This window comes from Histidinibacterium lentulum, from assembly GCF_003789055.1.
GTDB classification, from domain to species: domain Bacteria; phylum Pseudomonadota; class Alphaproteobacteria; order Rhodobacterales; family Rhodobacteraceae; genus Oceanicola; species Oceanicola lentulus.
Genome location: NZ_ML119093.1, coordinates 53,456 through 103,558, shown reverse-complemented (window position 1 = coordinate 103,558; position 50,103 = coordinate 53,456). Strand labels below are relative to the sequence as shown.

The 50,103-nt window shown below is 69.5% G+C and carries 48 protein-coding genes and 1 tRNA gene; 23 read left to right on the top strand and 26 right to left on the bottom strand.

The features are described 5' to 3' along the window. The first annotated feature begins 197 nt into the window (after positions 1 to 197). Together EAT49_RS19915 and EAT49_RS19910 are read left to right on the top strand one after the other, a co-directional pair. On the top strand, positions 198 to 953 hold the full coding sequence (locus EAT49_RS19915) for a hypothetical protein (protein WP_148078756.1): 756 nt from the start codon (positions 198 to 200) through the stop codon (positions 951 to 953). After that, positions 950 to 1,711 (top strand): DUF6339 family protein, encoded by a 762-nt coding sequence (locus tag EAT49_RS19910; RefSeq protein WP_123644061.1) that lies wholly within the window; start codon positions 950 to 952, stop codon positions 1,709 to 1,711. The genes EAT49_RS19915 and EAT49_RS19910 overlap by 4 nt, the downstream gene beginning before the upstream one ends. Before the next feature lie 71 nt (positions 1,712 to 1,782). Here EAT49_RS19910 and EAT49_RS19905 read toward each other — a convergent pair whose 3' ends face one another. Next, positions 1,783 to 3,330 carry a DNA cytosine methyltransferase gene (locus tag EAT49_RS19905; protein ID WP_185020856.1) on the bottom strand — a complete coding sequence of 516 codons (1,548 nt, stop codon included), beginning with the start codon at positions 3,328 to 3,330 and terminating at the stop codon, positions 1,783 to 1,785. A gap of 67 nt (positions 3,331 to 3,397) precedes the next feature. Between EAT49_RS19905 and EAT49_RS19900 the strand changes: the two genes are divergently transcribed. Further along, a complete protein-coding gene (locus EAT49_RS19900; protein ID WP_123644059.1) occupies positions 3,398 to 3,895 on the top strand; it encodes a very short patch repair endonuclease in 498 nt (165 codons plus the stop codon). A 296-nt stretch (positions 3,896 to 4,191) separates the two neighbouring features. Here the strand turns inward: EAT49_RS19900 and EAT49_RS19895 are convergent. The 9 genes from EAT49_RS19895 to EAT49_RS19855 all read right to left on the bottom strand — a co-directional run bounded on the left by EAT49_RS19895 (position 4,192) and on the right by EAT49_RS19855 (position 13,665). After that, positions 4,192 to 4,281, bottom strand: a tRNA-Ser gene (locus EAT49_RS19895). A gap of 110 nt (positions 4,282 to 4,391) precedes the next feature. Further along, the gene (locus tag EAT49_RS19890; RefSeq protein WP_185020855.1) at positions 4,392 to 5,018 is read right to left on the bottom strand and encodes a M35 family metalloendopeptidase; all 627 of its coding nucleotides are present in this window, start codon (positions 5,016 to 5,018) and stop codon (positions 4,392 to 4,394) included. Between the two features lie 76 nt (positions 5,019 to 5,094). Continuing rightward, the gene (locus EAT49_RS19885) at positions 5,095 to 5,808 is read right to left on the bottom strand and encodes an alanyl-tRNA editing protein (protein ID WP_123644057.1); all 714 of its coding nucleotides are present in this window, start codon (positions 5,806 to 5,808) and stop codon (positions 5,095 to 5,097) included. Continuing rightward, positions 5,805 to 8,237 (bottom strand): DUF3772 domain-containing protein, encoded by a 2,433-nt coding sequence (locus tag EAT49_RS19880; protein WP_123644056.1) that lies wholly within the window; start codon positions 8,235 to 8,237, stop codon positions 5,805 to 5,807. The genes EAT49_RS19885 and EAT49_RS19880 overlap by 4 nt, the downstream gene beginning before the upstream one ends. Beyond that, positions 8,234 to 9,262, bottom strand: coding sequence for a cysteine synthase A (locus EAT49_RS19875; RefSeq protein ID WP_123644055.1), 1,029 nt, complete (start codon positions 9,260 to 9,262; stop codon positions 8,234 to 8,236). Before EAT49_RS19875 ends, EAT49_RS19880 begins: the two co-directional genes overlap by 4 nt. A gap of 309 nt (positions 9,263 to 9,571) precedes the next feature. Beyond that, positions 9,572 to 10,684 (bottom strand): NUDIX domain-containing protein, encoded by a 1,113-nt coding sequence (locus EAT49_RS19870; protein ID WP_123644054.1) that lies wholly within the window; start codon positions 10,682 to 10,684, stop codon positions 9,572 to 9,574. Further along, entirely contained in the window at positions 10,681 to 11,127 is a 447-nt protein-coding gene (locus tag EAT49_RS19865) for a TrgA family protein (RefSeq protein WP_123644053.1), read from the bottom strand. Before EAT49_RS19865 ends, EAT49_RS19870 begins: the two co-directional genes overlap by 4 nt. Before the next feature lie 33 nt (positions 11,128 to 11,160). After that, positions 11,161 to 12,369 carry an SAM-dependent methyltransferase gene (locus EAT49_RS19860; RefSeq protein WP_123644052.1) on the bottom strand — a complete coding sequence of 403 codons (1,209 nt, stop codon included), beginning with the start codon at positions 12,367 to 12,369 and terminating at the stop codon, positions 11,161 to 11,163. 120 nt (positions 12,370 to 12,489) lie between these two features. Beyond that, positions 12,490 to 13,665, bottom strand: a complete 1,176-nt coding sequence (locus EAT49_RS19855; RefSeq protein WP_185020854.1) for an MFS transporter — start codon at positions 13,663 to 13,665, stop codon at positions 12,490 to 12,492. Between the two features lie 588 nt (positions 13,666 to 14,253). On the opposite strand from EAT49_RS19855, the gene EAT49_RS19850 reads away from it, so the two are divergent. From EAT49_RS19850 to EAT49_RS21350, 3 genes are read left to right on the top strand one after another with little or no spacing between them, the layout of a single operon-like run. Then, entirely contained in the window at positions 14,254 to 14,703 is a 450-nt protein-coding gene (locus EAT49_RS19850) for a GNAT family N-acetyltransferase (protein ID WP_123644073.1), read from the top strand. Then, complete coding sequence (locus EAT49_RS19845) at positions 14,700 to 16,052, top strand: DUF2927 domain-containing protein (protein ID WP_123644050.1); 1,353 nt, start codon at positions 14,700 to 14,702, stop codon at positions 16,050 to 16,052. The genes EAT49_RS19850 and EAT49_RS19845 overlap by 4 nt, the downstream gene beginning before the upstream one ends. Positions 16,053 to 16,096: 44 nt before the next feature. Further along, positions 16,097 to 16,267: a hypothetical protein gene (locus EAT49_RS21350; RefSeq protein ID WP_185020853.1), complete on the top strand. Its 171-nt coding sequence runs from the start codon at positions 16,097 to 16,099 to the stop codon at positions 16,265 to 16,267. Positions 16,268 to 16,320: 53 nt separating this feature from the next. On the opposite strand, the gene EAT49_RS19840 is transcribed toward EAT49_RS21350, so the two are convergent. Then, complete coding sequence (locus tag EAT49_RS19840) at positions 16,321 to 16,524, bottom strand: hypothetical protein (protein WP_123644049.1); 204 nt, start codon at positions 16,522 to 16,524, stop codon at positions 16,321 to 16,323. 157 nt (positions 16,525 to 16,681) lie between these two features. Here EAT49_RS19840 and EAT49_RS19835 point away from each other — a divergent pair, with 157 nt between their 5' ends. Then, complete coding sequence (locus EAT49_RS19835; protein WP_123644048.1) at positions 16,682 to 17,371, top strand: M48 family metallopeptidase; 690 nt, start codon at positions 16,682 to 16,684, stop codon at positions 17,369 to 17,371. An 18-nt stretch (positions 17,372 to 17,389) separates the two neighbouring features. Here EAT49_RS19835 and lpxB read toward each other — a convergent pair whose 3' ends face one another. The 5 genes from lpxB to hmuQ all read right to left on the bottom strand — a co-directional run bounded on the left by lpxB (position 17,390) and on the right by hmuQ (position 21,173). Beyond that, on the bottom strand, positions 17,390 to 18,526 hold the full coding sequence (lpxB, locus tag EAT49_RS19830) for a lipid-A-disaccharide synthase (protein ID WP_123644047.1): 1,137 nt from the start codon (positions 18,524 to 18,526) through the stop codon (positions 17,390 to 17,392). A 151-nt stretch (positions 18,527 to 18,677) separates the two neighbouring features. After that, a complete protein-coding gene (locus EAT49_RS19825; RefSeq protein WP_123644046.1) occupies positions 18,678 to 19,496 on the bottom strand; it encodes an LpxI family protein in 819 nt (272 codons plus the stop codon). Beyond that, a complete protein-coding gene (lpxA, locus tag EAT49_RS19820) occupies positions 19,493 to 20,272 on the bottom strand; it encodes an acyl-ACP--UDP-N-acetylglucosamine O-acyltransferase (protein WP_123644045.1) in 780 nt (259 codons plus the stop codon). The genes EAT49_RS19825 and lpxA overlap by 4 nt, the downstream gene beginning before the upstream one ends. Continuing rightward, on the bottom strand, positions 20,269 to 20,763 hold the full coding sequence (fabZ, locus tag EAT49_RS19815) for a 3-hydroxyacyl-ACP dehydratase FabZ (protein WP_123644044.1): 495 nt from the start codon (positions 20,761 to 20,763) through the stop codon (positions 20,269 to 20,271). Before fabZ ends, lpxA begins: the two co-directional genes overlap by 4 nt. Before the next feature lie 95 nt (positions 20,764 to 20,858). Next, positions 20,859 to 21,173, bottom strand: a complete 315-nt coding sequence (hmuQ, locus tag EAT49_RS19810; RefSeq protein ID WP_123644043.1) for a heme-degrading protein HmuQ — start codon at positions 21,171 to 21,173, stop codon at positions 20,859 to 20,861. Positions 21,174 to 21,336: 163 nt separating this feature from the next. Between hmuQ and EAT49_RS19805 the strand changes: the two genes are divergently transcribed. Genes EAT49_RS19805 through trpE form a run of 3 tightly spaced genes read left to right on the top strand, consistent with a single transcriptional unit; the run spans position 21,337 to position 25,920 of the window. Then, positions 21,337 to 22,509, top strand: coding sequence for an aminotransferase (locus EAT49_RS19805; RefSeq protein WP_123644042.1), 1,173 nt, complete (start codon positions 21,337 to 21,339; stop codon positions 22,507 to 22,509). Between the two features lie 53 nt (positions 22,510 to 22,562). Next, positions 22,563 to 24,404: a peptidyl-prolyl cis-trans isomerase gene (locus tag EAT49_RS19800; protein ID WP_123644041.1), complete on the top strand. Its 1,842-nt coding sequence runs from the start codon at positions 22,563 to 22,565 to the stop codon at positions 24,402 to 24,404. 10 nt (positions 24,405 to 24,414) lie between these two features. Continuing rightward, entirely contained in the window at positions 24,415 to 25,920 is a 1,506-nt protein-coding gene (trpE, locus tag EAT49_RS19795) for an anthranilate synthase component I (RefSeq protein ID WP_123644040.1), read from the top strand. Positions 25,921 to 26,022: 102 nt separating this feature from the next. On the opposite strand, the gene EAT49_RS21345 is transcribed toward trpE, so the two are convergent. The 10 genes from EAT49_RS21345 to EAT49_RS19750 form a co-directional block, all read right to left on the bottom strand. Continuing rightward, positions 26,023 to 26,193 (bottom strand): hypothetical protein, encoded by a 171-nt coding sequence (locus tag EAT49_RS21345; protein ID WP_185020852.1) that lies wholly within the window; start codon positions 26,191 to 26,193, stop codon positions 26,023 to 26,025. 148 nt (positions 26,194 to 26,341) lie between these two features. Continuing rightward, positions 26,342 to 26,809, bottom strand: a complete 468-nt coding sequence (locus tag EAT49_RS19790) for a hypothetical protein (protein ID WP_123644039.1) — start codon at positions 26,807 to 26,809, stop codon at positions 26,342 to 26,344. 1,067 nt (positions 26,810 to 27,876) lie between these two features. Then, entirely contained in the window at positions 27,877 to 28,515 is a 639-nt protein-coding gene (locus EAT49_RS19785; protein WP_185020851.1) for a response regulator, read from the bottom strand. Positions 28,516 to 28,672: 157 nt separating this feature from the next. Beyond that, positions 28,673 to 29,101, bottom strand: coding sequence for a MerR family transcriptional regulator (locus EAT49_RS19780; RefSeq protein WP_185020850.1), 429 nt, complete (start codon positions 29,099 to 29,101; stop codon positions 28,673 to 28,675). Between the two features lie 299 nt (positions 29,102 to 29,400). Continuing rightward, positions 29,401 to 32,856, bottom strand: a complete 3,456-nt coding sequence (locus EAT49_RS19775; RefSeq protein WP_123644036.1) for a PAS domain-containing protein — start codon at positions 32,854 to 32,856, stop codon at positions 29,401 to 29,403. A 252-nt stretch (positions 32,857 to 33,108) separates the two neighbouring features. Continuing rightward, positions 33,109 to 33,732 (bottom strand): response regulator transcription factor, encoded by a 624-nt coding sequence (locus tag EAT49_RS19770; protein WP_185020849.1) that lies wholly within the window; start codon positions 33,730 to 33,732, stop codon positions 33,109 to 33,111. Between the two features lie 252 nt (positions 33,733 to 33,984). Beyond that, positions 33,985 to 34,560 carry a hypothetical protein gene (locus EAT49_RS19765; RefSeq protein WP_148078754.1) on the bottom strand — a complete coding sequence of 192 codons (576 nt, stop codon included), beginning with the start codon at positions 34,558 to 34,560 and terminating at the stop codon, positions 33,985 to 33,987. A gap of 360 nt (positions 34,561 to 34,920) precedes the next feature. Then, on the bottom strand, positions 34,921 to 35,736 hold the full coding sequence (locus EAT49_RS19760) for a hypothetical protein (protein ID WP_123644033.1): 816 nt from the start codon (positions 35,734 to 35,736) through the stop codon (positions 34,921 to 34,923). 134 nt (positions 35,737 to 35,870) lie between these two features. After that, positions 35,871 to 37,418 (bottom strand): CsgG/HfaB family protein, encoded by a 1,548-nt coding sequence (locus tag EAT49_RS19755; protein WP_123644032.1) that lies wholly within the window; start codon positions 37,416 to 37,418, stop codon positions 35,871 to 35,873. Positions 37,419 to 37,538: 120 nt separating this feature from the next. After that, positions 37,539 to 38,126 carry a hypothetical protein gene (locus EAT49_RS19750; protein WP_123644031.1) on the bottom strand — a complete coding sequence of 196 codons (588 nt, stop codon included), beginning with the start codon at positions 38,124 to 38,126 and terminating at the stop codon, positions 37,539 to 37,541. A 229-nt stretch (positions 38,127 to 38,355) separates the two neighbouring features. On the opposite strand from EAT49_RS19750, the gene EAT49_RS21340 reads away from it, so the two are divergent. The 13 genes from EAT49_RS21340 to dtd all read left to right on the top strand — a co-directional run bounded on the left by EAT49_RS21340 (position 38,356) and on the right by dtd (position 50,012). Next, the gene (locus EAT49_RS21340; RefSeq protein ID WP_185020848.1) at positions 38,356 to 38,739 is read left to right on the top strand and encodes a hypothetical protein; all 384 of its coding nucleotides are present in this window, start codon (positions 38,356 to 38,358) and stop codon (positions 38,737 to 38,739) included. A 247-nt stretch (positions 38,740 to 38,986) separates the two neighbouring features. Continuing rightward, the gene (locus tag EAT49_RS21335; protein ID WP_185020847.1) at positions 38,987 to 39,157 is read left to right on the top strand and encodes a hypothetical protein; all 171 of its coding nucleotides are present in this window, start codon (positions 38,987 to 38,989) and stop codon (positions 39,155 to 39,157) included. A gap of 147 nt (positions 39,158 to 39,304) precedes the next feature. Next, positions 39,305 to 40,243 (top strand): pseudouridine synthase, encoded by a 939-nt coding sequence (locus EAT49_RS19740; RefSeq protein ID WP_123644030.1) that lies wholly within the window; start codon positions 39,305 to 39,307, stop codon positions 40,241 to 40,243. A gap of 194 nt (positions 40,244 to 40,437) precedes the next feature. Then, a complete protein-coding gene (locus tag EAT49_RS19735) occupies positions 40,438 to 40,659 on the top strand; it encodes a hypothetical protein (protein ID WP_123644029.1) in 222 nt (73 codons plus the stop codon). After that, on the top strand, positions 40,659 to 41,549 hold the full coding sequence (locus EAT49_RS19730; RefSeq protein ID WP_123644028.1) for a 5-bromo-4-chloroindolyl phosphate hydrolysis family protein: 891 nt from the start codon (positions 40,659 to 40,661) through the stop codon (positions 41,547 to 41,549). The genes EAT49_RS19735 and EAT49_RS19730 overlap by 1 nt, the downstream gene beginning before the upstream one ends. Before the next feature lie 56 nt (positions 41,550 to 41,605). Continuing rightward, positions 41,606 to 42,805 carry a toxic anion resistance protein gene (locus EAT49_RS19725; RefSeq protein ID WP_123644027.1) on the top strand — a complete coding sequence of 400 codons (1,200 nt, stop codon included), beginning with the start codon at positions 41,606 to 41,608 and terminating at the stop codon, positions 42,803 to 42,805. Beyond that, positions 42,802 to 43,782: a DUF2927 domain-containing protein gene (locus EAT49_RS19720; protein WP_246003919.1), complete on the top strand. Its 981-nt coding sequence runs from the start codon at positions 42,802 to 42,804 to the stop codon at positions 43,780 to 43,782. The genes EAT49_RS19725 and EAT49_RS19720 overlap by 4 nt, the downstream gene beginning before the upstream one ends. A 249-nt stretch (positions 43,783 to 44,031) precedes the next feature. Further along, complete coding sequence (locus tag EAT49_RS19715) at positions 44,032 to 45,507, top strand: L-lactate permease (RefSeq protein ID WP_123644026.1); 1,476 nt, start codon at positions 44,032 to 44,034, stop codon at positions 45,505 to 45,507. A 63-nt stretch (positions 45,508 to 45,570) separates the two neighbouring features. Then, a complete protein-coding gene (locus EAT49_RS19710) occupies positions 45,571 to 46,698 on the top strand; it encodes an SPFH domain-containing protein (RefSeq protein ID WP_123644025.1) in 1,128 nt (375 codons plus the stop codon). A 41-nt stretch (positions 46,699 to 46,739) separates the two neighbouring features. Continuing rightward, positions 46,740 to 47,189 (top strand): hypothetical protein, encoded by a 450-nt coding sequence (locus EAT49_RS19705; RefSeq protein ID WP_123644024.1) that lies wholly within the window; start codon positions 46,740 to 46,742, stop codon positions 47,187 to 47,189. Between the two features lie 101 nt (positions 47,190 to 47,290). Then, on the top strand, positions 47,291 to 48,352 hold the full coding sequence (locus tag EAT49_RS19700; RefSeq protein ID WP_123644071.1) for a TFIIB-type zinc ribbon-containing protein: 1,062 nt from the start codon (positions 47,291 to 47,293) through the stop codon (positions 48,350 to 48,352). 320 nt (positions 48,353 to 48,672) lie between these two features. After that, on the top strand, positions 48,673 to 49,572 hold the full coding sequence (locus tag EAT49_RS19695; RefSeq protein ID WP_123644023.1) for a carbohydrate kinase family protein: 900 nt from the start codon (positions 48,673 to 48,675) through the stop codon (positions 49,570 to 49,572). Beyond that, positions 49,569 to 50,012 (top strand): D-aminoacyl-tRNA deacylase, encoded by a 444-nt coding sequence (dtd, locus tag EAT49_RS19690; protein ID WP_123644022.1) that lies wholly within the window; start codon positions 49,569 to 49,571, stop codon positions 50,010 to 50,012. The genes EAT49_RS19695 and dtd overlap by 4 nt, the downstream gene beginning before the upstream one ends. The last annotated feature ends 91 nt before the right edge of the window (positions 50,013 to 50,103 follow it).

The window sequence follows — 50,103 nt, the reverse complement described above, 5'->3', positions numbered from 1 at the left end:
CTCTACGCCCAGCGATCTGAGAAACGCATTCGTAGCACACATTGCGAAACGCACTCCCTGCCTCATTACAGGGATGCCTTCGCAACTCGTCAGCTCAGCCAGAAGGTGGGGCTCAGCCGCCGCTTACAGAAGAGACGCGCTATCCGCATCCCGTCTTGGCGCAGGACACAGGGGATTTCACCGCCGGTGAATTCGACATGACCTTCACCCTGAGCGAAGACATCGCAACGGGGGCGCTTTCCATTCAGCACGATGTCACCCTGACGGAAGACGGGATCCGGAAACTCGTCGAGACCGGCAAGGCATCGGTAGGCTGCTTCGTCCGCTGCGCGGATACGTATCATACCGAACTGCGCACCCTGGCGTGGCCCACCGGTCGTACCGACTTCGCTGCCGGAGTTCTGCTGAACAGGGTAACCTTGCGGCCGATCGTCTGGTTGAACGACACGCTGGCTGGCTGGGATCCGGGGACCATTCACCCGGAATTTTCACCGCCGGTTGATCTCGGCCGCGGGGATATCATCGCGATCGGGGAGGAACACATCATCTCGGTCGGACAGGCCAAGCTTGCTCCCATCGAAAGCATCTTCGAACTGGACCGATCGCCGGACATCCCTGAAGGTACGTTGCAGGTTGATCTCGAGCGGGACCGGATCACAATCCTCGCCGGAGAGAAGACGCACGAGACCATCATGCTCTTGCGCGAGCAGAAGGCCGGAAAACCTGTGGTCATGAACTCTGTCTACCTTCCGGCAGTGATGGAAGTCCTTGATGCGCTGCAAAGTGGAGGAGACCAATACGAGGCATATCGCTGGCATGCTCCGTTCACGGCCCGCTGCGACGCCCGAGGCGTTGATCCAAAGACGGATAGATCCATCCTCGAGAGCGCTCAGAAACTTCTCGATGGCCCAGCAAGCGGACTGGAGCAGCTGGTAGCGGAGGCAGACAGATGACGGTATCGCCGCTCAAATATCTTTCTGAAAAAAAGCTTTCCGAGCTTAAGGAGAGCATCGTGGCCAACCGTGACCGGTATCAGGCCGGCGATTTCCTGGATCTCGAGCATGACAACGGCTGGGCAGTGGAGACCAGCACGGTTCAGGTTGATCATGACCTGCTGGCGACTCTCGATGGTACAGCGAGGACGGCAGCCGCCGACATCGACAACTCCCTGATCCTGTTTCAGGCCCTTCAGGGTATGACGCCTGCGCTCGCGCGGGAGGAGCGTGTCTGGGCCAGACTGACGCACATCGAGTGCCTTGGCTACGCGCGGGACAGGTGGCTGTCGGGGAACAGCGGTGAGCAGCTCGACTCCCAAGTCAGGATCCATATGTTCGCTCAAGGGCTTACCGCAATCCGCGACGACAATGCTCTATCCCGCCTCTGGTGGAACATGCACATCGCGAGCATCGCAGATCCGGATGATCCCGAAGGCGCGTTGCGCCTCATCCTGAAGACCGCGGACATCCGTAGCAACTTTGTCGAACGCACGAACACTGCCGCTCGAAAACCCCTTGCAAGAGCCGTTGTCCGCGCCATGCGAAAAGACAGTTGGGTTACCGCCAGCGAGCGATCGTTCAGAGAGTTCATGATTGCTTTGAACCGAGACGGTGGCGGGATCCTGTTCGAGGCGTTGTCTGACGACGAGGCTGATGCTCTGATTGACGTCTGTGCGACCCGAGCGAAGGCACACTTGGCGCAGAAGGCAGCTTGACGCGACCAACCTCCGAGAACTCTGCTCCACGCTCGAGGAAACTAGGAGGCTTGCGAGACCGTGGGGCTACTTTAGACTGGGCTTTCGCGTGCCAGAAGCTTATGGAGCAAGGCCGCGATCTGCCTCGCAAGAAAGGGCGGCACGGCGTTTCCAACCTGGACATACTGCTGTGTGCGGTTGCCGAGGAACAGATAATCGTCGGGAAAGGTCTGCAGCCGGGCCGCCTCGCGCACCGTCAGGCTGCGGCACTGGATCGGATCGGGATGAATGAAGTAGTGTCCGTCCTTCGAGATGTGGCTCGTGACAGTGGTCGATGCCTCGTCCGCCAGCTGAACCCGGAAGCGGTCGTTGAAGACACCGGTGTGCCAGTTGCGGTGGTCGGGGCTGAGCACCATAGGGAAATCGGCGGCCTTCGGGCTGTAACCACGGACGGTCCCGAACACGGCAGCGAACAGATAGCGGCCCAGATCCGACGCCATGTGCCCGCGCGTCTCGTGCTGGGCAATCGCGCGAAGCTCTGGTCGCTCGATCCACTGCAACAACTCATCGTTCGAAGTGCCGTAGCCGTCTGGCAACCGTGACGCAGCCCGAACGTTAGGCGGGTTTTCCTTCACTCGCTCTGAAGCGCTCAGGAACGCTTCGCGGAGCGCCCGGTTGTCCTTCCCCTTGGAAATGCCAGCCAGCATGTTCGCGGCGTCGAGGACTTCTCCTCGCCATGCGGCCGCGTCGTCGAGCCCGCGGCTGATGCCGCTTCGTAAGGCGGGCATCGTTTCGATGACATCGCGGACGGTCCGTGCCATCCCCGATACATCGATCTCCGCATCGGCAGCCCGTCCTGCGAGGTCCGAACGGATGCCGACGATGATCACCCTGTGGCGGCGCTGCGGGACTCCGAACGCCTCGGCACGCACGATGAAATCCGAAGGCTGTGCCGCCTCCTGCAGGCTGCCTTTGCCATCCTCCACCCGGATGGCACGGAGTTCGTAGTGATGGGCGTGACCCGTGCCGAGCGAGGACAGATCCTCCATCAGCATCTCGAAAACAAGCCGGCTCTCAACTGTCGACGAAAGCATGCCCTTGACGTTTTCCATCACGAAGGCGGCCGGGCGAAGCTTGTCGAGGACCCGGATGTATTCGCGAAAGAGGTAGTGCCGCGCATCTTCCTCCGGGACATAGCCGACCTTGCCTCTGGAGCGGACGCGCCCGACCAGGGAATAGGCCTGGCAGGGCGGGCCGCCGATCAGGATCGTGTCGTCGTACTTTCGTTTCAGCTTTGCGATGGCGCCATCAATGGCGGTCGCCGCAGCCCCGGTGCCGAGCTCAAGCGCGCGAGCTTCGTCAATGGCATGCTGCCACGCTTCGGCATCGACGGCTGACCAGTCCGGTTCGAATGCCAGCCCGGCATGGAAATCGATGAACTCTTTCGGCAAGACGCCATGACGTGCACGGTACTCGCGCAGAAAGGCACGCAGCGTCAGGGTCCGATGGGCAGACGCCTCCTTCTCGACTGAGATGCCGATCCGGAACGGCGCATGGCCGTCCTCGACGAGGGAAGCGAACCCCTCGCCAAGTCCGCCCGGGCCGGCGAACAGATCGACAATGCCGAAAGTGGAAGGCATATCAGGCTCCTGACGAATTTCATTCAGCCGGTGTATACCAGGTTCAGGGACGAAAACCAGGACGGATGTGACCGATATCGTGGACCAGCAGACCCGTTCCCGGATGATGTCGGGGATCAGGGGAAAGAACACCAAGCCCGAGCTGGCTCTCAGGCGGGCATTGCACGCCCACGGTTTCCGCTTCCGGCTTCATTCCGGCAAGGTTCACGGTCGACCGGACCTTGTCCTTCCGAAGCACCGCGCCGTGGTCTTCGTGCACGGTTGCTTCTGGCACCGACACGAGGGGTGCCGCTACACCACCACCCCAGCGACCCGGCCAGAGTTCTGGCAGGCGAAGTTCGACGCGAACGTCGCCCGGGACAGCGCCGTTCGTACCAAACTCTTCGAAGACGGATGGCGAGTGGCGACGGTGTGGGAGTGCGCATTGCGGAAGCCGGAAAAGGTTAGCGCCACAACTGATCGTCTCGCGGCCTGGCTGCTCGCGGGGACGGTCGGCGTGGAGATCGGTGAAAGCGACATACTGCAAAGCGGGATCGTCGCTACGGATTGGGAATGCGGCTGCTGAACCCTCACCCCACTGCCTTACCGACATGGATATTGTTCGATTTCGGTTCCTTCTCGACGCGCGACCCTGAAATCGAAGTGTTCAGTAGGCAAGGGATTAAATATCGCAATCTCAATGGTTTGTGAAGAATTCACCAAATCTGGGCAGTCATGAGATCCGGAGAACATCGGCTCTGAGAGACCGCTTCCAAGCGTCTTGGCGCTGGCGTCGGTGCTCAGCCCCTCCCGCATAACCCTCGAATATAACGGAAAAATCCGGCCGCAGCCGGATCGGAAGAACGCTTTCGCGAGGGTATGTGGCGGAGAGGAAGGGATTCGAACCCTCGAGACGGTTTCCCGCCTACACACTTTCCAGGCGTGCGCCTTCGACCACTCGGCCACCTCTCCGCCGGACGGTCTAGCGGATGGGGGAGGGAAGATGCAAGGGCGCGCGACGCGCTCAGCGCGGCTTCTTCAGGGGACGGCGCCTCCCCGGCCCGGGGCCTCCCGAACGGCTCTCAGCGGCTTGCCCGGAGATAGGCGACGTCCTCGGCGAAATACTGGTAGCTGTCGGCATTGCGCACGAGAACCACCCGGTCGAACTCGGCGAGCTGGGCGCAGGCGGGGCGCGAGTAGCAGATGTCTTCGGTGCCCGCGACGATGTCGAAATGGCTCAGCTCGTGGATGATCGTCCCCTCCCGCGTGCCGTTCTCCATCCGCACGCTGGTGCTCGGATGGACATGCAGCTCGGGCATCCCGAAGAAGGCCGGGCAGAGGTTGATCACATAGGCGTCGTGCGACCAGACATTGGCGTACATCTGCGCGTCGCAATCCTCCTCTCCCACGTTGGCGCAGACGATCTTCAGGCTCTGGTCGCGCAGGGCGGCGTGGATCGACTTGAACGCCGCGCGCACGATGCCCGCGTTCTCCTTCGAATAGGGGCCGAACCAGCGGCGGAACTCGGGCGTGTCGCCGATGGACACGGCCGCCTGCAGCGAGATCTTCGAGGCCGAGCCCATGGCGCCCAGGACCACCTCGATCTCCGCCTTCTCGCAGCGCTCGAACACATGCCGCTCGTCCGCGGCCGCCGATGTGGCAGCGAAGGCAAGACCTAGCCCGACCAGTGCAGACAGTGCCCTCGGCATCGCGGTTCTCCCCGGCAGGTTCCCTTCGGGCAGAAAGATAGGGCCGGACGCCCCGCCCCGGCAAGTCGCCGGCGCCTCAGACGAGGTGAAGGCTGATGCGCCGGTTCTGCTGGCCCTTCTTCTCGATCTTGCCGAGCCGCAGCCGCCCGATCTCGGCGGTGGAGGCGACATGGGTGCCGCCGCAGGGCTGCAGGTCGGCGGTGGCCTCTCCGAGGCCGATCCGCACCAGCCGGATCCGTCCCGCCCCCCGCGGCGGCTGCACCGACAGCGTCTTCACGAGGCCCGGGTTCGCGTCGAGCTCGGCCTCGTCGATCCACTCCGCGCCGACCGGGAAATCCGCCTCCACCAGCCGGTTGAGATCGGCCTCGAGCGCGTCGCGGTCCTCGGGCGGCTCGGCCATGTCGAAATCGAGCCGGCCCTTCTCGGCGCCGATCGCGCCCCCGGTGACGGGCAGCGGGACGACGACCGACAGCAGGTGCAGCGCGGTATGCACCCGCATGTGCCGGTGGCGGCGCTCCCAGTCGAGGACCTGTCGCACCCGCGCGCCCACCCGCGGCAGCGGCGCAGGCTCTGCGGGCACGAGGACCGGGCCGGTCTCTCCCTTCACGGTGGTGGCGATGCCGATCTCTCCGCCCTCCCACAGGAGACGCCCGCTGTCGCCGGGCTGCCCGCCGCCCGTGGGATAGAACAGCGTCCGGTCGAGGATCAGCCCGCCCTCCCCCGTCACCGCGCGCACCGTCGCCTCCGCCTCCCTGACGTAGGCATCCTCCAGCCAGAGCGCCTCGCTCATGCCGCCCCCTCCCCGCTTCTGTCGCCCCGCAGGACCTCGGGATTCTTCAACCAGATGTCGCGCTGCGCGAAGGGGATCTCGATCCCTTCCTCGGCGAAGCGGCGGGCGATCTGGTGGTTCATCTCCGTGGTCACGGCGATCAGGAAATTGATGTCGCGCAGGATGGCCCGAATCTCGAAATCGAGCGAACTTTCCCCGAAGCCCTTGAAATGCACGAAGGGCGCGGGGTTCATCAGCACCATCGGATGCTGGCGCGCGATGTCGAGCAGGATCGCCGAGACCTTCTCGGTATCGGTCCCGTAGGCCACGCCCACCGGCACGATGACGCGGCCCACGAGGTTGCCGCGGGTCCAGTTGATCACCTGGGCCGAGACGAAATCGGCATTGGGCACGATCACGTCCGTCCGGTCGAAGGTCTCGATCCGGGTGGCGCGCACGGAAATGCTCTTCACATAGCCCATCTGCCCGCCGACCTCGATCCAGTCGCCCTCGCTGATCGGGCGCTCGATCAGCAGGATGATGCCCGAGACGAAATTCGACACCACGTTCTGCAGGCCGAAACCGATGCCCACCGACAGCGCGCCCGCAACGAAGCCGAGCGCGGTGAGGTTCACGCCGGCCGCCGCGATGCCGATGAGTGCGGCGGCGAAGATGCCGACGTACCCCACGCCCGCGGCGATGGCGTTCTGCCCGCCGATGTCGAGCCGGGTGCGCGGCAGGACCGCCGACCGCAGGCCCCCCTGCACCAGCCGCGTCAGCAGGTAGATCGCGGCGAACACCATGACGAAGGTCAGGAACTGGCCCGGCGAGATCGTCGTCTCGCCCCAGGTGAAGCCCTCGCGGAACCGCGCCCAGAGCTCTGTCAGGTCCACCACCCGGGCGCCCCAGATCAGCGCCAGCACCGGCAGGGCCGCCAGCGACAGCACGAAGGCGATGAGCACCGGGGCCAGCGCATCGGTCTCGCTCTCGGGCCGGCCCGACAGCAGCGCCCAGGCCTCGAACACGAAGCGCTGCAGGATGATGAGCGCGCCCAGAAGGGCCAGCGTCCGCGCCACCGCCAGTTGCAGGAAGGAGGCGCCCGCGTCGAAGCCCAGTGCGGCCACCAGCGGTCCCAGCACGCCTGCGACCATGGTCAGCCGCCCGACCAGCGACAGCAGGCGGTCGCGGAAACTGCGATCCTCGGGCTTGCTCTCGTCGTCCTTCCGCAGCTCTCGCGCCAGGTTGCGTCCGAGACCGAAGAGCAGGAGCCCCAACGCCAGCGTCAGCGGAAAGGTCAGGACCGCGGCTGACCTCTCGGAGAGCTCGATCTGCGTCACCACGGCGCCGAGGAACACCTCCGCGGCCATGGTCCAGCCGATCGCCAGCGCATAGCGCCTGAGCCGCGCCCGCGCCTCCTCGCCGAGGTCGACGGGCAGGCCCTTGGGACCGGGGTCGGGACGAAACAGCCGCCCGGTCAGCCATGCGGCGGCGAGGACGATCCAGACGCCGCTCAGCAGCGCGCCCAGCAGCGCCTCGATCCGCGGACCGGCAAGGCCGGTGCCGACGACGGCGCCGATCACGAGCCCCGCCCCGAGCAGAGGCAAAGCGAAATGACCCAGGGACAGGAGCGTCATCACGGCTCCGGTGCCGGGACGGGTGCGGCGCAGCGCACGCGCCTCCGCGGCGCGGACCCACCGGCGTCCGAAGAGCAGCAGGGCGAGGCCGACGAGGCCCATAAGGGACATCCCCGGCAGCCCCTGCCGGGCGGCCTCCAGCCGCACCGGCGACTGGACGCTCGAGACCACCTCCGCGCGCAGCAGGGCCGCCCCCCGCCCGAGGTTGTCCGGCAGCGTGCCCCAGTTCTGCGGCAGGAGCGGGAGCGGGCCGCGCTCCGTCAGCGCGGCGGTCTGGCGATCGCGGATCAGCGCGTCGATCTCGGCGATCAGCCCGCTCGCCTCAGCGCGCGCCTCCTGCACCAGCAGCGCCGGCGCCGCGAGCGCGGCAAGCTCCGCCTGCAGCGCGGCCCGACGCTCGGCCACAGGCTCCGGTTCGGTCTCCCCCTCCCCGGGCGGCGGTCCGAGGGCGGCGAGCCGGCCCTGCAGCGTTTCCCGGCGCGCCCCGAGGCCGTCGAGCCTGCCAAGGCGGTCGCGCCAGTCCGCGAGGGTCATCCGCAGACCGTCGAAGGCCGCCGTCGAGGCGCGTCCGGCGTCCAGCGCCTCTGCCGCGCGGGTGGCCACGCGTCCGAATTCCTCGAGTTCCGCGGCGATCTGCGGGTCGATCTCCGCCGCGGCCCGGGCGGCCACCGCGTCCGGGCTGGCCTCAGGCCCCGACTCCGCCACCTCCCCGGTCTCGCCGGCCTCCTGCGCCGCGGCCGGAAGGCTCCAGCCTGAAAGCAGCAGCAGCAGAAAGAGCACCGCCGCCCCGCAAAGAGCGCGGCGCGCCCGGATCATGCGTCCTCGAAGACGCCGGGGATCGAGCGCGGCGCGCCGTCCATCCACTCGGGCACGGGCAGACCCTTCTCGCGCAGGAAGGTCGGGTTGAAGACCTTCGACTGGTAGCGATTGCCGTAATCGCACAGGATCGTCACGATCGTGTGCCCGGGTCCGAGATCGCGCGCGAGCCGGATCGCGCCTGCGATGTTGATGCCGGTGGAGCCGCCCATCACCAGCCCCTCCTCTCGCACCAGGTCGAAGACGATGGGCAGCGCCTCCTCGTCGGGGATCTTGTAGCAGAAATCGGGGGTGAAGCCCTCGAGATTGGCGGTGATGCGTCCCTGCCCGATGCCTTCGGTGATCGAGGTGCCGCCGGCCTCCTCGCCGGTGTAGAGCGAATAGATGCCCGATCCGCCCGGATCGGCCAGCGCGATCTTCACGCCCCTGGGCTGCAGCGCCATGCCGACGCCGGCGAGCGTGCCGCCCGAGCCCACGGCGGCGACGAACCCGTGCACCTCTCCGCCCGTCTGCTCCCAGATCTCCGGCCCCGTGGTCTCGACATGGGCCTGCCGGTTGGCCGTGTTGTCGAACTGGTTCGCCCAGATCGCCCCGCCAGGCAGGGTCCGGTTCAGCTCCTCGGCGAGGCGGCCCGAGTATTTCACGTAGTTGTTCGGGTTGGCATAGGGCACCGCCGGCACCTGCACGAGATCGGCCCCGGCGAGGCGGATCATGTCCTTCTTCTCCTCGCTCTGGGTCTCGGGGATCACGATGACGGTGCGAAAGCCCATGGAGGCGCCCACGAGCGCGAGGCCGATGCCGGTATTCCCCGCGGTGCCCTCGACGATGGTCCCGCCCGGCTTCAGCGCGCCACGCGCGATGGCGTCGCGGATGATGTAGAGCGCCGCGCGGTCCTTCACCGACTGGCCGGGGTTCAGGAATTCGCACTTTCCGAGGATGGTGCAGCCCGTCTCCTCGGAGGCGCGACGCAGCTTCAGGAGGGGCGTGTTGCCCACGAGGTGGGAGAGATCGGCATGAACGGCCATCGGCGCCTCGCGTGTTGTCCGGTTCTCAGGGTCTACGGGGGCTCAGGCCCGGGAGCAAGGGAGGGGGTTTCGCCCCGGCTGCGCCGGGGCGACCCGCCGGGGGCTGCGCCCCCGGGTCTCGGGGGGGCCGCGGGCTTCGCCCGCGGCGGGTGACATCGGGGTGGCGCCCGGTCCGGCGGGCGGCGGCGCGGGCGGCTGGGGAGGATATTTCTTGAGTATTTCCGGCCAGATGAGGAGAGGGCTCGGTGCGGGAAGGCAGGCGCGGCACGGTCATCCGGGGTCCCCGGGCGGCCGCGCGGCGGCGCCCCCTCAGCGGGCGAATCTTCCCCGGTCACGTTCCCGCGCGAGCCACAGGAGGAGCATCGCCACCGGCGTCGCGGTCAGCTCTCCGGTGCCGATCAGCGCCACCGCCGCGTCGAGGGGCAGGACATGGCTTCGGATGTCCTCCATCTCGCCCTCCGCGCCGCCGCGGCGCATGTGCGCCCCCGCGAGATCGGCGAGGCCCACGAAGGCATGGTGGAACTCGGTCGAGTAGCCCGGCGAGGGATAGGAGCGCAACACCGGGATCAGCTCGCCCACCTCGATCCCCGCCTCCTCGCGGGCCTCGCGCCGCGCCGTGTCCTCGGGGCTTTCGCCGCCCTCGATCAGGCCGGCGACCGGCTCGAGGCACATGGGGTTGGGATCGCCCCTGAGACTCGCGGCAAGGCGCAGCTGCTCGATCAGCAGCACCTCGTCCGTGGCGGGGTCGTAGGGCAGCACCAGCGCCGCGTCGAAGCCGATGTAGCATTCCCGCGTGAAGGGCGGCGTCCAGTCCCCGGCGAAGGGCCGGTGCCTGAGGTCGAGATGGCGGAAGCGGAAGAAGCCGTGAAAGCCTTCGTGCTCCTTCAGCACCTCCACCGGGTTGCCCGGCTGGCGCAGGTCCGCCCGGCCGGGATGGGCGCGGGCGAGCTGCCGCGCCCAGGCCCGCGCCTCCATCGCCGGAAAGAAGCGCCGGGCGTCCTCGGCAGGCTCGCCCCGTTCCAGCCGGCACAGGAATTCCGCCGCCGCCTCGGGCGCCGTTCCGCCCCAGCGCGCGGCCCAGTCCGCGAGGACGAAGGGCGCGCCGGGAACGAAGCGCGCGGTGTCCGGCCAATAGACCTCCGCGCGCACCGGGCCCCCGGCTGCCGTGACCTCGACCGTCCGCGTCCCGAAGGCGAAGCCGGCCTCGTAGGCGTCGAGCCGCGCGCGCTCCCCGGACGAGGGCGCATAGACGACCCCATCGGCCCCCGCGCCGCCTTCCACGATCATCGGAATGTGGTGTCCCGCAACCCAGCGCACCTCGTGGCCGGGGAGACGGGCCGCTGGCAGCGGTCCCGGGTCCCGGCCGAGGACGGCCGCCAGCAGCGGCGGATGCCGCAGCGTGCCGTAGAAGAACAGCGTCACCGCCAGATCCGTCCGAAAAACCCGGTGACGAGCCCCGCCACGATGCCGCCCGCTATGAGCGCGCCCCAGACCTCCGGCGTCGACATCGTCTGCAGATGGTCCCACATGAGTTCGAACACGGCCACCACCGCCTCCGCCGGGCCATCGTATTCGCGCCGCAGCGAGCGCATCAGCATGTCATAGAAGCTCTGCAGGAAGAGCGCCGCGATCACCGTCATCGCGATCGCGGTGAAGCCCGCGCTGATCGATCCGGAGACAGACACCCCCGCCGAGCGGCTGCCGAGGATCGACCAGCCGCAGAAGGCGGCGATCGCGGCGTTGACCTCGGCGAAGAGGCCCGGATCGAATCCTTCGGGAAAGCGCGGCTCGATCAGGTATTCCGAGACGCTCCACACCAGCGCCCCGAAAAGCACCGCCGCCACCACATGGGCGAATGTCCACATCGGCCCGCTCCCGTCCCGCGCGCGGCCCCTCGCTCAGGCCGGGCGTCCCACCGTGATCTGCACCACGTCGCAGTTGTGCCCATGGAAGGTGGCGGCGCAAGAGGTGAGGTAGACGTTCCACATCCGCCGGAACCGTTCGTCGAAGCCGAGCGGCGCGATCTCGTCCCAGCGGGCGTTGAAGGTCTCGTGCCAGCGCCGGAGCGTGATCGAGTAGCTTTCGGAGAATTCCAGCCGGCTCCTGATGGCGAGGCCCGCGCGCTCGATCTCCTCCTTCAGGCGCATGGGCGACGGCAGCATGCCCCCCGGGAAGATGTATTTCTGGATGAAATCCACGCCCTTGCGGTAGATCTCCCAGCGGTCGTCCTGGATCGTGATGATCTGCAGCGTCGCGTTCCGCCCCGGCTTCAGCCGCTCTCTGACCACGTCGAAATAGACCGGCCAGTAGCGTTCGCCCACGGCCTCGAACATCTCGATCGACGCGATGCCGTCGTATTGCCCGCGCTCGTCGCGGTAGTCCTGCAGCTTGAATGTCACGCGGTCCGCGAGTCCGGCCTTGCGGATGCGCTCTTCCGCATAGGCCAGCTGCTCCTTCGAGATGGTCAGCCCGGTGACGCGCAGCCCTCGCTCCCTTGCCGCGTATTCGGCGAAGCCGCCCCAGCCGCAGCCGATCTCGAGAACGTGGTCCCCGGGCTGCGCGCCCATCTGGTCCACCATGCTCTCGTATTTCTGGATCTGCGCCTTCTCGAGGCTCTCCTGCCCGGTTCTGAACAGGGCCGAGGAATAGGTCATCGTCTCGTCGAGCCAGAGCCCGTAGAAGGCGTTGCCGAGGTCGTAATGGGCCGAGATGTTCTTCTTGGCCTGGCGCTTCGTGTTGGACTGCATCCAGAAGCGCAGCTTCTCGTAGGCCCGGATCATGGCGAAGCCCGGGAAGCCGTCGAAGATCGCATAGTTGTCGGCATGGAGAAAATCGAAGAAGGCCTGAAGGTCCGGCGTGGACCAGGCTCCGTCCATGTAGCCCTCGCAGAACCCGAGATCGCCGTCGCGGATCAGCCGGGCGAAGATGTCGGGGTCATGGATATGGGCCTCGGCCACCGGGCCCGGGGCGGGCGCCTCGGCGCGGAACACGCGGCCGTCGGGCAGATGCAGGTCGATCCGGCCGTGATCGACCTTTCTGGCGATCTCGAAGACGCGCGAGAAATAGCGCGGCAGGTCGCTCTGCCCTTCGGTGGTGGTCAGGATCATCCGGCATTCCCCGCTCGTTAACATCCCCGCGAAGTTAGACCACGGCCCGGGGATGTCACGCCTTGGCGACACCGATCGCTCCGGGAGTGGGGACGCGCGGGCACGCTCCCGACCGGGCGCTCATGCGCGGGAGGCCACCGAGCGGCGGAACCCCAGCAGGCAGAGCGTCGCCACGAAAATCAGCGCGACCCCGAGCCAGAGCGCCGCGGCGGAGCTTCCGCTGCGGTCCGACAGATCCCCCGCGACCCGGGGCGCGATCACCATCACGGCATAGTAGATCGTCCAGAAGACCCCCATGCCCAGTGTCCTGTTGCGGGCGTCGAGCACCGTGCCGGGCAGCGTCATCGTGGGGCCCGCTGCGAGCCCGAAGACCCCGCCGAGCAACAGCAGCGCCGGGACCACGGCCATCGTGCCGCCCGCGACGATCGCCAGCGGCATCAGCACCATGTAGCCCACGAAGCTCAGCGCGATGATGCCGTCGCGCGCGCCGATCCGGTCAGCCACCGCGCCGCCCACCGGCAGCATCACCGAGTAGGCCGCCATCACCGCACCGGTGAGCGCGCCCGCGGCCGCAAGGCTCCAGCCCTCCGAGGTCAGCCAGGCGGGCGAGAAGCTGAACATCATCGCGAGCCCCGCCGTGTAGAGCGCCCAGACCATCCCGGCGAGGCTGATCGGCACCCAGGGCAGCGGTGGGCGTCCGGCGGCCTCCGGGCCGGGTTCCGCGGCCGCGGCGCCTGCCGCGGGCGGCGGCGCGTAGATGGCGACGAAGGCCAGCAGGCACAGCGCCACGAAGCCCGCGATGATCCCCTGCGCCAGCATCAACCCTCCCCAGGTCGCGATCAGGGGCAGAACCAGCGACGCCAGCGCGATGCCCACGGGCCAGGAGGTGATGAAGACCGCCAGCGCCGTCGACAGGCCCCTGCCCGCGAACCAGTCCACCACGAATTTCGTGAGGATCACGTTGACGATCACCCCGCCGGCGCCGGAGAGCACCCGCGCCACGATGGCGGCGGTCCAGCTGTCGGTCACCAGAACCAGGACGCCGCCCGCCAGCATCGACAGCAGCGCCACGACCACGAGCCGCACCTCGCCCACCTTCAGCGCCAGCGCGCTGCCCGGTCCCGCCACGAAGACCCCCGGCAGCAGGTAGAGCCCGATCAGCAGGCCGATGTCCGCGAGCCCTACGCCGAAGCGGTCCGCCACCAGGGGCGACAGCGCCGCGACTGACTGGAACTGGAACGCCATCGAGGTCCGCGCCGCAAAGAGCACGGCCAGCATCGTCCACCGCTGTGACACGTCCGCTCCTCCCGCCCGTTCACCCGTCAGCCCCCCGTCCGGGGGCGCGCCACCCGCCGCCGCGTCAGCCGGGACGGGCGCGCCGCCCGGTCGACTTGCGTCGTGCAATCCTTTGCATTGCGCGCCACTTGGACCCGGCAGGCACCGGAGTTCAAGGCCCTCCCTCGGGGCCGCGCCCCCCTCTGCGGCCGGGCGACAGCGGTTGAGGCCTCCCCGCATCGGCCGGCGCACCGGCTGCGATACCCCTGCCGCCGGAGGCCCGCCTCCGCGTCCGCCGGTCCCCTGCCCGACCCTCCATCCGGATGATCCCGCGTCACCTTTTCCGGGCTCCGGAGCGTCCCGCCGGGATCCCGCCCCTACATCTTGCGGCCCCATCCGGTCGGGCCACATGTCGTGAGTCCTCCGGGCCACGCCCGGCGCCTTCCTCTCCGCCGCCCGCAGAATCCGCGTGATCCTCCCGGCCCGGCCCGGTCATATGGCCGGGCATCCAGAGAACCGGTCATTGTCCCGGTTCGGCCACAAGGATGCCCCAGCCCGCTGGCAGGTCGGGCTGAAGGACACGAGGAGAGCGGTGTGACCAAGGCAAGAATGCCGGTCGGACTCCGTCCGCTGACCCGCGCCGACTACCCGGCGTGGCGCGGGCTATGGTCGGCCTATCTGACCTTCTACGGCACGTCGGTGCCCGAGGATGTCGCGCAAACCACCTTCGCGCGGCTCACCGGCGACGATCCGGGCGATTTCCACGCCCGCCTCGCGATCGTCGGGGGACGCCCCGTCGGCCTCGTGCACTACCTCTTCCACCGCCATTGCTGGCGCATCGAGAACGTCTGTTACCTCCAGGACCTCTATGCAGAGCCCGCCGTCCGCGGCCAAGGCGTCGGCCGCGCGCTGATCGAGGCCGTCTATGCCGAGGCCGATGCCGCCGGCGCACCCCGCGTCTGGTGGCTCACCCAGCATTTCAACGAGGAGGCCCGCAGGCTCTATGACCGCCTCGGGCGCATCTCGGATTTCGTGAAATACGACAGGGCCCCGGCATGAGGTCCCTCCTGGCCGTGGCGGCCGTATCCCTCGCCTCCTGCGCGCCGCTCGACAGCACGGCGACCCGGGCACCGGCCCTCGACAGCACGCTCCCGGCGATGCAGAGCTTCGCGCCGACCCCGGCACAGCCACCGATGCGGTCCAATTCGCAGATTGCCCAGGATTTTCTCGATCTCGCCTTCATGATGGAAAGCGGGCGCCCGGTGCCGATGCTGACCCGCTACGAGGGCCTCATCACCGTCCGCACGACCGGCGCCACGTCCCCCACCCTGGAGCGCGACCTCGCCCTCCTGCTGCAGCGCCTGCGCCGCGAGGCCGGGCTCAACATCGAGGCCACGGCCGCCCCCGGCGCGAACATCACGATCGAGGCCCTGCCCTCGGCCGCGCTCCAGCGCGCCGTCCCCCGCGCCGCCTGCTTCGTCGTCCCGAACGTGTCCTCCTGGGAGGAGTTCAACCGCCTCCGCCGCAGCCCCCAGCTCGACTGGACGACCCTGCCGCGGCGCGATCGGGCGGCGATCTTCGTGCCCTCCGACGCTGCACCGCAAGAGATCCGCGACTGCCTGCACGAGGAACTCGCGCAGGCGCTCGGCCCGCTCAACGACCTCTACCGCCTGCCGGACAGCGTGTTCAACGACGACAATATCCACGCCGTGCTGACCGGCTTCGACATGCTGATCCTGAAAGTCCATTACGCGCCCGAGTTCCGCAACGGCATGAGCCGGGCCGAGGTCGCCCGCCGCCTGCCCGGCGTGCTCGCGCGGCTCAATCCCGCCGGAGAGCGGGGCGGACAGGGCTCGACGGGCGGCATCAGCCGCGACTGGATCAACGCCATGCAGATCGCCCTCTCGCCCGGCGATACCCCCGGCCGCAGGCGGGAGGCGGCGGCCCGCGCCGTGCGCCTCGCCAACACCTTCGGCTGGTCCGGCGCCCGCGAGGGGTTTGCCCATTATGCCTACGGGCGCCTCATGGTGGGATACGACGACGCCCATGCGCAGGCCGCGTTCATGGCCTCCGCCGAGGCCTATGCCCAGTCGCCCACCACCCGCATCCACTCGGCCCACGTTGCCGTCCAGCTCGCCGCCTTCGAGATGCGGCGCGGCAACGGCGCGGGGGTCCTCGAGATCGTGGTGCCCGAGATTCCCGTCGCCCGCGCCCATGAGAATGCCGCGCTGATGTCGACGCTGATGATGTTCCAGGCCGAGGCGCTCGAGATGACCGGCCGCTTCGACGAGGCCCGGGCCGTGCGTCTGGACAGCCTCTCCTGGGCGCGCTACGGCTTTGGTTCGGACGCGAACGTGCGGGCCCGCCAGCGGGAAATCTCCGGCCTGCGGCCCGCCACCAGAACCTGACGCGAGACCCCGGGACCGGCCCGGGACCAAGCGGGGAGCCTGCGATGATCTACCCTCTCGGCGGCGCCCTTCTCGGCGCGGTCATCGGCGCTCTCGCCGCCAGGCGGCGCGGTGGCAAGCCCGCGGATCTTGCGCAATGGGCCGCTGTCCTGGCCATCGTCTGCGGCCTGATCGGGCTCTTCCTGCTCGTCTTCATCGAGCGCAGCCTCGTCTGAGGCGCACCGCCCCGCCCGAAGGCCCGTCCGGAGCGGACATCGACGCCGCGGTCTCAGTGACCCCGGCGATGAGAGGTCGTCCTCTCCGCAGACCGCTGCCGCGACCCGGTCTCGTCATCACGGGTCCCCGCCGGCGCCTGCTGCCCGCCCAGCCGGTCGAGCAGATCCCGGAACCTGTCGGGAAGCTCGGGCTCGACCGCGAAGGCGCGGCGCAGGCCGCGCGCCACGGCGCGCCGGTCGGCGTCCCGTTCATCCATTTGCTCTGCACCTCTCATCTTCGGCCCTTCCATTCCGGTTCGGCCTCCCTCTGTGGTTATCTCAAGTTGCAAATCCGTTTCCGGTTCCAGGGATTCCGCGACCGATGCCATGATGTCACACCTTCCCCAGGGCCCGCTCCGGACCCATATCCGACCCATGATCAAGCTGACCCCGATCCTCCTCGCGCTCGCCTATGGCTTCGTCATGTACCGCTTCTCGGTCTGGCGGACGAAGAAGGCGCTGGACGCCCAGTCGACGGAGCTTGCGGATATCCGTCTCAGGCAGGTCATGGACAGGATGGCCCGCGCGCTCGAGATCGACCGCATCCGCGTGCACATCTACGAGCAGCCCGCGGTGAACGGCCTCGCCGCGCCCGACGGGCGCATCTTCATCACGCGGGGCTTCTACGACCGCTACCGCGCCGGACAGGTCACTGCAGAAGAGATCGCCAGCGTCGTGGCCCACGAGCTCGGCCATGTCGCCCTGGGCCATTCGCGGCGACGGATGATCGACTTCTCCAGCCAGAACGCCATGCGCACGGCCCTGGCGATGATGCTCAACCGGGTGATCCCCGGCATCGGGCCCTGGATCGCCACCGCGCTGATGTCCCTCCTCGTGGCCAAGCTCTCGCGCTCGGACGAATACGAGGCCGACGCCTATGCCTCGGCCCTGCTGCTCAAGGCCGGGATCGGGACCGAGCCGCAGAAATCGCTCTTCGGCAAGCTCGAGCGCCTGACGGGCATGCGCGCGGGCGCGATGCCGGCCTGGCTCATGTCGCACCCGAAGAGCGAGGAGCGCATCGCCGCCATCGAGCGCAACGAGGCCCGCTGGCTCGCCGCCCCCTGACCGCGGCCGCGGGCGCCGTCAACCGAGCGCGTCCAGCACCGCCCGCGCCGCGCGCAGCCCCGGCGGATCGCCGCCGCGACCCAGGCGCCGCATCGTCTCCGCCATCGCCGCCCGCTGCCCGCCGGGCGCATCGAGGAGCGTCAGAAGCGCGTCCGAGATCGGCCCCGGGCGGCAGGCCTCGTTCAGGAACTCGGGCACCGCCCTGGTGCCGCTCACGAGATTGACCAGCGTCACCGTGTCGATCCTGAGCATCCGTTTCACGATGATCCGCGTCAGCCACGGCTGGTCGTAGGCGATGACCATGGGCGTCTCCGCCGCCGCCAGCTCCAGCGACACGGTTCCCGAGGCCGCCAGCGCCACGTCCGCGGCGCGGAAGGCCGCCCGTTTCTGCGCCGCGTCCCCCGGCGGGATCAGGAGCGGCTCGCCCGGCCAGCCCTTCGCGGCCTCCGCCGCCAGCTCCGCCACGCCCGGAGCCACGGGCAGCACGACCCGCGCCTCCGGCCGCGCCGCGATCACCCGCGCCAGCGCGGCGCCGAAGGGCGCGGCGAGCCGGCTCACCTCGCTGCGCCGCGAGCCCGGGAGCGCGAGGATCACGGGACGCCGCCCGAGCCCCCGCGCCGCGCGAAACGCCTGCGCCTCCGCGGGGCTCGCCACCGGCGCCGCCGTCACCGGATGGCCGACGAAATCGCAGCGCAGCCCCTCGGCTTCGAAATAGGGCGGCTCGAACGGCAGCAGTGCCAGCACCTGGTCCACGAGGTCCGCCATCTTGCGCGCCCGTCCCGGTCGCCAGGCCCAGACCGACGGCGCGACATAATGCACGATCCGCACATCCGAGACCGCGCGCACCCGCCGCGCCACCCTCAGGCAGAAATCGGGGCTGTCGATGGTGATCAGCACATCGGGCCGCGCCGCGATCACCGCCTCCGCCGTCTCGCGGATGCGGCGCTTCAGATGCGCATAGCGCGGCAGAACCTCGGCGATGCCCATGACCGTCAGCTCCGACATGGGAAACCGCGAGACGAGCCCCTCTCCCGCCATGGCCTCCCCGCCGATCCCCTCGAAGGACACCGCCGGAGAGAGCCGCACCAGCCCCGCCATCAGCGCCGCCCCCAGCGCATCCCCCGACGGCTCTCCCGCGATCAGGAAGACCTTCATCGCCCCCGACGCCCCCTGCCGCCGCCGCCCGCCCGCCACGGAGCCACCCGCGAGGAGGCTTCGCCCGCGATCACCGGGATCGCCCCGCCCCCCGGCACCGCCACCCGCCCGGCACGGAGCCACATCCCCCTCCTCATCTGGCCCGAAATACTCACCTGCCACCCTCCGCCCCGGGCGCCGCCGCCCGAACCCAGAGCGCGATCCCGGCCGCCCTGGCCCGCGCCAGGACCTCCTCGCGCTCGAGCACCAGGACACCGCCCGCCTCGATCACGATGGCCGCAAGCCCCGCCGCCGCCGCACCCGCAACCGTTTCGGGTCCGATCACCGGCAGATCGACGCGCCGCTCCTGCCCGGGCTTCGGCGCCTTGAAGAGAACCGCCCCCGGTGCGCGAAGCGCGGCGAGCATGGCGTCGGTCCCGTCGGCACCCTCCCGCGCCACCTCGCCCCCCGGCGTGACGACACAGGCCTGCCCGCTGTCCGCCTCGCCCATCTCCGCCAACACCTGGTCGCCCACCCGCGCGGCCGCCTCGAGCGCCGCGTCGTGACCGCCGCCGGTCAGCATCCCCGCCTCGGGCAGAAGATCCGGCGCCAGCGCCTCCGCGCCCACGACGCGCAGACCCGCCTCCTCCATTATCGCGACGATCTCGCGCAGGGTGCCGTCATCGCCGCGCGCCATGGCCTCGATCAGCCGCGGCACCAGGACCGCGCTCGCGCCGTCCACCGCGGCCGGGTCCACCGCGGGGCGCCGCATCGCGCCCGCCATGCAGATCCGCCCGACGCCGTCTTCCCTCAGACCGGCGAGAAAGCTCCCCAGCCGCTCCAGCCGGAACTCGCGCCGCGGCAGATGCGCCGGCACCCGCGCCGCGACGCCGTCCATCACGCAGACCAGCGGCGGATCGCCCGCCGCCTCGGCCCTCGCGCAGAGAAGACCGGGCAGCGCGCCCTCGCCCGCGATCAGCGCAAGGCTCATGGCGTCAGGAACGACCGGTCCGTGTCGCCCAGGATGAAATCGACCATCTCGTGGACGTAAGGGGAGACCGCCTCCCCCTTCAGCCGCCGTGCCCGGTCGGCAAAGGTCCCCTCGCCGTCCTTCAGCGTCTGGAAGGCGGCGCGCAGCGCGGTGATGTCCTCGCGCGCGACGCCCTTGCGCTTCAGCCCCACGAGGTTGAGCCCGTCGAGAACGCCCCGCGGCCCCTGCACGAGTCCGTGCGGGACCACGTCCTTCGTCACCATGGTGACCGCGCCGACGATCGCGCCCCGGCCCACGCGGACCCACTGGTGGACGCCCGAAAGCCCGCCGATGATGACATCGTCCTCGAGCACGCAATGGCCCGCGATGGCGGCGTGGTTCACCACGATCACCCGGTCACCGACGTGCGCGTCATGGGCGATATGGCAGCCCGCCATGAAAAGCCCGTCGTCGCCGATCCGCGTGACGCCCCCGCCATGGCCGGTCCCGGGGTTCATCGTGACATGCTCGCGGATGCGGTTGCGCGCGCCGATCACCAGCCGCGTGTCCTCGCCGCCGAACTTCAGATCCTGCGGGATCTCGCCGATCACGGCGAAGGGAAAGACGACGCTGCCCTCGCCGATCTCGGTATCCCCCGCGACGACCACATGGCTCTTCAGCTCCACGTCCCGCCCGAGACGCACCCGCGCGCCCACATGGCAGAACGGGCCGATGGTGCAGCCCGGCCCGATCTCGGCCCCCGCCTCGATCACCGCACTGGGATGGATCCCGGTCATGCCCCGGGCAGGTCCATCATCGCGGTGAAATCGGCCTCGCAGGCCAGCTCGCCCTCGACCGTGGCCTGGCCGTGAAAGCGCCAGACCTTGCTGCCGGGCTTGCCCCGCGTGGTCTCGATCTCCATCCGCAGCCGGTCGCCGGGGATCACCTTGCGGCGGAACTTGGCATTGTCGATGCCCATGAAATAGACCAGCAGATTGCCGTCCGTCAGGCCCATGGTGGTGCCCACCATGACGGCGGCGGTCTGCGCCATGGCCTCGACGATGGTCACGCCGGGCATGATCGGCTGGCCCGGGAAGTGGCCCTGGAAATGGGGCTCGTTCATGGAAACGTTCTTCAGGCCGACCGCCCGGGAGGTCCCGTCGATCTCCTCCACCCGGTCCACGAGCAGAAACGGATAACGGTGCGGCAGGATCGCCTGGATGAGCTGGATGTCCGCCGAGAGCAGCGCTCCGGTCTCCGGGGTGGACGCCGTGGGCGCGTCGGTCATGGCAGGTCTCCCGCAGCTGTCGTCGGGCGCCTCGTTACCGGCCCCCGCGCCGCGGGGCAAGCGCCCGGGTCCGGCGCCGCGGAACGCCGCCCGGCTCAGCTCAGCTCCTGGACGCTGTCGTAGACCTCGAGGACAGGCGGCCCCGCGTAAAGGTCCGACTGCGGCCGGACGCCGCTGTGCGCGGCGCGGAAGGCGTCGGATTTCGTCCAGGCCTCGAAGGCCGCCCGGTCGCGCCAGAGCGTGTGCGAGGCATAGAGCCTGCCGCCCTCGATCCCGGGACCCTTCATGAGGTGGAAGGACAGGAATCCGTCCACCGATTTCAGATGGCTGTCCCGGGAACGCCAGACCTCCTCGAACGCCTCCTCGCGCCCCGCAAGCACTACGAAACGGTTCATCGTCAGGCAGGTCATGGTCCGGTCTCCCGTTCGATCGGCACCGCACGGCTAGCCCGCAGCGCGCCCCCGGCGCAAGGCCGCCGAACGGCCCCGCCCCCCGACGCCCGCCCATGCCACCCCGCCCCTTGCCTTTCCTCCCCGCGCCGGGCGAAGAACATGCGCCCGACAGGAGGACGCCATGACCCTGCCCCGTACCGCCCGGACCGGACCGCCCCCGGTGATGGAGGCGCGGCGCTGGATCGCCGGGCTCTCCTTCCCCTCGGACCGCCCTCTCCTGAACGTGAGCCAGGCCGCCCCGGTGGAGCCGCCGCCCCTGCCGCTCCGGACCGAGATGGCCCGCCTGGTGACCGAGGTGCCCGAGGCCCATCTCTACGGTCCCGTCCTCGGCCTTCCCGCCCTGCGCAAGGAGATCGCGGCCCGATGGAGCACCGATTACGCGGGCACCGTCAGCGCCTCGCAGGTCGCCGTCACCGCCGGCTGCAACGAGGCCTTCGCCGCCGCCATGTCCTGCCTTGCGGATGCGGGCGACGAGGTGCTGCTGCCGACGCCCTGGTATTTCAACCACGCCATGTGGTGCGAGATGGAGGGCCTGCGCATCGTGCCCCTGCCCGCGCGCGATCGCCTGCTCCCGGACCCGGCCGAGGCCGCGTCGCTGATCACTCCGCGCACGCGCGCGATCGTGCTCGTGAGCCCGAACAACCCCGGCGGCGTGGAATACCCTGCCGACCTTGTCCGGGCCTTTCACGACCTCGCGCGTGACCGCGGCATCGCGCTCGTCCTCGACGAGACCTACCGCGATTTCGACAGCCGCCCGACGCCGCCCCACGACCTTTTCTCCGAGCCCGACTGGGACGCCACCCTCGTCCAGCTCTACTCCTTCTCGAAGACCTACCGCCTCACCGGCCACCGCGTCGGCGCCATGGTGGCCTCCCCCGCCCGTCTCGCCGAGGCGGAGAAGTTCCTCGACACGGTGACCATCTGCGCGCCGCAGCTGGGCCAGCACGCCGCGCTCTGGGGGATGCGCAACCTCGGCCAGTGGCGCGCGGGGGAACGGGCCGAGATCCTCGACCGCCGCGCCGCCATGGAGGAGGCCTTCGCCGCCCTGCCCGGCTGGACGCTGATGGGCAGCGGCGCCTATTTCGCCTACGCGCGCCACCCGTTCGACCTGCCCTCCGACATCGCCGCCGAACGGCTCGTGACGGAGGCCGGGGTGCTGATGCTTCCCGGCACCATGTTCCGGCCAAAGGACGATCCGGACGGCGCGCGCGAAATGCGCATCGCCTTCGCCAACGTGGACCGCGCGGGCATCGGCGACCTGCGCGACCGTCTGGCCGCGGCACGGCTCACTTGATCCCCGGTCCCCTCTCGCATAACCCCCGCGGGACACTCTGACACGAGGACGACATGGCCCAATCCGCCGGCAAGAAGATCGCGACCTGGATCATCCTCGGCCTGCTCTTCGTGGGCCTGATCGGCTTCGGCGGCACCAGTCTCCGGGGCAACCTGAGCACCGTGGGCTCCGTGGGAGAGACCGAGATCACCGTGCAGGAATTCGCCCGCGAGCTGCAGGGCCAGATCCGCGCGCTGGAGGCACAGGCCGGCCGCAGTCTGCCCATCAGCGAACTGCAGACCTTCGGGATCGACAGCGCCGTCCTGGGACAGCTGATCGGCACCCATGTTCTCGAGAACGAGACCATCGCGCTCGGACTCTCCGCGGGGGACGAACAGGTCGCGGCCGAGATCACCTCCGCCCCGCAGTTCCGCGGCGCTTCGGGCGCCTTCGACCGGGAGACCTACCGCTTCGCCCTCGACCGGGCGGGCCTGACCGAGGCCGAGTTCGAGGAAAGCCTGCGCCGCGATCTCGCGCGCTCGCTGCTGCAAGCGGCGGTCACCGCGGGCGTGCCCGCACCCGACGCCTACGCCGAAACCCTCGCGACCTGGCTCGGAGAGACCCGCAGCTTCCTCTGGGCGTCCCTGACCGAGGCCGACCTCGCCGAGCCTCTGCCGGAGCCCGCCCCGGCGGACCTCCAGGCCCATTACGACGCCAACACCGACAGCTTCCTCAGCCCCGAGACCCGCCGCATCACCTACGCCGTGCTCACGCCGTCGATGATCGTGGACGAGGTGACCGTGGACGAGGACGCCCTGCGCGCCCTCTACGAAAGCCAGATCGACGATTACGTCCGCCCCGAGCGTCGGCTCGTGGAACGTCTGGTCTTCGAGACCGAGGAAAGCGCCCAGGCCGCCTGGGCCCGGCTGGAGGCGGGCGAGATCGACTTTGACGCCCTCGTGCGGGAACGCGGGCTGGAACTCGGCTCCATCGACCTCGGCGACGTGACCGAGGCCGAACTGCGCGACGCGGGCGAGGCGGTCTTCTCGATCCAGCCCGGCGCGGTGACGGCGCCGTCTCCCTCCCCCCTCGGCCCGGCGCTGTTCCGCGTCAACGCGATCCTGCCCGCCCAGGAAACCCCCTTCGAGGAGGCCCGCGAGGAGCTGCGCACCGAACTCGCCGCCGAGCGCGCGCGCCGGGTGATCGAGCAGTCCGCCGAAGGGCTGACCGACCTCATGGCGGGCGGCGCCACGGTCGAGGACCTGGCCGAGCGGACAGACATGGAGCTCGGCACGATCGAGCTGACCGAGGAGAGCGCCGAGGGCATTGCCGCCTACGCCGCGTTCCGCAATGCCGCGGCGGAGACCTCCCCCGGCGACTTCCCCGAACTGACCGAACTCGAGGACGGCGGCCTCGCCGTGATCCGCGTGGACGAGGTGGTGCCCCCCGCGCCGATCCCGCTCGAGGAGGCCCGCCCGCAGGTCTCCGAGGCCTGGCGGCAGGCCGAGCTGCGCACCCGCCTGCTCGCGCGCGCCGAGGAGATGGCCACCGAAATCGAGGCCGCCGGCGACTGGCCCGACAGCCTGCCGGTGCCCAATGCCGAGACCGGCCTCGACCGCCGCGCCTTCGTGCCCGACACGCCGCCCGGCTTCCTGACCGAGGTCTTCGCCATGGACGAAGGCGCCGCCCGCGCCCTGCCGATGCCGGGCGGTGCGCTCGTGGTGCAGGTCACGGGCATCTCCCCCGCCGACCTCTCCGACGAGGATCTCGCCGCCGCCGCCGACCGCTTCGCCGCCGACGCCCAGGCCGGGATCACCCAGGACATCTTCGACGTCTACACCCGCTCGCTCCAGTCCCGCACCGAGGTGCAGATCGACCAGTCCGCGGTGAACGCGGTCATCACCTCCTTCCAGTAGGCCGCACGAAATGGTGCCCGAGTTCGAGACCTTCCGCGCCGCCTACGAACGGGGCGAGAACCAGCTCGTCTACACCCGCCTCGCCGCTGATCTCGACACGCCCGTGTCCCTGATGCTGAAGCTGTCGGGCGCAGGCCGCGACAGTTTCGTGCTCGAGTCCGTAACCGGCGGAGAGGTGCGCGGGCGCTATTCGATGATCGGCATGAACCCCGACCTCGTCTGGGAATGCCGGGGCGAGACCAGCCGCATCAACCGCGCCGCCCGCTACGATCCCGACGCCTGGGAGGACATGGCGGGCTCCCCCCTCGACACGCTGCGGCAGGTGCTGGCCGAAAGCCGCATCGCGATCCCCGAGGGCCTGCCCGCCGCCGCTGCGGGCCTTTTCGGCTATCTCGGCTACGACATGATCCGACTGGTGGAACGCCTGCCCGACGTGAACCCCGATCCCCTGGGCCTGCCAGACGCGCTGATGCTGCGCCCCTCGGTGATCGCCGTCCTCGACGGGGTGAAGGGCGAGGTGATCCTCTGCGCGCCTGCCTGGGTGCAGGAGGGCCTTTCGGCCCGCGCCGCCTTCGCCCAGGCCGCCGAGCGCGTGATGGACGCCGAGCGCGCCCTCGACCGCCCCGTGGCCGTGGCCGCCCGGGCGCTCGGCGATGTGGAGCCCGCCGCCGAGCCCGTCTCCAATTTCACCCACGAGGGGTATCTCGCCGCGGTGGAAAGGGCGAAGGCCTATATCCGCGCGGGCGACATCTTCCAGGTCGTGCCCTCCCAGCGCTGGTCCCAGCCCTTCCGCGAGCCGCCCTTCGCGCTCTACCGCTCTCTGCGGCGCACCAACCCCTCGCCCTTCATGTTCTATTTCAACTTTGGCGGCTTCCAGGTCGTCGGCGCCAGCCCCGAGATCCTCGTGCGCGTCTTCGGATCGGAGGTCACGATCCGCCCAATCGCCGGAACCCGCCCCCGCGGCGCCACCCCCGAGGAGGACCGCGCGCTCGAGGCGGACCTGATGGCCGACCAGAAGGAACTGGCCGAGCACCTGATGCTGCTCGATCTCGGACGCAACGACGTGGGCCGGGTCGCGAAGATCGGCACCGTGCGGCCCACCGAGAAATTCATCGTCGAGCGCTATTCCCACGTCATGCACATCGTCTCCAACGTCGTGGGCGACCTGGCCGAGGGGCACGACGCACTGTCGGCCCTGCTCGCGGGCCTGCCCGCCGGCACCGTCTCGGGCGCACCCAAGGTCCGCGCCATGGAGATCATCGACGAACTCGAACCGGAAAAGCGCGGCGTCTACGGCGGCGGCGTGGGCTATTTCTCGGCGGGCGGCGACATGGACATGTGCATCGCGCTGCGCACCGCCGTGGTGAAGGACGAGACCCTCTACATCCAGGCCGGGGGCGGCGTCGTCTTCGACAGCGACCCGGAGGCCGAGTACCGCGAGACGGTCCACAAGTCGAACGCCATCCGTCGCGCCGCCGAGGATGCCACCATGTTTCGCGGCGGCGCCAACCGCTGAGCGAGCGACCGCGCGACCGGCAGAGATCCGGCGCCCGATCGACGCCGCCCGCGCGTCCTCTTCCTCCTCATGGCGTGGACGTCCGCCCTGCAGGACCGCAGGTCAGGGGATCGCGACAAGCACCGCGCGAATGGCGAGATACCACAGCAGCGCGCCCAGCACGCCGCCGGGCATGATCCACCAGACCCTGAGAACGCCAGGGCTCTCGCCCGTACCACACGCCTCGGAAAGGTCGTCTCCGAGATCCTCGATATCGCCGGGCCTTTCCGCCATTGCGCCGTCCTCGGAATTCGGCCCAGGTGGAGTCCGGTAAGCCATATGTCCGAGATTAGCGGCTGGACAGAGAACAGAAAGACACTCGAAATGGTCAGAACGGCATATTACGAGACCTCCTGCGACCGAGAGAGTATCCCGAGGCCGGTCAGCAGGTTCCGACCGCGCCGAGAGTCTCCAGTCGCTTCGTATCGCGACGTTCCTCGCTCAGCCGACAGGACACCGCGTTCTCCGTCGCGGCGATGAAGGCGGCGCGCAGCCTCTCGAGACCGAACGGCACGCGCAGGGTCGCATGACAGATCTGACGGCGCTCCAGGCCGAAATCATCCGCCCGGACGGATTTCGAAACGCAGAGCACGACCGCCTCCGGCGCAGCCTTCCGCAATGCCAGCAATTCGTCGACGGCGTGCAGGATATCCCCGTAGGCATCGAGGTTCACGACGAAATGGGTGAACGCCGTCACCAGATTCCTCTTCTGAAGGTTCGACTCGAGGCAGGGCGAGAAACCGACCAGCTGGGCGCCTCCGCCCTTCAGGGCCGCGGCCAGCTTCTCCGTGCTCGATTGCGGAAAGCCGACCCCGAGAACGACCGCGCCATTTGACCATTTGTCCGCCATTCGACTCTCCAGTTCATCCCATAGTGATGCGTCGCGAGCCGTGGGACCGAATTTCGAGAACCGCCAGTCATGTCTCATCGGTTACCACCCCCGTCCGCATGTCGCATCGGCCACCAGATTGCCCGGACTGCATTCGGAGACCCCCACCTGATCCTCCGTCCGGCGGTCAAGCGAGACAAAGAAGACACCTGCGGCCGCCAGATAGGCCCGTGCGTCGTCGAAACCGCGATCGAGGGCGCGCAGCGCAACACAATCACCATGTCTATCTGCCTTTCCTACCGGACAGGGCCACAGCCTCCGCCAATCTCGGCCCGGGGAGACCCGACGGCCTGCTCAGGTCGGGGCCCGCGATCCCACCTGTTGGGTAGCACGCCGCCGCCCACCATACCCCTATGCATGAGGGCTCATGATTTCTTCTTTGCCGCTTCGGAGCGCCGGGCAGATGCGGTCCCGCGCATCCGCGCCTGCCTCCTCTCTTCCGAGAGGTCGACCCTCGGCCGACGCAGCGCGCCGCTTCCGTCGAAGCGGGGATCGGAGCCAAAGCGATCGAATAAAAGAGACCCGCCGTCCCACGGTCGCACAGGTGGATCCTGCGCACGTCCGCGAAACGACGGGCCAGGTGTCAGGACGATAGGCGAATATCATCGTCCCGCAGGCATTCTCGCCCGGGCGTACCGGCCCCCTTCCTTCGGCCGGACCCGGATGTCCTGTTGACGGAGCGCGTCCGTCAGGGCGTATTGCGCATTCCCCGTTGCCCCCGGGGTGGATGATCAGGCAGGCGGGACGCAGGATCGCCGGCACAGACACCGCGTTGCGTCAGACCACCTCCAGGATCGTCCTGACCTCTTCTAGCGTCTGCAGCCGCCCTGTCCCCGCGCGCATTCGCGCGGGATGGGATCATTTGCCCGATCGCCTCTCCTTCGAGAGCGGTGGCCTTTCGGCCGGATGATCCTGTGACCCGGCGGTTTTCGGACGAGACCGCGGGATGGACCGGAACTGGCCTCCGGCGAGCCAGGGCGTTTCGATCCGCCCTGGCTCGGGCACGACCGGCAGGCCTCGGGAAAACCTCAGAATATGCCTCTTCTGATTGCCTCGATCACGGCGTGGGTCCGGTTGCGTGTGCCGAGCTTCTTGCAGATCGACTTGACGTCCATTTTCACGATGGTCTCGTCCACCTGCAGTTCATTGCCGATCTCCTTGTTCTGCAACCCTTCACAGAGATACCCGAGCACCCGCAACTCGCGCGGTTTCAGCTCGGCCTCCGCTTGCGAATTTGCCTGCTCGAGCAACATCTCCGGGGGCAGATAGAGTTCGCCGTCCGCAATCAGCCGGATGGCATGGCCGAGGGCCTTGACGGACATCGTCTTGGGAAGAAAGCCCCGGGCGCCCGCCTTGATCGCCCGTTCCGCCACATGCCAGTTGGCGGTGCCCGAGAACAGGGCGACACCTCCCCCGTTCAGATCGAGCAATCGGGCAAGCCCCTTCAGCCCGTCCATGCCGGGCACGTCGTAATCGAGCAGAATGACATCGTGCCGGCCGCTGCTGCGAATGGCCTCTTCCGCCGCGTCGACGCTCCCGACGGCCCCCACGTCGAGCCGCTCCATCGCGCCAAGCGCTGCGATGATCACCTCACTGACGAGCAGATGGTCGTCGACGAGGAGAACCCTCAGGATTTCAGTGTCTTCGTGGCCCGTGGACCCTGTCATGCGTCGTGCCCTCATCTTGCCTGTGAGGCGCAGCTATCAACGGGCGCATCCCGACGTAAGGCGCTCTACCCGAAAGAGAGTGCCGCCACGAGAATGCGCATGGGCGCGCCGAACGGACCGATCCTGACTCGGCCGCGCGCAGATGCCGGGGTCCAGGTTATCTCACCATCCGCAGCGGCGCGCGTGCCGGCCTTGCGGTGTTCGCCGCGACCTGGGCCGGCGTCTCCGGCATCACCCGGACCGTCCTCGATCCGGCCGTCCCGACCTCGTCGATCCGCCGCAACCGCGCGGCGCATTCCTCGGCCGCGGCCACGGCCGCCGCCTTCAGCTCGCCCAGGCGTTCTTCCGAGAGCTGAAGCGCATTATCGGCCGTGAGCGCGTCCCTGATCTCCTCGAGCGTGAGACCGAGCTTCTGGCCGTCCACAATGGCCGCGATCCGCTGGCAATCCTCGGCCGTATAGGTCCGGCGCCCCCGGGCCTCGCGCCGGTAAGGGGTCAGAAGGCCCTTGGCCTCCCAGAACCGCAAGGTGCGATGGGTCAGGCAGAACCGATGGGCGACATCCGCAATCGTTTCTCTAGCACTCATGTCGCACCCCTGGTCATTGCGCAGATGGGCCTTCACGGCCTGCGGCATCCGTCAGATTGGTTTCTGTCATTCCGCGATGGACAGATTCCGATATTTTCCAGGAAGAACAATTCAAAAATCAACCACGGGCCAGCTATTCCCGGAATATCACGTTCGGCAACTTTGGACAGGGAATTGACCCGGAATTGAGGTCCGCCACGGGACGGGCGCTGTCACGCGCGAGTCGCGGCGGCATGACGCCGGGCAAGGTCCGAACGAGCGGGCATCCCCGATGTCTTGCGCAGGACCCGCGACAGGCGTCAGTCCTCGCACCGCTGGCGCCAGGCCGCCTTCCGGACCGTCCCGACCAGGTCCCCATTCCCGAGCGGCTTTGCGAGGATCGCCTCGAACAGATGCGCATTCGCCCCCACGTCGTTCGGGCGCGCGGTGACCAGCACGCAGGGCGGCCGGATGCGATGGGCCTGCAGGGCACGCGCGATGTCGATGCCGCTGACCTGCGGCATGTCGAGATCGACCACGACGACCGACCATGTCTCGGGACAGGTGTCGAGTATCTCCCGCGCCTCCGCGGCATCCGACAGCGCCATGGCAAAGGCCCCGGCGTCGGACAGGGCGTCGGCCATCATCTGCGCGGCCTCCGCGTAGTCGTCGACCACCATGACGCTCAGCCCGCTGAGATCGGGGGCGGACGCACCGTCCCCGCCGGGGTTCCCCTCGGGGCGCGCCGGTCTCTCCCTGAGGCGGAGCACGGGCTCCGTGCTCGGCCATGCCACCGTGATCGAGGTGCCCCGCCCCGGAGCGCTGTCGATCCACAGCGCCGCGTGGTTGCGTTCGATCATCCGGCTGACGATCGGCAGCCCCATCCCGGTGCCGCGCTGCCCTTTGGTCGTGAAGAAGCGCGTGAAGATCCTCGATAGCAGGTCGGGCGCGATGCCGTCGCCGTCGTCGGTGATGCGAAACACGGCACAGGGGGTGTCGGACGGCATGTCGCCGACCATCAGCGCTCCGAAGTCCGCCCCGGAATCGTACTCCTCGAGGACCTCGATCGTGACGCTGCTGGCGCCCTCCGACTTCGCTTCGCAGGCGTTCCAGATCAGGTTCATCATCACCTGCATCAGGTCGATGGAGGCGCAGTAGACGGGCTGCTCCCGCTCCGGCAGATGCGTTGCGACGTGATGGGCATAGATCTGGTCGGGGCCGAGGATCACGAGCGCGTCCCCGACGATGGCGCGCAGGTCGTGCACCGCCTTCGGAACTGGCGCGCGTTCGAGACTCTGCAGATCCGTGACGAAATTTCCCGCCGCATCCATCGCGCGCTCGATCCGCGCCAGGCCCTCCAGCGCGTCCGGGCGGTCGACGCATTTCGGCCGGAGCATCGTGGCCGTTCCGCGAACCACAGCGATCATGTTGTTGAGGTCATGCGCCGCTTCCGAGGCGATCCGGGAGATGGACTCGCCGCGCTGCGCGACCCCCAGCGCGTCGCTCAGCCGCGCGCGCTCCAGGTTCCAGGCGATCTCCGCCGAGATGTCGCGCATCGCGCAAAGCAGCCTGCCCCCCTCCATGAGGTTGAGCGCCACTTGCTGGGGCACCTTGGCCCCGCTCCGGTGTCGTCCGGTCAGGCGGCCGCGCCAGTGCCCGGTCTCCTGCAACACGGGCATCACCGTCCGCTCGATCTCCGCCACTCCCTCGGGCGCATAGAGATCGCGCCAGGAGAGACCGCTGATGTCCTCCTCCGGGTCGATGCCGAACACCGTCTTGTGCGCGGCGTTCATGTAGGTGAACATCCCTTCGGCATCGGCGACCGCAAAGCCGTCCGTCGCGATGTCGAGCGCCATGGCCTTCTCCCGCAGCGCCGTTTCCTCGGATTCCTTGAGGCTGGTCACCTCGCTCTGGACCAGCACGAACCCTTCGATCTCACCGCCTTCCGCCCGGATCGCCTGCATGTCGAGCGCCATCCAGAACACCGCCCCGGTGGCATCGTGGAGCTTCAGGAGCGTCTGGATGCTCTCTCCCGCCTGAAGCGCCGCGCGCAGCCGGACCGAACCTGCCGGATCGGACATCATGACCCCCAGCAGAGCGACGCCATCCCTGCCCAGGATGGTGTCCAGCTTCACCCCCATGCGGCTCGCGAAGGCGGGGTTGATCCACTCGACCAGCCCCTTGCCGTCGAGGATCAGCACATGGCTCGAGGTCAGCTCCGCGATCTTCGCAAGCCGGACCCGCTCTCGGTCGCGCCTGCGCTCCTCGGTCACCTCCCGGGCGATGAAGACGCAGCCCGGCTCTGCCCCTTCCGCCGTCAGCCGGCCGCCGCTGACGATGAAATCCCGCTCCGCGCCGTCCACCTCCACCGAGAGCAGCACGTCCCGGCATTCGCCGGTCCGCCGCACCTGCTCGATGGCGCTCCACCACGTCCGCGCGGCCTCCGGCGGCAACACCTCTTCCGGCAGCTTGCCGATGAAGGCGTCCGGCGCATAGACCGGCCCCATGCTGGAGCCTTCGTTGAAACCGACGAACCGCCCGTCCGGTCCGGTTTCGAGGATGAGCTGCGGGATCGCGGCCAGCGTGGCCTTCAGCACCGTGTTCTGGTACTTCAGCGCCCGGCTCTGGGTCTCGGCCCTGCGCTCTGCCTCGCGCCACACGATCATCACGGAGATGGCATCTGCCACCGACCGCAGCAGCTGGATCTCGAAGCTCCTGAAGGCACGGTGACGCCGCACGCTGTCGTAGCCCACGAAGCCGAGCAATCGGCCCCGATCCAGCATGGGCAGCGCCAGCAGGGACTTGATCCCCTGCGCCTGCAGGATCGACTTCACCTCCGACGGGTCTGGCAGCGCGTCCACATCCGGGATTTCGATCTCCTGACCCGCCTGCAGGGCGGGGCGCCATTCGTCCAGCACCTCGTCCGGCATGTCCTGAAGATGCGCGATCATCGGCTCGATGCCTTCGGCGACCCATTCATGCGTGTTGTCGAGGCGCGCCGGGTCCCGGCGCAGGAAGACATACGTCCTGTCCGCAAGGGCCAGAGTCCCCGTCAGGTCGAGGGCGGAGGTGATGGCATCGTCCACCGCGTCGATCCGCGCGGTGAGGATGGCGTTGGTGATGTCGAATATCCGGGTCTGCCATCGCTTGACCTCGGCCATGAGCGCGGTGAGGGGCCCCGGAGGTGCGACAGGCCGGCCGGGGGGAGCGGTGTCCCCCGCCCCCCCGTCGGGAGGCCAGTCCGACCCCGGTCCGAGGGACCCGCGGTCCGCCAGGCTGAGCCGCTCCATCACCGGCCCGACCAGCGTCGCGACGCGGTCCATCAGCCGCCTGTCTTCCTGGGTAAAGAACGCGGCCCGTCTCGACAGCAGGACGAGGGCGAGGGGCGGGCCGATGGACAGGGCGATCGGCACCGACAGCAGGGACCGGTAGCCCTGGGCTGTCGCCGGCATGGCGCGCGTCCAGGACTGGGCGCCGAGATCGCTCACCGAACACGGCCGGGACAGCGGCGCGGCCGCGCCGGGCCAGTGCTCCGTCCGCGTGCCGTCGCGCCGCTCCGCGAGGGCGCTCATCGCGCCATCCGACTCGGCGCGCAGGACCACCCACCCGTCCGCGCCGGTCGCCTCCGCGCACAGGGTCAGTACGCGCCCGGCCAGCGCGCCGGCGCTCGACGTCTCGGAGACCTCGTCCGCGAGCCGCAGCAGCACGGCCCCATGCGCGACATCGGCGTCCGTCTGCGTCGGACCGGGGTCCTGTCGCTGGTCACGCCCTCTCACGATCGCTTCTCCTGCTCCGGACACGGGTCTCCATCCGTTGTCAGCCCGGGCGAGGGTTGGCCCGCTGCGGGAAAGACCTCAATCCATCCAAAAGAGTAAATGCCTCACCTCCGGCCGCCCCTCGACGCGGCCGCCGGTCGGGGGACGTGCGCGCAGGGTCCGGTCGGTGCCGCGCCGTGCCGGTCCGAAAGGCTCGGATACCGGGGCAGCCGAAGAACACCCGCGTCGCGTCCCGACCCGGTCTGGTCTGGTCTAGACGAGCCCTGCCCGACGCGCAGAAAGCACGAGGTCCGTCCGGTTCCGCGCACCCAGCTTCCTGCACAGCGACTTCACGTCGTTCTTCACGGTCGTTTCGCTCAGACCGGCCGCGCGCGCGATCTCCTTGTTCTGGAGCCCCTCGGACACGAGAGCGAGGACCTTCTCCTCGCGCGGCTTGATGGCGACCTGACCGTCGCCGATCCCGTTGGCCGGGCGCATGAGATCGGACGGCAGAAACGTCCCGCCGTCCGCGATGAACTTCAGCGCATGGTTGAGCACCTTCAGCGGCAGGGTCTTGGGGATGAACCCCGATGCCCCGACGGCGACAGCCTCGAGCGCGATCGCCCGTCCCGCCACTCCCGAGAACAGGGCGACCCCGCGCCCGTTCGCCGCAATGACGGCGGACAATCCCTCGAGGCCGCGCCCGTCCGGCAGCTCGTAGTCCAGCAGGACCACGTCATACGGCTCCCCCTGCCCGATCAGCGCCAGCGCCTCCTCGAGGCACCGCACAGAGGTCACGGCGAAGTCGCCGATCGACTCGAGGGCGGAGGAGACGGTGTCCGCTAGAAGCTGGTGATCGTCGATCAGGAGAACCCTCAGCCGCCGCGCATCGGTCATGTCCGCACTCTCCTCCGGCATGATCGCCCGAATTCCTGTCAAGAGCGGCCCCTTCGCATGATGTCGCGTCCTTGCCGATGACTGACGTTACGCAACATCGGGAGCAACCGGTCCGGATGGATCCGCTCACGGCCTTTGGAGACGCGCGGCGCGCGAAGGACAGGACCCCCTCCCGGACGAGCGCCGCCCTTGAGGCCCTTCCGGCGCCGGAATAGCATCAGAACCCGCCCGGCAGTGCCGAAGGCCGACAGCCTACCTCTCGCCGACGATCCTGGCCAGTCCCACGTTGACGGCTCCGAGCGCGGTCGCCGTCATGTCCTGCGCATCGAGCACCGCCGCATTGACCCTCGTCAGGATCCGCGCATTCACGTCGCCTGCGTTGGCGGCGAGGTTCATCAGCCCGACAGGCGCGTCCGGTGTCGTCCCCGTCTGCCAGACATCGGTCGCCGCTCTTGAGGATGCGGCGATCAGATCCTCGATCCGGACCGAGTCCAACGCGCTGGTCATCGCCATGTCCTCTCCGTAGAGCACGACCGAGGACGCCGGAACGCCTCCAAGCGACCCAAGTCCGGCCGGCTCGACCGAGAGGCCGGCGTCGACGGCCACCGACAGGATCACCTCCCCTGCATTCGTCGCACCGAGCGCGACGGACTCCATCGTTCCGAGAATCAGGTGGGCCGGCGGGCGCGCGATGGTCACGGGCGACAGGGACGCGGGGGGCAGCCCGTCCATCAGGGTGGAGATGCCGGCGTCAATCCTCGCGGGCCGGGCGCCGAATCCCGACTGCGCCGTGTTGGCGAAAAGGCCGGTGGACTCGATCCGGGCCAAGACGCGCTCGAGGACGCTCTGGGCCTCTGCGGCACCCGCCGAAACCGTGACCAGACCGCAGAGAGCGGCGCCCCCAAACACGGACGGCATACCTGACCGACCGTGGCGATCGGGGGGCCGGCGCCGGACCAGGGATGATCGCCAGTTCCTCACTTCGCCAACATGCCATGGTTCGCGGAGTTGGGGAAAGGGTGACTCTCCCGTTCCCCAACCTGCGAAGCCGGACGGTGTGCCGGCTTCGTGCGCGACCAGACCTGAGCATCCTGGGGGGATGCTGCGACTCAGGGACCTGGTGCGGATCATGCGGCCCTTGCGGACCGCAGGCGGCAGTGCCCCCCAAAGGGCACCGCCCGGACGGCCTTAGTTGACCGCCGCGTTGCCGACGATGGCGGTGATGACGCCGTTGACCTGGTCGGTGGCACCGGAGGTGATCGAACCGGTGTTGACCGCGCCGAGCGCCGTGGTGCTGATGCCGCCGGTGAGCGCCTCGATGGCCGACGGGATCGCCGACGCGAGCTGCGCCGCCACTTCGGCGCTCTCGGCGGAAGCGGCCGCCGTGAACAGCCCGTCGATGGCATCGGCGCCGAACGGCGAGCCCATCTCGAAGCCCGACCGGCCGATGGTGGCGTTGACGCCGGTCATCGAGTTCAGGACCGACGCGTTCACGTTGGTCTCGTTGAGCGCCGAGTTGATCGCCAGCATGGTCTGGTCCGCGGTGGTGCCCACCTGCGTGATCGTGTGCGCGATCCGCTGCTGGACCGCCTCGCTGGTGCCGGCCGTCGCACGGTCGATATCGTCCGTGATCTCCTGGTTGGAGCCGATCAGCGTGATGTCGCCCGTGTTCACCGCGCCGAGCGCCGTGGTGGAGATGTTCCCGATGAGGGCGGTCACGGCCTCGGTGGCCTCGGTGTTCTCCGTCACCGCTGTCGGCCCGTCGAGACCGCGCAGGATGTTCGTGACCGAGGCGTTGATGCCCGAGGTCGAGAACGTATCGGTGCCGATGGTGACGGTATCCGCGTCGACGCCGGCATTGATGTTGTCGGCGGTGTTGGCGAAGATGCCGGTGATAGCCTGCGTGTTCGTGCTCTCCAGCACGCGCTCCAGGAGCGACTGGGCCGAAGCGGCGCCAGTCATGGCCACCGTGGCGATGGCGGTCGTTGCGAGAAGTCTTTTCACGACGTTCCCTTTCTCAGTTGTCCGTCGCGACCCCCCTCCGGGTGCACGACGAGTTCGGGCTTCACGAGGGACCCGGTCCATTCCGCCCCGAAGGACGGAAACCCTGTGCGGCCGTCGCGGGGACGGCCCTCATCTCACTCCAACCCGAAGCGCTGCGCCTCGGGGGTTCCCGGCACGATCCGCGGACCGGAGGCGGGGCCTGTCGGTGCGGTGTCCTCGGCAGAGACCGACGCCTCCTCCTCGCCGCTCATGCCGGCGGGGGGCGCGACCGGCTCCGCGGCGGCCTCTGTGGCCAGCAGAAGTGCCTCCGCCGTCGGAGCACCAATGGTCGGGGCGACGGCGTCCGGCACCGCATCGGCCGGCTCCGCCCCTTCCTCCGCCGCGTCGTCCTCCGGAGGGTCGGACTCGCGCGTGTCCGCCGGGGCGGCGGCCTGCGCCGATGTCGCCTCCGCCTCCGGGGCCGCGTCCGAGCCGGCCTCCGCCGCCGGCGCGGCGCCGGCCTCCGGACGGTCGGCAAGGGCCTGCTGCGCCGCCGTGACCACGCCGATCCCCCGCTCCACCACGAGGGCCACGGCGTCGCCTTCGGGACCGTCGAGGCCCAGCTCCGCCGCACGTTGCATGATCTGCACGGCACCGCGCAGAAGCTCGGTCGCCTCCGCCGTCTTCTGGGCGGCGACATCGGTGGTCTCGGCGGCCATCGCCTCCTCCGCCGCAGCGACCGCGCGGGCTCCGAAGACCATGGCGTGGTTGGCCAGTTCCTTGACCTGTTCCTCTATGCTGCGCGCGGCGTTCCCCTGTTGCGCCGGGGCGGCCTCGGTCTGCCTCGACCGCTGCATCGCCGCGTTCTGCAGCGCCTCTCCGCTGCCCGACGCGAGGCGCAGCGCGGCGGGATCCCCTGTGCCGATACTGTCGATCGACCCGTAGAAGGGGCTCACCTGCGCCTTGCAGGGCGCGAAGGTGGCGGCGTTCATCACCTGGCCCAGCAGCTCGAACGTGGCGAAGTTGAGCATCTGGCGGAGCGCGAAATGCACCGCCTCGCGCTGTTGTCCGCCCGCATCGAGGCTGACCAGCGTCTCTCCGAAGAAGCGACCCATGGAGGCGCCCACCTCCCGCGAGAAGATCTGTTTCTGCAGGGGCACGCTGGCCACGATCCGGCCGGTCATGGCGTCGGTCATGGTCAGATCGAGCCCGATCATGATGCGGTTCTGACGGAAGCGCGGGCCGGTCCCGTTGATCTGCGCGCTGAAGCCGCCGCCGGGGATGAAATCGAGGCTGTTGATGCTGCCGGACAGGTAGAAGTTGACCGGCATCTGCTCCTCGAGGTTACGGATGCCCCATTGGGTCTCGACCACGGGGATATTGGGGTCGCGGCGGTTCACCACAGTCACCCCCGCCCGGAACAGGGCGGACTGCACCATCTCCCCGGCGCCCTGGGTGACGAACTTTCCGGTGCCGCCCTCGGCGTAGGACTCCTTGCCCGTCGCATCGACGATCTGCCCGACCGCGAAGGTGATCCCGGGCTGGATCTTCCCCTGCAGGCAGGCCAATGCCTCGTCGAAGGGCGTCACGACGTCCTCGATCGGCGGACCGTCGAGCAGCGGGACATTGTCCGTGGGGGAGGTGAAGACGCCCGGTGGCATCGTCGAACAGCCCCCAAGGCCCGTCATGCAGAAAGTCGCCACGGCCAACTGCCTCCATTTGTACTTCACGTTGAACTGCTCCGAATGGCGGGTTCATTCCCGTCCGGTTATTGACCGCTTCTGCCTTACCTCGAATTCGTTCCGTATTTCCCGGTGTCCTTCCTAGCGCCGGACGCAGTGCTTCGCGCGCCCGCCCATTCTGCTGCTGATGTCGATTCCCGACGGCGAGGCCATGGAACTGAAACCCGCCGAATTCTGCTCGATTGCCCCGTCGATGCAGCCTTCGTTCTCCGCCGCATTGGTCGCTATGATCTCGTTGGAATTACCGTTCACCTCGACATTCGTGGTCCCGGTGTTCATCGAGCCGATCGCGTTCGTGTTCTGGCCGATCCGGTCGCCGTTGAGCTGGAAATCGACCGACCCGAGATCGAGCGTATCGCCGAGCACTTCCTGGTAGTTCGACCGGCTGTCGTTGTTGATGTTGTTGTAGGTCGTGTTGTTGGTCGTGTTCGTCACGAGCGTTCCCGGCTGCGGCTCCATCTGTGCCTGCCGGATCGCCTGCGCCTGTTGCAGCGACAGGCTCCGATCCGCCGGCGATGCAAACCCCCAGGACGAGGACCAGTTCGCCCCGGGACTGGCGAAGTTCTGGGCCATGGCCGGGGTCTGGACCGACAGGAGAACCGCCGCCCCGATCACGACCCGCGCCGAACGACTCCGCCCTGCCACCTGCCGCATTCCAGTGACCGCCATCTTCCGTCTCAATTGCCGGAGGCGGCGGAGACGCCGCCGGGACCGCTGACGGCCACGCCGCTTCCGGACGCCGCGGAGACGCCCCCGGGACCGCTCGCCGCAGCAGCGCCGCCCCCTGCCGCGGAGGTGCCTCCCTTGCCGCTGCTGGCGGCGGACCCGCCTCCTGCGGCCGAGGTTCCGCCGGGTCCGCTGCTCGCCGCCGCGCCGCCGTTACCGCTGCTGGAGGCCGATGTGCCCCCCCCGCCCGCTCACCGCCGACGCCCCGCCGCCGGAGGCCGCGGCGCCACCCGGCCCGCTGGAGGCCGCGGCTCCGCCCCTGCCTCCGCTTGACGCCGCCGCGCCACGAGGACCGCTGCTGGCCGTTGCCCCGGCGCTCTCGCCGCCACGGTCCCTGGTGCTGCGGTCCGAGTTCCGCGCCGGAGCGCCCTCGCTGGCCCGGCCGCTCCTGCGGTCGCTGTCCGAGGCGACGGCGGCGACGGGCGTAACCGGAACCTGCGTCTCGACCGGCGCGCAGACCGTCCTGACCGAGGTCGGCACCTTGTCGACGACCCCGCCCGACCTCGGAAAGGTCTGCTCCTCCCAGCACACCATCGTGGATGCGACGTCGGGCTGACAGGCGGCGAGAGACACGGTTATTCCGACAGCCAATACCATGCGCGTCGTATTCAAGTAGGATCGGGTCATGGGCTCGAGGACTTTCTGCTTCTCTGGTTCGGCGTGAATACTGTTCAGCGACCAATTGGCCGCCCTGTCGTCTTCGTTTGCGCGCCCCAGCGTCAGTTATCAACAACTCCTTCGGAACCGCCGAGTCTCGAATAATTCGCAGGAACGTCTCGAAAGATATCTGTCTGAGAATTTCGATGATCGACGGGGATCGGATTGCAGGATCTTGTGCTGCGGCATCGAATGAATCGCAAAATCCCTGCCGTTTTCAGAAGCCCGGTGCCGCCGGCAAGGCCGCCATCTCGGCCCTGCCCGACCTGGGTCGCGAGACGGTGCCGGCGGTTTCCGTGATGCCTTGCGCCTTTTGAGTCACGGTCGAGGCGGTCGCCGGGGCCGGAACGCGATACCCGGCGGGCGGTCCGGGCCGCAAAGGTCGAGGGCGCAGGACCGGCCGACGGATACCCGGCGAGCCCCGGGGCTGGCGTCGGGTCCCCCGGGGCCGTAAGGCGGGTGCCATGAGTGACAGCGGGAAAACCGGCGAGCGGATCGCCAAGGTGCTGGCGCGGCGGGGCGTGGCGTCCCGGCGCGAGGTGGAGCGCATGATCGCCGCGGGCCGCGTGGCGGTGAACGGCAAGGTCATCGACAGCCCCGCCCTCGACGTGGGTCCGCGCGACCGCATCGCGGTCGATGGCGCGCCCGTGGCCGAGGCGGAGCCGCCCCGGCTCTGGCTCTATCACAAGCCCGTGGGCCTCGTGACCACCACCGCCGACGAGAAGGGCCGGCCCACGGTGTTCGACGACCTGCCCGAGGACATGCCGCGGGTGGTGTCCGTGGGCCGGCTCGACCTAACCTCCGAGGGGCTCCTGCTGCTCACCAACGACGGCGCCATCAAGCGGCGGCTGGAGCTGCCCGAGACCGGCTGGCTGCGCCGCTACAGGGTGCGCTGCCATCCCCCTCCGCAGCTCGAGGCGCTCGAGCGTCTGCGCGCCGGCATCGAGGTGGAGGGCATCCGCTACCAGCCCATGCTGGTCACGCTCGACCGCGAGCAGGGCCGCAACGCCTGGCTCACCGTCAGCCTGCGCGAGGGCAGGAACCGCGAGATCCGCCGCGCCATGGAGGCGGTGGGCGTCACCGTGAACCGTCTGATCCGCATCGCCTACGGCCCGTTCCAGCTGGGCAATCTCAAGCCCGGCGCGGTGGAGGAGGTCCGCCGCAGGGTCCTGCGCGACCAGCTCGGCCTCGATGGCGAACCGCCGCCGGAGCGCCCGGCCCGCGCCGGCAAGGGCGGACCACGGTCCGGAGGCCGCTCTGCCGCGAAGGCCGGAACGAAAGCCGCGGCGACGCCTCCCGGCAGGGGCACGAAGCCCGCGGGGCGCCCCGGGCAGAAACCGGGCGCGAGGCCCGTCCGGCCCGGCCCGGGACCCGGAAAGGGCCCGCCCCGCCGCCGGGGTTGAGACTTGCCCCTGGGTCAGGCCCGTGCAATCTGGCCGCGTCCTTTCGCCGGAACGCCATGACCGCCCAGCCCCGCCGGATCTGCCGCGCCCCGCCTCCCCGCGCGCCCATGCGACGCGCGTCGCATGGCGGCATCGCCCCTCGCAATCGGGGGGCGTCGCACCTATCCTCTGGGGAGACGGCAAGGTGAGCGCCCATGACACGCCTGATTCTGGCCCTCCTCCTGATCAGCGCCGCGGTGATCGCGGTGCAGGTCGTGACCGATGCGGTCCGCCCGCGGCCCCTGCCCCGGGCGCGGTCCCGTCAGCCTGCCGCCACCCTGGAGGGCCCGATGCCTGACACCATCCGCGCAATCGCCTATGTGCTGCTCTTCGTTCTCGCGCTCGGCGTGACCAGCGGGCTCATCGGGGGCGCCTGATGTCGCAGCGGTTCGGCGGGAAATACAGCCCCGGCACCACGTCCGGGGGCGGGACGAACACCCCCCGTCCGGCGCCCGCGCCGCTGAACGAGGCGCGGCTCGACGCGGGCGCGGGCGCCAAGGCCGGGCTGATGTTCGTGCCGCCCGTCGTGCTCGCGGTCACCTCGCTGTTCGCCCCGCCCGCCGCCCTGCTCGCGGGGCTCGTCGGCGCGGGCATCCTGATGCTCGCCGCCTGGCTCACCCGCGAGGGCATGCGCGCCGAGGCCGCCTATGACGCGCGGCCCGTGGCCCGGCGTCCGGCGATCCCGCGCAAGATCTTCGGGTCCGCCCTGACCGGGACGGGCATCGCCATCGCCGCCTGGACCGGCGAGACCGGCCTCGCCGGCTCGGGCCTCTACGGCATCGCCGCCGGGGTCCTGCATCTCGCGGCCTTCGGCATCGACCCCCTAAAGGACAAGCGCCTCGAGGGCGTGGACCAGTTCCAGTCCGATCGCGTGGCCAGGGTGGTGGACGAGGCCGAGGCCTATCTCGACACGATCTGGGCGCAGATCCGCACCACCGACGCCCGCGCGCTCCACGACCGGGTGGCGGAGTTCATTTCGGCCGCCCGCGGCATGATCCGCACGGTGGAATCCGATCCGCGCGACCTCACCGGCGCGCGCAAGTATCTCGGCGTCTACCTGATGGGCGCTCGTGACGCGACGGTGAAGTTCGTGGAACTCTGGAACCGCAAGCCCGATCCCGAGGCCCGGGCCAGCTACGAGGCGCTGCTCGAGGACCTTCAGGAAAACTTCGCGAAACGCACGGAGAAGATGATGCTCGACGACCGCAGCGACATGGATATCGAGATCAAGGTCCTGCGCGACAGGCTGCACCGGGAAGGGCTGTGACAGGGCCCGGGACCCGGGGCGGAAATTAACGAGGGAACATAGACAGGGGGACGGCAATGTCCGAGACGACAGCCAGGAACATGCAGGAAGCGCAGGCCGCGCTTGCTCAGGTGGAAAAGGTGACAGCCGTGGTGCTTCCCGAACCGAAGACGGACCTCGTGACCGTCCAGGATGCCGATCCGCCCACCGCCGAGGAAATCCGGCGGCGGATGAACGAGATCGACATGTCGGACACGAACTCGATCATCTCCTTCGGCTCCTCGGCGCAGGCCGAGCTGCAGGAGATCAGCCAGTCGATGCTCCAGGGTGTCCGCAACAAGGACGTGGGCCCCGCCGGCGACAGCCTGCGCGACATCGTCACCACGATCCGCGGCTTCTCGATGAGCGAGCTCGACGTGCGCCGGAAACTGTCGTGGTGGGAAAAGCTCCTCGGCCGCTCCGCGCCGGCGGCGAAATTCGCGGCCAAGTTCGAAGAGGTGCAGGGCCAGATCGACCGCATCACCGACGATCTGCTGAAGCACGAGCATGTCCTCCTGAAGGACATTGAAAGCCTCGACCTGCTCTACGACAAGACCCTCGCCTTCTACGACGAGCTCGCGCTCTACATCGCCGCGGGCGAGGAGAAGCTGGCCGAGCTCGACGCCACGACGATCCCCGCCAAGGAGGCCGAGGTGCAGGCCGCGCCGGAGGAGCAGGGCGTGATGAAGGCCCAGCAGCTGCGCGACCTGCGCGCCGCCCGCGACGATCTCGAACGCCGGGTCCACGACCTCAAGCTCACGCGCCAGGTGACGATGCAGTCCCTGCCCTCGATCCGGCTGGTGCAGGAGAACGACAAGAGCCTGGTGACGAAGATCAACTCGACGCTGATCAACACCGTGCCGCTGTGGGAGACCCAGCTCGCCCAGGCGGTGACGATCCAGCGCTCCTCCGAGGCCGCCCGCGCCGTCCGCGACGCCAATGACCTGACGAACGAGCTTCTGACCGCCAATGCCGAGAACCTGCGCCAGGCGAACAGGACGATCCGCGAGGAGATGGAGCGCGGCGTCTTCGACATCGAGGCGGTGAAGGCCGCGAACGAGAACCTCATCGCCACGATCAACGAAAGCCTGCAGATCGCCGACGAAGGCAAGAAGAAGCGGGCCGCGGCCGAGGCGGACCTCCAGAAGATGGAGGCCGAGCTGAAGGAGACGCTCGCCTCCGCGAAGTCGAAAAAGACGGGCCTCGGGGAGACCGTGGGCCAGGCCGAGGGCGTGTGAGACGGGGGCCGGCCCTCCCCCGCTCCCTGCGGCGGCTCCTCGGGGTCGCGGCTCTCGCCGGGCTGGCCGCATGCGGCGAGGCCCCGGTGGAGGTGTCGGCCCCCGTCCCGGAGCGCCCCCCGACGGCGCCGGACACCAGCCCCGTCCCGCAATCGCGGGCCGAGGCGCCCTCGGCGGCAAGCGAGGCGCTGTCGCTCTTCTACGCGCGGCTCGAGACGGACCTGCTCTCGCGCGGCCTCCTGCGCCGCGACGGGGGCGGGCCGGACGCGCCGTTCACGGACACCACGCTCGCGCGCAATTTCGAACGGATCGCGCTCTTCGACGAATACGTCTTCGACGGCCCCAGCATCCGCGCCGAGACCACCGAGAGCTTTCTGCGCCGGTGGGAGGAGACGGTGCGCTTCGGCGTGGAGTTCGGCGCCCGCGTGCCCGAGGCCCAGCGCGCCGAGGACCGCGCCAACGTCGCGGCCTTCGTGCGCCGCCTGTCGCGGGTCAGCGGCCATCCCATGATCTATGACGAGACCGACCCGAATTTCCACGTCCTGATCCTGACCGAGGACGACCGCCGGAGCATCGCGCCACGCCTGCGCGAACTGGTGCCGGGGATCAGCGACACCTCGATCCGCGCCTTCCAGACCCCCGACCGCGGCACGCTCTGCCTCGTTCTGGCCTTCAGCCCCGGCAATTCGGCCGTCTATACCAAGGCCGTCGCGCTGATCCGGGCCGAGCATCCGGATCTCCTGCGCCTGTCCTGCATCCACGAGGAACTGGCCCAGGGCCTCGGCCTCGCCAACGACAGCCCCCTCGCCCGTCCGTCGATCTTCAACGACGACGAGGAGTTCGGCCTCCTGACGACCCATGACGAGCTTCTGCTGAAGATGCTCTACGACCCCCGCCTGACCCCCGGCATGACCGCCCCCGAGGCCCGGCCCATCGTCCGGCAGATCGCCTCGGAACTGGTGGGCGGGCCGAGCTGAGGCCATGGCCGGGCCGTCGCCAGCCAGCCGCACGGCGCGCCCCGCGGCGGCGCGGGTCCTGGGCGGAGCGCCTTCGGCGCACCGGCTGGAGCCCGGCCCCGCCTCCGGCGGGACCGGGCGCTGCGGGGGGCGCTGCCCCCCGCGACGAAAGCCGGGGGCTTTCGCCGCTCCCCCCGGGATACTTCCGGCCAGAAAAAGGCAGGGCCTCGGGGCCCCGACCGCCGGTCGCGCGCGCCACGGGGCCGCCGCGTGACGGCGCTGGCCGCGGCCCTTCCGCTGGCGCTGGTGCTGGGTGCCATGGGCGCGCTGCACTGGTCCGCCGCGCGGGCGGGGGTGCTGGGCCTCGGGGCCGCGCTGATCCTCGCGCTCACGCTCTTCGCGCCGCTTCCGAGCGGCGCCCCTGAGACTCTCGCCGGCGCCGGGGCCGAGGCGCTTCATTCCACGGCGACGATCCTCTGGATCGTGCTCCCGGCGCTGATGCTCTACGAGTTCCAGAGCCGCACCGGGGCGCTCGACCGCATCCGCGACGCGCTGACGGGGCTCACCGCGGACCGCCGGCTGCAGGCCATCCTCATCGCCTGGTTCTTCGGCCTCTTCATGGAGGGCGCGGCGGGGTTCGGCACCCCCGTGGCCCTCGCCGCCCCCCTGCTCGCGGGGCTCGGCTATCCGCCGGTCCGCGCGGTGACGCTCGCACTCACGGGCCATGCCGCCGGCGTCTCCTTCGGCGCCGTGGGCACGCCGACGCTGGCGCAGATCGACCTCACCGGTCTCTCCCCCACGGCTCTGGCGGGCAGTGCCGCGCTCCTGCATGCCGCGGTCTCCCCGCTTCTGCTGCTGGTCACGGTGCGCCTCGCCGGGGACGGGCCGTTGTCCCGGGGCGATTACGGCTGGGCCGCCCTCGCCTGGGCCTGTTTCGCGCTGCCCTCGGTGGCCCTGGCGGGCCTCGCCGGCCCGGAACTGCCGAGCCTCGGCGGCGCGCTCATCGGCCTCGCCGTCTTCGCAGCCCTTCTGGTCCGCCGCACCGGCGCCGCCCCGCCCCCGCTCGCGCCGCTGGCCCGAGACCTTGCGCCCTACGGCGCGATCCTCGCCCTGGTCCTCGCGACCCGCCTCGTCCCGCCCCTGCAGGAGGGCCTTTCCGGCCTCTCCCTCGGCTGGACGCTCGGCGAGCGGTTCTCCGGCGCCTTCGCGCCGCTCTATCACCCGGGCACGCTGCTCTTTGCCGGACTCGCCCTCGGCGCCGTCGCCACCGGGCGCCGGGCGGCGCTCGCCCCGGCGCTCGCCGCCGCCCTCGCCCGCCTCGTCCCCGTGGCCCTGGCGCTTCTGGCGATGCTCGCCCTGAGCCGCGTCATGGTCCATGGCGGTCTCATCGACGCCCTGGCCGAGGCCGCCGCCGCCACCGGCGCGCTCTGGCCGCTGCTCGCCCCGCTCATCGGCGTGCTCGGCACCTTCGTGACGGGCTCGGCCACCGCCTCCAACATTCTCTTCACCGAGTTCCAGACCGGCGTCGCCGCCTCCCTGTCGCTCTCCCCCGTCGCCATGGCGGCGGCCCAGGGCTTCGGCTCGGCGATCGGCAACGTGGTCGCGCCCCACAACATCATCGCAGGCTCGGCCACCGTGGGGCTCGTCGGAAAGGAGGGCGAGGTGCTGGCGAAGACGCTCGCGCTCTGCGCCGCCGCGGCGCTGGCGGGCGGCGCGCTGATCCTCGCGGTCACCGCTTTCGCCTGATCTGGCGCGACGGCGCGAAAATGCCTATCTCTGACCGGAGGGCATTTTCAGGGGAGCCGCGCCATGGTGTTCAACTTCCTTTCCGGACAGTTCATCGACGTCATCGAATGGACCGACGACACCCGGGACACGATGGTCTGGCGGTTCCAGCGGCACGGCAACGAGATCAAGTACGGCGCGAAGCTGACGGTGCGCGAGGGGCAGACCGCGGTCTTCGTCCACGAGGGCCAGCTCGCCGATGTCTTCACCCCCGGTCTCTACATGCTCGAGACCAACAACATGCCCGTGATGACCACGCTGCAGCACTGGTCCCACGGCTTCAAGTCGCCCTTCAAGTCGGAGATCTACTTCGTCTCCACCAACCGCTTCACCAACCTGAAGTGGGGCACCAAGAACCCGATCATGCTGCGCGATCCCGAATTCGGGCCGATCCGCCTCCGCGCCTTCGGGACCTATACCGTCAAGGTGGTCGACGCGGGCCTCTTCCTGACGGAGATCGTGGGCACCGACGGCGAGTTCACCATGGAAGAGGTGAGCTTCCAGATCCGCAACATCATCGTGCAGGAAGTCAGCCGCGCGCTCGCCGCCTCGGGCATTCCCGCCCTCGACATGGCGGCCAACACGCGCGATCTGGGCCAGCTCGTGGCCGACGCCATCTCCGGCACGATCACGCAGTACGGGCTCACCCTGCCCGAGCTCTACATCGAGAACATCTCCCTGCCGCCCGAGGTGGAAAAGGCGCTCGACGCGCGCACCTCGCGCGGGATCGCGGGCAATCTCGACGATCACATGAAGTGGAAGGCGGCCGAGGCGATGGGCCAGCCCGGCACGATGGGCGATGCGATGGGCGCCGGCATGGGCGCGGGACTCGGCATGGCCATGGGCAACGCCATGGGCGGCATGGCCCAGGGTGGCCCCTGGGGTGGCCAGCCCCGCGCGCCCCAGCCCGCGGCCGCCGCGGCTCCGCCGCCTCCGCCCCCGGTGGAACATGTCTGGCACATCGCGAAGGACGGGCAGACCATGGGCCCCTACAGCCGCGCCGATCTCGGCAAGATGGTGTCCTCCGGCGAGCTGACCCGCGAGACCTTCGTCTGGACCCAGGGACAGGACGGCTGGAAACAGGCCGATGAGGTGGCCGGGCTCGCCCAGCTCTTCACCGTGATGCCTCCGCCGCCGCCTCCGGGCGTCTGACCGGGCTTGCCGCGGGGCGGCGCCGCGCCATCTCCCGCGTCATGACCGCCCGCCCCGCGTCCCTCAGGCCCTCCCGCCGCGCTGTCGTCATAACGCTGCACTGGCTCACCGCCTTCCTGCTCCTCGCGATGCTCAAGGGCGGCACCGGGACGCCGGTGGTCCGCTGGACCTTCGCCGCCGCCGCAGCGCTCTGGGTCGTCGTGGCCCTCGCGAAAGGTCTCGCCGGCCGCCCGGGGCCAAAGCTCTCGGGCGCCGCCCGCGCCCTGTACCGCCCCATGCACTGGGGCCTCTACGCGCTCCTCGCCGCCGCCGCCGCCCTCAATGCAGCCGAGCTCGCGGGACTCATCGCGCCCGGTCCCGCCTGGATCTCGCTCCTCGTGCTGCTGTCCGCGGGCACCCTGCACGGGCTCTTCCACTTCTGGCGCCACACCGCGCTCCGCGACAACGCGCTGCGCAGCATCCTGCCGAAGAGCCTGCACCACATCCTCTGACGCCACGGCTTTTCGCCGCGCGCCGGCCCGTCTAACCTGCCCCCGAAACCGCAGCTTCGGGGCCAGGCGTGGACGACGAGAAACATCACTTTCCCTGCGACATGTGCGGCAGCGACATGCGCTTCGATCCCGGAACCTCGCAACTCGTCTGCGACCACTGCGGCCACAGCCGCGCCATGGCGGCGGACGAGGGGCCCTGGGACGGCCCGCCCGCCATCCGCGAGCTCGATTTCGCAACCGCGGTCCGCCGGGAGCTCGACACGGCCGAGATCGAGGAGACCCGCGTCGTCTCCTGCCCCTCCTGCGGCGCCCAGACCGAGGTGGACGAGGCCACCCAGGCCACCGAATGCCCCTTCTGCGCCACCCCCGTGGTCACCGGCACCGGCACCCACCGGCACATAAAGCCCAAGGGCGTCCTGCCCTTCGCCCTCGCCGAGGCGCAGGCCCGCGAGGCCATGACCAAGTGGCTCGGCCGCCTCTGGTTCGCCCCCAACGGGCTCAAGGACTACGCCCGCAAGGGCCGGAAGATGAACGGCATCTACGTCCCCTACTGGACCTACGACGCCGACACGACGACCCGCTACCGGGGCGAACGGGGGGACGACTACTACGTCACCCGCACCGTCATGCGCAACGGCAAGCGCGAGACCGTCCGCGAGCGCCGCACCCGCTGGTCGCGCCGGCAGGGCACCGTGGCGCGCTTCTTCGACGACGTGCTGGTGCTGGCCTCCCGGTCCCTGCCGAAAAGCTATACCGACGGGCTCGAACCCTGGGACCTCAAGGAGCTCCAGCCCTACCGCCCCGCCTTCCTCGCGGGCTTCCGGGCCGAGGGCTACACGATCGATCTCGACGAGGGCTACGAGGAGGCCCGCGCGAAGATGGCCGCCCGCATCAAGCAGGACATCCGCCGCGACATCGGCGGCGACCGCCAGCGCATCCACGACATGGACACGGACGTGCGGGACGTGACCTTCAAGCACATCCTGCTGCCGGTCTGGATGGCCGCCTACAAGTACAACGGCAAATCCTACCGCTTCGTCGTCAACGCCCGCACCGGCAAGGTGCAGGGCGAGCGCCCCTGGTCCGCGTGGAAGATCGCCTTCGCGGTGATCCTCGCGCTGATCGTGGCGGGGGTGGTCTTCTACTTCGGGCAGGACATGTGAGCCCATACCCTGCCGCAAGAGCGTAGGCCGGGCCTCGGCCCGGCAAACCCGACCCGGCCCGGCCGCCCCCGGCCGGCCTGCGCCGACGACACGACATCCGCATGCCGGGCCCAATCCCGCAGGATCCCCCCGCTCCACCGCGCGGGCGACACCCCGGACAATGGTTAACGCCACACCCCATCATTCCGAAAAATAGTTCTATTTCAATGGTATGATCCGATGTCCACGCGTGGACGCCCCGCTCTTCCCCCTGTCCCTGCCCCTTGCCTCCCGCCCACCCGGGCGGCATGGTCCCACGACCCATACCCGAGGAGCGACCCATGATCCTGGCCTGCGGAGAGGCTCTCATCGACATGCTGCCCCGGCACACCGATGCCGGAGAGCCCGCCTTCGCCCCCTATGCCGGCGGCGCCGTCTTCAACACCGCCATCGCCCTCGGCCGCCTCGGCGCGCCCACCCGGTTCTTCTCCGGCCTCTCCACCGACCTCTTCGGCGACCAGCTCCGCGCCGCCCTCGAAGAGAGCGGCGTCGACAGCAGCCCCGCCGCCCTCTCCGACCGCCCCACCACGCTCGCCTTCGTCACCCTGACGGGCGGTCACGCGAAATACGCCTTCTACGACGAGAACACCGCCGGCCGCATGCTGACCGAGGCGGACCTGCCTGCCGAGGTCCCCGACACCGCCCTGTTCTTCGGCGGCATCAGCCTCGCCGTCGATCCCTGCGGCGCCGCCTACGAGGCGCTGATGCTGCGCGAGGCGCCCGCGAAGGTCACCATGCTCGACCCCAACATCCGCGAGGGCTTCATCCGCGACGAACCCCGCTACCGCGCCCGCATCGACGCGATGATCGCCGCGGCCGACATCGTGAAGGTCTCCGACGAGGATCTCGCCTGGCTGGGCCACGACCCGGCGAGCCTGCTCGGCAAGGGCCCGCGCCTTCTCTGCGTGACCGAGGGCGCAAGGGGCGTGACGGGCCACACCGCGAGCGGCGAGATCTTCGTGCCCGCCGAGAAGGCCACGGTCGTCGATACCGTCGGCGCCGGCGACACGTTCAACGCGGGCCTCCTCGCCAGCCTCCACACCGCCGGCGCGCTGACGAAGGACCGCTTGGCGGCGCTCACCGAAGACGAGATCCGGGCGGCGCTCGCCTATGGCGCCAGGGCCGCCGCAGTGACCGTCTCCCGCGCCGGCGCCAACCCGCCCCGCGCGGACGAGCTGTGAGGGCGGTCCTGCAGCGGGTCTCGGAGGCGTCGGTCACCGTGGAGGGTACCCGCATCGGCGAGATCGGGCCGGGCCTCCTGATCCTCGCCTGCGCCATGCCAGGCGACGACGACGCCACGGTCGCCCGCCTCGCCGCGAAGATCGCCAAGCTGCGCATCTTCGAGGACGCGGCCGGCAAGATGAACCTCTCGGTCCGCGACGCGGGCGGCTCGGCCCTCGTCGTCAGCCAGTTCACCCTCGCGGCCGACACGAGCCGCGGCGACCGCCCCGGCTTCTCCGGTGCCGCGGCCCCCGCCGAGGCCGAGCGGCTCTACCTGTCCCTCGCGGAGGCGCTGCGCCGCGAGGATCTGACGGTGGCGACCGGCCGTTTCGGCGCGGAGATGAAGGTGGCCCTCGTGAACGACGGCCCGGTCACCATCTGGCTCGACACGGCCGCCTGAACGACCGAAGGCCGCCCTCGGGGGCGACCTTCGACCTGTCCGGCAGACACACACATGCCCCGAGGGAGGGGCGGCCGGACACTCCGCCGGC

Bases quoted from the DNA above. Each gene is read 5' to 3' on its own strand.
- EAT49_RS19780 (WP_185020850.1), bottom strand. From the start codon at position 29,101: ATGAGTGCTAGAGAAACGATTGCGGATGTCGCCCATCGGTTCTGCCTG.
- EAT49_RS19905 (WP_185020856.1), bottom strand. From the start codon at position 3,330: ATGCCTTCCACTTTCGGCATTGTCGATCTGTTCGCCGGCCCGGGCGGA.
- EAT49_RS19785 (WP_185020851.1), bottom strand. From the start codon at position 28,515: ATGACAGGGTCCACGGGCCACGAAGACACTGAAATCCTGAGGGTTCTC.
- EAT49_RS19695 (WP_123644023.1), top strand. From the start codon at position 48,673: ATGATCCTGGCCTGCGGAGAGGCTCTCATCGACATGCTGCCCCGGCAC.
- EAT49_RS19770 (WP_185020849.1), bottom strand. From the start codon at position 33,732: ATGACCGATGCGCGGCGGCTGAGGGTTCTCCTGATCGACGATCACCAG.
- EAT49_RS19850 (WP_123644073.1), top strand. From the start codon at position 14,254: ATGCCGGTCGGACTCCGTCCGCTGACCCGCGCCGACTACCCGGCGTGG.
- lpxA (WP_123644045.1), bottom strand. From the start codon at position 20,272: ATGACCGGGATCCATCCCAGTGCGGTGATCGAGGCGGGGGCCGAGATC.
- EAT49_RS21345 (WP_185020852.1), bottom strand. From the start codon at position 26,193: ATGGCGGAAAGGCCCGGCGATATCGAGGATCTCGGAGACGACCTTTCC.
- EAT49_RS19705 (WP_123644024.1), top strand. From the start codon at position 46,740: ATGACCGCCCGCCCCGCGTCCCTCAGGCCCTCCCGCCGCGCTGTCGTC.
- EAT49_RS19790 (WP_123644039.1), bottom strand. From the start codon at position 26,809: ATGGCGGACAAATGGTCAAATGGCGCGGTCGTTCTCGGGGTCGGCTTT.
- EAT49_RS19825 (WP_123644046.1), bottom strand. From the start codon at position 19,496: ATGAGCCTTGCGCTGATCGCGGGCGAGGGCGCGCTGCCCGGTCTTCTC.
- EAT49_RS19890 (WP_185020855.1), bottom strand. From the start codon at position 5,018: ATGCCGAGGGCACTGTCTGCACTGGTCGGGCTAGGTCTTGCCTTCGCT.
- EAT49_RS19865 (WP_123644053.1), bottom strand. From the start codon at position 11,127: ATGTGGACATTCGCCCATGTGGTGGCGGCGGTGCTTTTCGGGGCGCTG.
- EAT49_RS19730 (WP_123644028.1), top strand. From the start codon at position 40,659: ATGTCGCAGCGGTTCGGCGGGAAATACAGCCCCGGCACCACGTCCGGG.
- EAT49_RS19880 (WP_123644056.1), bottom strand. From the start codon at position 8,237: ATGATCCGGGCGCGCCGCGCTCTTTGCGGGGCGGCGGTGCTCTTTCTG.
- EAT49_RS19700 (WP_123644071.1), top strand. From the start codon at position 47,291: ATGTGCGGCAGCGACATGCGCTTCGATCCCGGAACCTCGCAACTCGTC.
- EAT49_RS19875 (WP_123644055.1), bottom strand. From the start codon at position 9,262: ATGGCCGTTCATGCCGATCTCTCCCACCTCGTGGGCAACACGCCCCTC.
- EAT49_RS19740 (WP_123644030.1), top strand. From the start codon at position 39,305: ATGAGTGACAGCGGGAAAACCGGCGAGCGGATCGCCAAGGTGCTGGCG.
- EAT49_RS19800 (WP_123644041.1), top strand. From the start codon at position 22,563: ATGGCCCAATCCGCCGGCAAGAAGATCGCGACCTGGATCATCCTCGGC.
- EAT49_RS19840 (WP_123644049.1), bottom strand. From the start codon at position 16,524: ATGGATGAACGGGACGCCGACCGGCGCGCCGTGGCGCGCGGCCTGCGC.
- EAT49_RS19710 (WP_123644025.1), top strand. From the start codon at position 45,571: ATGGTGTTCAACTTCCTTTCCGGACAGTTCATCGACGTCATCGAATGG.
- EAT49_RS19910 (WP_123644061.1), top strand. From the start codon at position 950: ATGACGGTATCGCCGCTCAAATATCTTTCTGAAAAAAAGCTTTCCGAG.
- lpxB (WP_123644047.1), bottom strand. From the start codon at position 18,526: ATGAAGGTCTTCCTGATCGCGGGAGAGCCGTCGGGGGATGCGCTGGGG.
- EAT49_RS19845 (WP_123644050.1), top strand. From the start codon at position 14,700: ATGAGGTCCCTCCTGGCCGTGGCGGCCGTATCCCTCGCCTCCTGCGCG.
- EAT49_RS19835 (WP_123644048.1), top strand. From the start codon at position 16,682: ATGATCAAGCTGACCCCGATCCTCCTCGCGCTCGCCTATGGCTTCGTC.
- EAT49_RS19750 (WP_123644031.1), bottom strand. From the start codon at position 38,126: ATGGCGGTCACTGGAATGCGGCAGGTGGCAGGGCGGAGTCGTTCGGCG.
- EAT49_RS19735 (WP_123644029.1), top strand. From the start codon at position 40,438: ATGACACGCCTGATTCTGGCCCTCCTCCTGATCAGCGCCGCGGTGATC.
- fabZ (WP_123644044.1), bottom strand. From the start codon at position 20,763: ATGACCGACGCGCCCACGGCGTCCACCCCGGAGACCGGAGCGCTGCTC.
- trpE (WP_123644040.1), top strand. From the start codon at position 24,415: ATGGTGCCCGAGTTCGAGACCTTCCGCGCCGCCTACGAACGGGGCGAG.
- EAT49_RS19725 (WP_123644027.1), top strand. From the start codon at position 41,606: ATGTCCGAGACGACAGCCAGGAACATGCAGGAAGCGCAGGCCGCGCTT.
- EAT49_RS21335 (WP_185020847.1), top strand. From the start codon at position 38,987: ATGATCGACGGGGATCGGATTGCAGGATCTTGTGCTGCGGCATCGAAT.
- EAT49_RS19885 (WP_123644057.1), bottom strand. From the start codon at position 5,808: ATGAGCGAGGCGCTCTGGCTGGAGGATGCCTACGTCAGGGAGGCGGAG.
- EAT49_RS19915 (WP_148078756.1), top strand. From the start codon at position 198: ATGACCTTCACCCTGAGCGAAGACATCGCAACGGGGGCGCTTTCCATT.
- EAT49_RS21340 (WP_185020848.1), top strand. From the start codon at position 38,356: ATGTGCCCCCCCCGCCCGCTCACCGCCGACGCCCCGCCGCCGGAGGCC.
- EAT49_RS19860 (WP_123644052.1), bottom strand. From the start codon at position 12,369: ATGATCCTGACCACCACCGAAGGGCAGAGCGACCTGCCGCGCTATTTC.
- EAT49_RS21350 (WP_185020853.1), top strand. From the start codon at position 16,097: ATGATCTACCCTCTCGGCGGCGCCCTTCTCGGCGCGGTCATCGGCGCT.
- EAT49_RS19805 (WP_123644042.1), top strand. From the start codon at position 21,337: ATGACCCTGCCCCGTACCGCCCGGACCGGACCGCCCCCGGTGATGGAG.
- hmuQ (WP_123644043.1), bottom strand. From the start codon at position 21,173: ATGACCTGCCTGACGATGAACCGTTTCGTAGTGCTTGCGGGGCGCGAG.